Genomic DNA, 57671 nt, shown 5'->3' with positions numbered 1-57671 from the left:
CATCCGTTCACTTTGATACCCGGGAGCTGACTGCGGGATCTTTGTTTGTAGCCTTGACTGGCGGCGCACGGGATGGACATGATTTTTTGTTACAAGCAGCTGAACAAGGAGCTGTAGCTGCTCTCGTTTCGAATCAGGAGAAGATTCCTGCGAACTTGCCAAACGATTTTGGATTAATTCTTGTCAATGATACACTGCGTGGCTTTCAAAAGCTGGCTGCCGCTTATCGAAAAAGCTTTTCGTTCCCTCACATCGCCATTACCGGAAGTATCGGGAAAACAACCGTGAAGGACATCGTGGCACATGTACTTGCGAGCCGTTCGCCTGTATACAAGACGTATAAAAACTTCAACAACCACATCGGTGTACCTTTGTCGTTATTGCAGATGGAAGAAAACCATCAAGCTGCCGTACTGGAGCTCGGAATGAACCACGCCGGGGAAATCGATCTGCTCGCTTCGCTGGTTCAGCCTGACATTAGCGTGATTACATTTATCGGAGAGTCCCATATTGAATATTTTGGCACGCGGGAAAAAATCGCTCTCGCAAAGGCGGAGCTGCTTCCTCATACCGCTCTTGACGGGCTCGTGCTGCTCAACAAGGATTCAGAGTATCTACGGTTGATAGCCCATCTGTATCCGGGTGACATCATGTACTACTCTGTGAATGAGAAGGCGGATATTTGGGCAGAGGAAATCGAAACAGTTGAGGGTGGGACCCGCTTCAAAGTGTGCTTTGCCTCCGGGGAGCATTTCGAGGCATTCCTTCCGCTCCACGGCCGCCACAGTGTCCTGAATGCACTGCCTGCTGTCGCGATTGCCAAGAGACTCGGAATGGATACGGAACAAATCGCTCACGCCTTGTCCACCGTCCAGCTCTCCGCCATGCGGTTTGAGCAAGTTGACTCCAAGCACGGTACTGTGTATATCAGTGATGCGTACAATGCCAGCCCCGCCTCCATGGAAGCTGCCGTACGGACGTTTGCTGAGCTGTACCCTGAGCGCGCAAGAGTCGTCGTGTTAGGTGACATGTATGAGCTCGGTCCAGAAAGTGCGGCTATGCACGCGGGCGTCGGAACCTCCATTCAAGACATCGCTGAGCGCTTCGAGCTGCTCGTGACAATTGGTGAGGATTCACGTCATCTCCATGATGCTTATTCGGGGAAAAAGCTGCACTTCGCGACCAAAGCAGAGGCGTTGGCTGCTCTACTGCCGCTGCGGAATGAAAAGCATGCCTTTTTGTTCAAGGCTTCCAAAGGGATGTCATTATGGACGCTAATTACTGATCTCGAAGGTCACAAATAAATAATAGAAAGAGAACAGCCGCCTCTCGTTTCATACGGGAGACGGCTTGTTTTTTAGCGCTTGTCATTTTCATTCCACAAACGTTCTACCTGGATTAATTGATCTTCCTCAAAGCTTAGTTTATAAATATCGGGCATCGAGGTCTTTTTCCAAAATGAGAAATCGTACAATGAGTCGTAGTGATTCATGATGATCGTCATAATGTTTCCATGAATGCCAACCGCGACTTTTTTGCCTCGATGGTGATCCAAAACTTCCTGAAAGGCAGTGAGTCCTCTTTCCCCCGCTACTGCATTGGATTCTCCCCCTGCGAAAGCGAACTCACGGTTTGCAAACACATACTCTATAGCTTGCACAAAATGCTCAAATGGCTCTCCCCAAGCGCCTAATTCCCGCTCGCGAAAACCCGGTTCCAGCTTGATTTCCCGATTCGCTTGCTTTGCCGCCGCTTCAATCGTCTTGATAGCCCTCGAATATGGGCTGGATACAAATACGTCAATCTGTTCCTCTTTCAGGATTCGTGCTACACGCTGCGCATCTTGCAAGCCCTTTTCTGACAATCCACGCATTTCCTCCTGGTCCTGAATGTACGGCGATTCTGCGTGGCGGATCATATACACATGTGTGAGCATCTTTGCACCTACCTTTCGTTTGGGATCATTTCGATTGAGAAATCATCGCAGTTCGATGACATTGTTGTAAGGAGTCAACTTTTCATGCGAAAAAGCGCTATAGTGGATCGATGCAAGATCAGCTACATAGTAAGACTTCCCATCCTTCGCCCAGCCGATGATGCGATGATTGTCACTTAAATGATAATAGCCAGGCATTCCCTTGTCAGGGGAGCCGAAAGGATAGCCGCATTTCGTGACTTGTTTGCATGATTGCATGTACATATACGAATCTTGAGAGTTGGAAGTACGAGCGTGCTGTTCTACTGCCATCTGATGCCCTGATGGCGACCAAACAATCTTGTCCAAGTAGCTCTCAGTGAACACGGAATCCTTCAAATTGATCTTTTTCCCTGTCTGCAAATCCAGCATGTATTCTTCAGTAGTAGTCCGCACATAACGATACTTCATATCGTTGGAGTAAGAAGGGAAGGCCGTCATGTTATGATCGTATTTCAGGCCAGTCGGTAAGTCTAACTCCTTGTATGCGGTTTGCGTTTTGTAAAACAGCTTTTTCGAATTTGGCATCCAGTAATACATTTCTTCGTCTGTTCCACTTCGCCACTCATACTGGTCATTCTTTTTCATTTTGAGTGTAGGCAGGTGTTGCAAGTACAAGTGGCCACTTATTTTGGTATTGGAAGAGAGCATGTCCATCCGGGTGAACGCCATGTACTGTTCATCCGGTGAAACGGAAAAATCAAGAACGGGGTACTGAGCTGCTGCCGGGACGAGTACTGTTTTTTTGCCGTCTGGCAGACTGAGCTTCACGATACTGCCATTTTCACGAATGTAGAGCGCGTCCTGCTTCGGCGACCATTTGCCATAGCCGGATAGCTGCGTCAATTTTTTGGTTTGCATATCGTACAAGTACGGTACGGTTTTGTCTGCCTTCCCATATCCGATTCTCTCCCCGTATACAAACCGACCCGATGGCGACATGCTCGCTCGGTGAATCAAGGGCATGTTCGTTACGTTTTTTGTAACCTTTCCATCTACCGTTACTCTATAGATGACGACTGGCTCTGGCTGACGAGGGTCTGCCTGCGCAGGAGCCGAGGCATTGATTTGTCCAGGAACAAGGATTCCTAGCAAGGAAAACAGCAGGTATGAGAGTAATAAGCGTTTTTTCATCAAGGGTCCTCCCGGATAAGTGATCAATACGTAGACGCATACAGGAGGCATTTGGTTGCGTGTAGGATGAAAAAAGACCGGAAGCAATCCCTCGCTCCCGACCTTTTTTCACTTACGGACTAACAGCATACCCTTTCGTAGCCATTCTACCTCTTCCGCTAACACAAGCTTCGGATTCTGACCAAACCATTCGATAGAACCAAAATAATCCGTATCAGCAATTTTCTCTAAAATTGGCCCATAATCTACAACACCCTTACCGAGTGGTACCATTCCCTCACGATCGCCGTTAGGGGCATATACATTATGCGGAGCGAATACCGGCAGATGATTCGATGAGGAGATATTTTTTAAATGATAATGTGCCACCCACGGCTTCAACTGTTCGTAGCTGTCGATTGGATCAGCACCTGATTCCCAGACATGAAGAAAATCAAGATTAATTTTTAGCGCAGGATGATTGACTTCCTGCAACAGAGAAAGCGTAGAACTCATGTGATCTGTTAGCGTATTCGGATGTGTTTCGACCAATAGCTGAATTCCGTGCTCCTGACACATCTGACATAAGATGTACAAATGATGGACATAACGTGCCCGCTCTTCTGGGCCAACTTCCTTACTCGCTTTCTGTCCGGCAAACGTCCTGATTTGCTTTACATTTAGCCATTTCGCCAGTGAAATCAGCCTTTTTGCTTTTTCCAGTGTACGATCAAATCCAGATGAGGTCGCAATGTCCAGATAATCGCTAAGCATAGAGATACTCATGCCTTGCTCCCTGAGTATTCCTAGCTGCTCCTCCATCTCTATTCGATCATGATGGTACAGATCTTGGGCGTGAATTCCCCACAACTCGATTCCATCAAAATGATGACGATGAGCAAACCGAACAATATCAGCAAACGAAATCAACTGGTGGCGAAAAGTGATTGTGCACAATGAGAGCTTCATTTGACCTTTACCTCCACCCTTTTTCGTCTACAGTAACGAGACTTTTATCCATTTGGGTCCACAAAACAAACTGACGTTCCAACTCTTTTTTCACTTCAAGTTCAATCAGATCAATCTCTTCTAACGCCTCAATAATCGGAGGTAACAACGCCATATTCTTGGTCATCGCCATTTTGACAGACAAGTACTGCGCTGTTGTAAACCCTTGGTAGATGTCCTCCACTTTATATGCGATTCGCAAAAACTCATCGCGATGGTATTGCAGGTAATCTTGGAGGTAGAGAAATGCATACTCGTAGCTGTATTTACGGATCGCAATCACTTTCACCTGAGTCACTGCTGGGAGTAACATGTCCAAGTTGTATCCATTCCGCCCTTCTGCCATGTCTGTAATTAATTGCTTCAAATCAAGGGTAAATGGATTATGGTCACGTTTTAGTGTGTCGTAGAAATAGTCGTGGATCATCTCAAAGGTCGGTTCCTTAATATCACTTGCATCCACCATAAAACCGCCACCAAATGGATTTTCCAAGAAGGCTTTGATCACCGTCTCCTTCTTCACATTGCCCTCCCAACGAAAATCCGGGTCAAACATAAACCACTCATCTTCGTTCTCCGTCTTTGAAATCATCAAAAAATGCGGGAATGGCTTCAACGCAAATTTATTATCTCTTTCTGGAACCAGCGACATGTCTATTTGAACAAGGACAAACTGATCCTCGGTACGCTTATCAATGAGCTCTAAGAACGTGTCCAAATTGGAGGCTTTATCTTGGGAATGATCATACCATTCTGTTACTTTCGCTCGGAAAAGCCGTTCATATCCCTTGATGATCTCCTCATGGTTATCAATGTAATAGGTGACCACACCTTGATCCGTAATGGAGTACTCGGCATCCCATATGCCAAAGTAATAGGGACGGTAATCAATCTTTGTGCGGCGCTTAATCACTTCGCATAGGCATGAAATAATGCAATGAACCTTAACCATTTGTATCCCCCACTCAATGTTTGTTTAGACGCTAATTCGATACATGCTGCGGTTCCAGCTGTTCTACAAAAGTAAGCAGTGATCCAACCGTTTGGAAGATTCGCGGATCTAACTCATGAGCAGGTACTACCAATTTTAAGTCTTCCTCAATATAAACAATCAGTTGCAATAGCATAATCGAATCAATGTGTAGATCCTCATTCAATCGCATGGACTCCTCTAGCGTAAGGATATGCGATAATTTTAATTTTTCGGTCATGATCGTACGGATTTGCTCGATTCTTTCTGTTCGTGTCATTTGCTGATCGTCTCCGTTTCTAATAATCGACGGCTGATTTTTCCTGTGGCTGTTTTCGGAATGCTCGTCACACATTGGATTTCGAAAGGGACTTTATAGCCTGGCAAACGATCTTGGCACCATTCCCTGATTTGTTCAGGAGTAGTTCCTCCCTCTGTAATAACTTGCGCCTTTACAATCTCTCCCATCACAGGATGACGTCCACGATACACGACCACTTCTTTTGTCCCACTCATTTTCAAAATGACGTCCTCGACCTCTAAAGGAAATACCTTTAAGCCAGAGACGTTTATCACATCATCCATCCTTGATACAAATTGAATATGTCCTTCTCCTGTCCAGAAACCTAAATCCTGCGTCGCTATCTCGTTCTGTCCATTCCAAATCTTAATTTCATCAGGTTTTTCTTCATTTTCGCCTGCTGTCATTGTTACATGGGAAAGGGGAACCCCCAGATCTGTATGCGTCCGCATCTGTTTACTCATACTGACACACCCCGCCTCGGAGCATCCATATTGTTGCATCAAGATGTCGCTCATGCCTTGCAGCTTTAGAAACAAGCCTTCTGGCATTGGAGCGCCAGATGTCATTAACCGGTGAAAGCGTACCTGCTCTCGCGTAAAGCTGGATAAGATGTGATAAAAGACTGGCAGGCCATAAACAATATGCTGAGGAGTATCTTGGATCACTTGCAAAGCAAACTTCGGATTTTTGTGCGTCACAATCGAAGGCTTACTTCCCCGTTCCAGTGCTGCCAAAACGCCACATATCAATCCATACGAATGCGTCACCGATGCCAGCACGATCGGGGTTAACGCTTCCTCACCTTGGAACAACTGATTGTAGGCATGAATTTCTGTTTGGATATTATCCCAACTTCTCCCGATTAGCTTCGCGTCCCCCGTAGTACCTGAGCTATATTGGTAGAGCGATGGTTTTTCGCTCTGTTTTTTATCCGTGATGGACAAGAAGTGCTTCGTCTCCTTATAAACAAGCCCATAACACCTTGCCTTCACTGCCATTTGATACGCTGTTTCCATCGGGGTTTCCCCATGAATTAACAGCACCGAGCCATTATGCTCACGTAAATATTGGACAAGACTAATCACGTCAATTGGGTCAGCTATGCAGACGGCGTACCTCTTTCCTTCTGGCTGTCGAAAATGATCCATGCTTTCGAATCCTTGCTTATGTTTCTCCATTTCATGCACAGAAATCTCATTTTGATTCACTATTAACATGCTGGTACCCTCCTACAACCATGGAATGAAGCCTTTTCCTTGCCTCGAACAAAGGATTGGGAACTTCATGTAGATGATAGTTCTCGTTCGTTGCATATAGCTTTTTCTTAGTTAATTTCTCTACCTGCACGCTTGGAACAAACAGATCAAATCGCTTAAATCGCTCCGTCAATTCCGGGAATCGTTGCTGGTGAGCCTCCAATACCTGAACGGCCATCTCCCAGAATTGCTCTTCGGTATATCCGTAATGTTCTTCCAATAGCCGTGCGAGTTGCCCCAGATTGATCATAAATAAAGTCTCCAATGTCAAATCTCTGACTGTTGATGTTTCATTCATGTGAAACATCACATCATCGGGCTTCGTTGCGTAATATTCATGCACTTCCGCGAAGTTCGGGCATTTGTCTGGCTCACTCAAAAACGGTTGGCAAAAAATCAAATCTTCATGAAAATCCTTCAAGGCTACCCGAGTAGGGACTCCATCCTGATGTACCAGGATCATATTCTGCGCGTGGGTTTCCATGGCAATTCCGTGTTTCACAAGAATATGAACGACTGGTAACACACTACTTTCCAATAATCGTGCAAGCCAATTCTCTAGCCCTTGCTCACGAATCCAACGATCAATGAATGGCACACCATCCACCTCAACAGCCGCTAATACGTTATAAGGAACCGCATCTTCTCCCGCTTCGAGATGAGGGATGAGACTTTCTCTCCACATGCACCCAATTACCCCGAACGTAACCATTTCCACCAGCTCTGAAGCAGGGGGAGGATCGTATGCCACTGCCGCAAACTCTTGGAGCATGATCACCTTTTGCACGTCTCGTAAATACGAATCTGCGTCCGTAATCCCCTTGAGCCACCTCGAAACAATGGGTGCGCTTGCCAGCGAATGGGGGGTAAGATGACGTGGCGCTGAAGTATTCACTACGTTAATCGAGAGCTTAAGATACGGTTTATGCGGATTACTTTTGTTAGCAAAGGTGCGGATGGATTGTTGTGGACGATGACCATCAGAGCCTACGCCTAGCACAATGATCTCTTTGCGATGGATATCGTCCAGAAATCCAGGTACGATATGATTACGCCACTGCCATGGATGGACAGGAACGAAGGCATATTGATCAGGATCGCATCCATGATTGACGATGATTTGTTGAAAGGCTTCTTTTTGTTCTCGCCCTATTTCTTCCAAAAGGAGGTCATCGAAATTTCTCCCTTGATCAATGGACACTTGCGAATATTGTTTTTTAATCGCTAACCAAAGAAAATGAACTTCCTGCTTAAATTCAGGACCATAGGCAAAATGATCTACGTAGGTAAAGCCAACACGTGATTTATAGCTCGGATGGTAAGGATGACCGTCCATCAGATCACCTTCCAGCTCATCATACGATTTGCCCTGCATCCGAATATCATTTTGTACCCGATAGTATTGAGACAATGTATCCTTTAACAACGTTTGTTCCAGATCATTGGCAAATAGCTTCAGTCTATGTTCATCGACCGTATTCATTCGAAAGACCTCCACTAAAAAACGAGTGAGGGAAGTCGCTTCAGATTCTTGCTGTGCAGCTCCGCTTTGATCGTAAACAACACGAGTAACGGGGTCCTTCCCTAACCGAACAAGCCCAAAACTAGCACTCCTTCGCCCTCGACAACGATAGCGAACAGGCAGATTCCCCTCATCAAGCCCATGTAGGGTGTAAGTAGTCTCTTCACCCTCTTGCAGGGTCTCAGGAATCAAAATTCCCTCATATAGCAAAGACTCGATGCATTGTCGAAACACCCTTCTTCTCACCTGCACGTACTGTGTCGAGTGAAGTGCCTCTTCAATCGAGAAATCTTGTATCGTTAACTCCATACCTTATCCTCCAAGTCTCTTCAAGCTAGATGCCGTACTCTATCCAAAAGCATGCAGCCCTGCCTTTTCGGCCTGCTTTACTTTTGCTAAAGGATTATCTATGTAAACAAAAACAGATGATCTCTCTTCCGGTTGGGTTAATTCATCCAGATCATAGAAGCGCGTGAGCAGATTCGCCTTACACGGAAGCTGTTCGCGTGTAAGTAGATTCTCTAAAAACTTCGACGCCTCTCGATTCATAGGTAAAAACTCCGTCAAAACCTCATGCATCTCTGCCAATAAGATTTGTTCGTCAATTAAACCTTCCGTTCCAAATCCATTAATGAGTCCAAACATATGGTTAAAAATCATATAATAGATGATTCGCTCATCTACAAGATGGTCTTTGTAAATGTTCTTACTCGCCTTGCCAATCCCAGGCAATTCTGCTTCTAATACTTTTTGCATCGATTCTGAGAAATAGTAGCCTTGATTATCACGGTAAAAGAACTGATCGGGGTATCCGTCTTTAAGAGTGACAACACTATTTTGTTGATGGGCTTCCAAGCCGATTCCGTACTTTAGATAAAGCCATACCATTGGTTTCAATGAAATGTCTACATACCGCTTAAACCATTCCAAACTAACGACTTCCAGTGCCTTCCCTTCTTTTTGTGCCAGATGGTGGATGATCGTTGCCAGCCTACTCTTGTACCCAGGAAGTGGATCTTGCACGAGTGCCGCGATTTGCGTGACTTGCCGAGCATTATTCCCCATAAAGGGATTATCACGCAGGATCACTTCAAATCCCGTTTCTTTCGCCTGATCCAACGTGATCGTGATGTAAGCCGGATCAGAGATAAAGCCAAAGCCTGGATACATGCGACTCACTTCACCGATCCCTGTTTCAAAAAGTTGCTTCGCCTCTAAACCGATCTCCATCTCACTTAACTTGTTGATCCGTAAAGAATTCGTAACTTTAATTGGGACAGACAACTTGAGCATGTATTTCTTCTCAGGATGATAAACCGTTCGAAGAGAAGATGTCGCCATATACTCCTCACCTGCTGGCCCCAAGTATAGAAGCAACCCTTTCTCGATCAAGGATTGTACGGCTACCTGTTCGAGCAACCATTCTGCTTGAAGCGGATGAATCGGGACGATTGAAAATGATGGATCGACATCAGGTATCGGAGGAAACTCATCCTTCAGTAACTGCGTGGCGGACTCTTTTAGCCCAGATTTTTCGTGAACAATCGACGGATGGGCAGCAAACAAGTGGAGTTGAAACTTCCCGCAACATTCGGGTGCATACAACGCTTGCTTGGCCTCAGGAATTCCCTGCTGGCTCTTCGGGGTCGGATGGAACAAGTGACCGAACAAAAGCGCCTGCTCTGCTTCGATGAAACTCTGTTCCACGCCATATAAAATCTCTGCGTTACTTTGGCGCGTTCGAACAAATTTCTCAATGCTTTGGCAGCTTTGAATCATACGCAAGACTAATTCATCTGGAACGGCATTTTCCCCATGCTGAAGCGTTAGCTCTTTTATCAAAAGAACCGCTAATGTCAAATAGTCCGCCTGAACGAAACGAGAACAGTCACCACTTCGGTAGCAAGCTGGATAATGGAACAGATGCCTGCCTGTTACCGAATGATATTTGACACCGACATAGAGGGAAATCCCCTGATGTGGGAGTTCGCAATGAAGGTACGTACCTGTTGTACTCGGCTGTATGATTTTCGTTAGCTGCTTCGTAATCTCGTCTTTCTGATTGATCCACTCGCCCCTACCTGTTTCTCGGAGATAACAATTGAGAAAGCTCTGCATCGTTGCATGCTCTGCGATATGCTTGACTACGAACATGTTACCTCTCCTCTTGCTTGATCCAATTTTTTATCCAAGCATTGCGACTTACATAACTGGTAAAACGTCCCATAAATAATGTAAACGATTATCATTCTCATTTCAAGTCATAATATTCTTCTTATACAGTTAGGAGACATGCGCTGACCAAAATGAGTTCCTCCATCCCACATAAAAAAGAAAAAAGATGCCGTTTCATCAGCATCTTTTTCTCATGATTACTCCAACTCTTCTGCATCTACGACGTTGCGACCTTTATCCGCATGTCGCTCGATAGCGAGTTGTACCAGACGATCGATCAGCTCGCTGTAGCTCACACCCGCTGCTTGGAAGAGCATTGGATACATGCTAAACGGCGTAAAGCCTGGCATCGTATTCACTTCGTTGATATAGAGCTTGTCGTTTTTCTCATCCCAGAAAAAGTCCACACGGGAAAGGCCAGAGCCATCGAGTGCTTGGAATGCTTGCTTGGCTATTTCCGCAATTTGTTCGGATACATGCTCGGGAACGATGGCAGGAATGGAGAGTTCTGTTCCCGCTCCCTTGTACTTGGCTTCGTAATCGTAAAATTCTTTCGCGGCAATGACTTCCCCAACGACGGATGTCATCAGCTCTTCATTCCCCAAAACACCAATCTCCAATTCACGTGCTTGAACGAACTCTTCCACAATCAGTCTGCGGTCAAACTTGGCAGCTACCTCTAATGCGTGTTTGAGCTCCTCACGATTTTTCGCTTTGTTAATCCCTACACTGGAGCCCATATTGGCCGGTTTGACGAAACACGGATAGCCGAGGTCACGCTCGATCCGATCCATGACATCCTCTTGGCCTTTTTCCCATTGCGAGCGCAGCAAGCCTACATATTTTACTTGCGGAAGTCCAGCCTGTGCAAAGACGGTCTTCATCATCCATTTATCCATTCCGACAGCGGAAGCCATTACTCCGGTTCCCACGTACGGGATATTCGCCAATTCCAACAATCCCTGGATCGTCCCATCTTCGCCAAATGGTCCGTGAACCACAGGGAAAACAACATCCATTTGCTCATTCATGGCAAACAGCGAGCCTGACTTGCTTGTTACTGCCAGCTCTTGCCCTTTCTCTGTTGCCTCATCAGTAACTGGTGTTTTTGCCGATAAGCGCAACGCTTCGATCTTATCCGGCAGTTGACCTGTCAGTGTTTCCCCAGTCACCCAAGAGCCATCCAATTGAACATACACAGGTGTTACCTCATATTTATTTGCATCTACAGCCTGCATAATGGACATGGCCGTACGCAATGAAACTTCATGCTCTGAGGATTTTCCTCCATAAATAATGCCCAGTCGAATCTTTTGATTTCCCATCTGTGTCATGCTCCTTTCCCCTCCGTACGAAAAACGGAGAGTCTACCCAGTTTCTACTCTCTCCTATGCTATGCAAAAGCCCAACATCTGCTCTATTTACCGGGCCGAGCCCGTCATTTAGCATACACAAACCAAACGCCAAAAACAAGAGAAGCAAGTATCACCTGCTCACGTTTTTTCTCATACCATGTAAATAAAATTCCTGTCATGGAGCTTTTTTGGAGGGATTTCCATGAGAGATTATTTACTGTACTGCACGTACTGCTCTTCTTACACATTATTGCACAGCTACGATAAGGACAGCGGTTCTTTCTTGGGGGAATATTCCCTGCTGCACAACAACTACACCCGTGACCCAATCGTCTTGAACAAATTTCTGCTCGCCCATCTCGGTCACACCATCCGTACCATTCCCTCTAAAACGGATGATTACCGCCATATCATCTGCAATGCCTCACATTTTTTGGAGGATGATATTGACAAGTACGTGGAGGAAAGTCAGCAGCGGGCTAAGTTCAAGGAGCGTGATCGGAAAAGCGAACGGGAAATTGGTCAGGTACAGCTATATCTGGTCGAGCATCTCTTGACCCACGAGCTTCAGAACTTAAGCCAGGCCCGTGCTTCTACCCCCGCCGAAGGACAAGTCTTTTTAGGCAAGGAACTGGGGTTCAAGCAGGCTCTCGAGCTCGTCAAGCGTGTAAAAAATGACAGGCAATTGTCATGAGCACTTATTTCTTTATTCGAAATGATTCACATTCTTTGTGCAACTCTTTCCGCTCGTCGCGCGTATAAAAAGAGAGACGATACAAGCGGGGGGAAAGAACATGTTTGAATACAAATTCGTCCGAGTTGAGCTGTCCTCTTTTCGACGCCAACCAAAAGAAGATTATCAGACTGTTGTCCACGAGCACGCCAAGGAAGGCTGGCGTTTGGTGCAAATCTTTGCTCCAAGTATCGGGGGCGATGGTATGGCCAAATACTTCGAATTGATTTTTGAAAAACCAAAGTCTTAAATCAATCTGAAACGTAAAAGAAAAACAGCGCCGTTCTAAAGCGGACGCTGTTTTTCTTTTTCTCTATCGACGGTCTCTTACTTCAAAGATGGCAAATTTCAAGTAATGAGCCTCATCAGCCCCACTGATTTGCGGGTGATCCTTGCCCGCTCCTCGCCATTCAATCAGGCGCAGTATCTTTTTCGCATCAACCGCTGCCTCTTGAATCGTTTGCAGGAACAGCTCAGGTGACATATGGTACGAGCAAGACGCGGTAACGAGAAATCCGCCCGGACGAACGAGCTTCATCCCATTTAAGTTAATGTCTTTGTAACCGCGGCAAGCGCCTTTCACTGCTCCACGCGATTTCGCAAACGCTGGCGGGTCAAGAATGACCACATCCCAGCTCTTGCCCGCCTCTACATTTTCACGCAAGTAATCAAACGCATTAGCCACCACAAAATCAACGCGATGCAAGAAGCCATTAAGTGTAATGTTTCGCTTCGCTGTTTCGATAGCGTGATCGGAAATATCGAGAGCTGTCACTTTTTTCGCACCGTGCTTGCAGGCATTCAGGGTAAAGGAACCGGTATGTGTAAAGCATTCTAATACTTCAGCGCCATCCCAAAACGGATTTTTGACCACTTTACCGCGCTTGTCTACAGGCACCTGCTTTGTCTCGCCGTCTACTTCCATGCTCGTCAGGGAAATGCCGTGCTTTTCGCCCCAGCCTTTCATCAATGGCGCAATGGAAGCCCGATTTTCCCGCTGATCATAGAAAAAGCCGGTCTTTTGCCCCTCTACGATATCGACATAGTATTTCAATCCATTTTCTTCGATCAATACCTCACGCGGACACTCTCCGTACAGGACTTCTTTGCCCTGTGTCAGCCCTTCCAGTTCGCGTACAGGTACATCATTGCGCAAATAAATACCGGTCGGTGCAAATACCTCTACAAGTGCATCCCGAATCCAATCGATGCGCTTCTCCATCCCCAATGAGAGGACTTGGACCACCAATGTATCTTCGTAGCGGTCGACGATCAGTCCTGGCAAAAAGTCTGCTTCCCCGTAAATAACACGGCAAGCACGCGGGTTGTCCACAAATCTTGTCCGGAATTCTGCCGCCTGCTTGATTTTGCGCAAGAAAAAGTCATAGTCGATCTCTTCCTTTTGGTCGTAGCTCAAAATGCGCACGATCATTTGTGAAGCTGGGTTGATGTAGCCCTTTGCCAAAAAATGGCCTTTGTGATTGGTGACCTCGACGATCTCACCTGGTTCTACATCCCCTTGAATTTCTAATACCTCTGATTGAAAAATCCACGGATGTCCTACTTCTAGCCGCTTTTTCCGATGTTGATTCAATAGCACACGTGCCATGCAGCTATTCCTCCTCTTGTCATGCTTGCCCTTGTACAGGCATAGCGTTATAGTAACTTGCTAAAAATGGACAGGGAGGAACGTATTTTGTGATAGTCTCCATCCTCGCCCCTTTTACCTTTGGGCTCACGTTTTTTCTTTTCGGTATGTACGCCATGCGCTCCGGCTTTCAAAACCTCGCCGGCAAAAAAATGGAAGAATGGATGGGGCGCTTTACTCGTACCCCACTCCATAGCTTCTGGATTGGTCTCTTCGCTACTTTTGTCTTGCAAAGCTCCAGTGCGGTAACCGTCCTGACAATTGGGCTGACGAACGCAGGCATCATCCAGTTCACACAAACCGTCGGCATCATTTTGGGAACCAATCTGGGCACGACAGTGACAACGGAGCTGGTTGCACTCAAGCTCGAGTCCTTTGCCATCCCCATGCTCCTCATCGGAGTCGCTCTTTGGCTAATGCCGCGCCGCAACATTCGTTGCATTGGTCTAGTCGTCGCAGGCTTCGGACTGATCTTCCTCGGAATCGATACATTGAAAGTCATGGCGAAGCCTTTGGAGCAGTCTGAGACGTTTCGTTCGCTTTTTCTGGAGAGCAGCCATTCCATCTGGATCGGATTGATTACCGGGATCATTTTCACAGCTCTCATCCATAGCGGTTCTGCTACGACCGTGATCACGATGGGCCTGCTCAGTCATCAAATTCTTTCGATGGAAACGGCACTCGCTATCGTTTTGGGCGCGAATGTCGGAACTTGCTTTACCGCTGTCATCGCTGCTATTGGTACAAATACGGCATCCAAGCAGGTCGCATGGTGCCATACGCTCTTCAACGTCGCAGGAGCGATTGTTTTTTTACCGTTTCTTTCCCAGCTTGCCCTTGTCAGTGCATTTTTAACGGATAGTCCTTCTATGCAGATCGCCCATTCACAGACGATCTTCAATCTCGTCTGCTCTCTAGTCGCGCTGCCATTCGTCCCGCAAATAGCCCGGTTTATTCAATGGCTGATCCCTGATAAGCGTCGTCCTACTGACCTCACTTTTAGAAAGAAAATGGTATCAAGTAGATGGAAGTAATAACACCCGCCACGATCATAGCGACACTGGACGCTGCCGTTTGAACAGGAGAAACGCGGTTCAAGCTGGCCGTACCAATGGCGTGTGCACTCGTACCCATGGCGATCCCGATTGCCCAATCATCGGTGATTCTCCCCCATTTGAGAACAGGACGGGCAATCATGACACCGACCATCCCCGTCAATGCGGTAAAAAAGGCTGCAAGCGCAGGTTCCCCACCGATGGAACGGCTCAGCTCCAACGCAATCGGGGTGGTCACGGATTTACTGAGCATGCTTTTGTATACGAGCTCATCTGAACCCAGGCACCAATGAACCGCCATAACTACGATGATTGCAACTGCACAGCCTGCACATACACCAAGCAAAACACCGCGCCAAATATGAGCAAACTCCTTGATCTGTTTCGCCAGCGGTATAGCGAGTGCCACCGTTGCAGGGCCGAGCCAAAAGGAAATCCACGATCCTCCGGCAGCAAACGCCTCCCAATCACCGCTAAACGCCCACCACATAGTCCAGACCAAGATCACAGCCACCAAAAGAGGCTGCAACCGTTGGAATCGAGCATTAATTATGGTTGCGCCTTTGTACCCTGCTATCGATACCAAAATGGCGAGAAATTGACTAAGCATCCAGCGTCCTCCTCTCTTGCGGCAAGGACGATTCTGATTTTTGTTTATGATGCCTCAAATACCATTGTACAACCACGCCAGTTACAAGCATGACTAGCAATGGACCCAGAACCATCGATAGTATGATTGGCAATGGGTTTTGCGTAAATACGTTCAAATAGGAAGCAACTCCGACAATGATCGGTACGAAAAAGAGCAACATATGTCGGATCAGAAATGTCCCCGCTTGTTCCACCCAATCCATTCGTATCCATCCCATACACAGTCCCAATGTTAACAGCAACATTCCCACCAGGTTACCGGGTAGGGGAATATGCAGCCATTTGCTTGCAGCTACGCCTACCCCATAAAAAGCCAACAGGATGACGATTCCTTTAACAAATTTCATTTTGCTAATCTCCTCCCCGCTTCCTATCCTCTCTCTATAGGAACTTCAGCATGCAGGACGGAAAAAGCCCGGCCTTACCTCGGCCAGGCTTTCTTTCGTATTAGTATCCGCTGCCTGTTGTTTTTGCTCCAGTTACAATGGAAACACCGGAGCTTGTACCGATACGGCTCGCTCCTGCTTCGATCATCGCAACCGCTGTTTCACCGTCACGAACGCCACCAGACGCTTTTACGCCTACATTTGGTCCTACGGTTTTACGCATCAGGGCGATATCTTCAACCGTTGCTCCACCTGTTGAGAATCCTGTGGAGGTTTTTACGTAATCAGCACCAGCCTCTACGGAGAGCTTGCACGCAACTACTTTTTCTTCTTCGGTCAAGAGGCAAGTTTCCAGAATCACTTTCAAGAGAATATCGCCAGCGGCTTGCTTCACAGCAGCGATGTCTTTTTTGACAGTTTCCAGGTCGCCGGATTTCAGGGCACCTACGTTCAGTACCATATCTACCTCAGTCGCCCCGTTTGCAATCGCATCGCGGGTCTCGGCTGCTTTGGACTCGATCGTGCTCGCTCCCAGAGGGAATCCGATAACCGTGCACACTTTCACATCAGAGCCTGCCAGGAGTTCAGCAGAGCGTTTTACCCAATAAGGGTTTACGCATACAGACATGAAGTCGTGCTCTCTTGCTTCAGCGCACAGCTTGTCAATCATCTCTTGTGTAGCATCAGGCTTCAACAGCGTGTGGTCGATATATTTGTTCATGTTCATAGAACTACACCTCTATCCCTAATTGTTCGAATGCAAGGCGAAAAATGCTGTCATTGTTACGGTATCCTCGTTGCAGCTGCAAATCCCATGCTTCCTTTGCAGAATGCCAATGAACATCATTGATTTCTTCTAGCTGTACGGTGATCTCTGTGTTGTAGGCTTCCACCAAATAATAATGGACTTCTTTGTCGATGGATTCGCCCGTCACCGGATGCGTATACACATAGGTGATCATATCGAGCTTGGACCCCAATCGTCCTGCTACGCCTGTTTCTTCCAAAACTTCGCGCAGAGCCGTTTCTTCGATAGTCTCGCCTATCTCCTGCTTCCCTTTTGCGAGTGTTACTTTGCCATAGCGGTCTTCAATCAATAGGAGCATGTACTCTGTGTCTTGCTTCTGGTATACAACGCCTCCTGCCGATATCTCCCTCATATAGCTCGCTCCTTCAGGTAAGGCAGCGCCTCTGTTTCCACTACGCGAACAAAAGTCCCTTTGCAGTATTCCGAGCCTGGTTCATCCAGTCTGACCTTGCAAATCTTGCCGATCATGCTCTCATCGCCAGGGAAGACGACGTTCAGGTAGTTGTCCGAATAGCCCATCAGAAGACCGCTATCAGGTGCTTCTTTAAACGGACGCTCCGGAATGACTTCCAGTACATCCCCTACGAATTTCGTGGAGTATGCCAAAGTCAATTCCTGATTGAGCTCGAGAAGCTTCGCTACGCGCTCGTTCTTTTCCTCTTCAGGAACTTGATCCGTCATACGCGCTGCTGGTGTACCTGTACGCATGGAGTACGGGAATACGTGCATCTCGGCAAAACCGATTTTCTTCATAAACTCGTATCCGTTCCAGAATTGCTCCTCTGTCTCACCCGGGAAGCCTACGATGACGTCTGTTGTAATCGCTGCTCCTGGCAATGCTTCGCGTACTTTGACCATTCTTTCGTAAAACTCAGCAGTCGTATACTTGCGGCGCATACGTTTCAACACTTCGTCATCGCCGGCTTGCAGCGGCACATGCAGATGGCGCACGACACGATCGGAGTTGTTGATGACCTCGATCACTTCATCAGTGATTTGGCTCGCCTCGATCGAACTAATGCGGATGCGCTTGAGGCCTTCCACTTGGTGAAGGTCAATCAGCAGCTTGGCCAAATTGTAGTCTTCCAAATCCTCGCCGTATCCACCCGTATGAATCCCAGTCAAAACGATTTCCAGATAGCCCGCTTCCACTAGCTTTTGGGCCTGTTCGACGACGCTTTCCGGTTTGCGGGAACGCATCAGACCGCGTGCCCAAGGAATAATACAAAACGTACAAAAGTTGTTGCAGCCCTCTTGAATCTTGAGGGAAGCACGTGTGCGATCTGTAAAGTTAGGAACATCCAGCTCTTCGAATTCACGAGCTTTCATAATGTTGCCTACTGCATTGATCGGCTTGCGTTCTGCACGAATTTGATCCACGTACTCGATCAGCTTCTCGCGTCCTTGTGTACCAACTACGATATCTACACCGGGAATTTGTGCAATCTCACTTGGAGAGGTTTGCGCATAGCAGCCCGTTACGGCTACGATCGCCTCAGGATTGCGGCGAATCGCACGACGAATCACTTGGCGACTCTTCTTATCTCCCGTGTTCGTAACCGTACAAGTATTAATCACGTAAACATCTGCATCATCTTGTTCAAAGTCGACTCTCTCATAGCCGTCTGCCTTGAACAATTGCCAGATGGCCTCTGTTTCATAGCTGTTTACTTTACAGCCCAATGTATGAAAAGCAACGGTAGACATTGCCATTCCTCCTTTTCCGTGAAAAACGTCTCGACGTTTTTCATAAAAGTGGATGTGACCGCTTGCGGTCAACGAAACGGTCATGACCGTTTCGCTCCTGCTCATCCTTTGCGAAGTGATGAAGCCTTTCGTTCAAACTGATAGGAAGCGCAGGCCAAAACGTACTGGCTTGCTGTTTCCGTGCGCAAAATACGCGGGCCGAGGGAAACCGTCAGGAACCCTTTGCTCTCTGCTTGGGCCACTTCCTCGGGAGAGAAGCCTCCCTCTGGTCCAACGAGGACGAGAAGTGACTCCCCAGCAGTCATCTCTTCTAGCACTTGATGAATCGTGGTACTGCCTTCTTTTTCATAGGCAATTGCGCAATGCGTATACGACTGGCCAGCTTGAAGTATCTCACGAAATGAAACAGGAGATAGAAGCTCTGGCAAAACAGCACGGTGAGACTGTTCAGCAGCCTCCTTGACAATTTTGCGCCAACGCTCCAGTTTTTTCGCTTCTTTTTTGGCGTCCAACTTAACAATGGTTCGCTCAGAAGAAAACGGGAAAAAGGAGTACGCCCCAAGTTCCGTCCCCTTTTGCAAAATCCACTCCAGCTTCTCGCCTTTTGGAAGCCCCTGACCAATTGTGACCCGGATCGGCAGTTCTCGTTCTTCTTGAAGCATTTCCATTACTTCTGCCCGTACTTCCTTGGCAGAAAGAGAGACCAGCTTGGCCCGTGCCGACCTGCCCGCTCCATCAGAAACGATGATTTCTTCGCCTTCCCGAGCACGCATTACATTTACGATATGGTGTACATCGTCTCCGACAATCGTTAGCTCATTCTCAGTAAAGGAATGTGGCTCGACAAAATATCGTTGCATCTCGCCAACCCCACTATTCTATCGTTTTTTTGCTACAATTGCTACCCAGTCATCGATGAAAATGGTTTCCACGACCTCAAGGCCTGAAGCCGCCAACGCCGCTTTTACATCCGCTTCACGTGCAGCAATAATACCTGACGAGATAAAGGTGCCGCCTGGCTTCAACACACGGAATACATCGTCGGTGAAACGCACGATGACTTCTGCCAAAATGTTAGCCACGACTACTTCCACCTGCTCCTCGATGCCGTCAAGCAAATTGTTTTGTCTCACGTTAATATGCTCATGAACACCGTTCAGTTCGGTATTGGCCTGTGCAGAGCGCACGGCTACTTCATCCAAGTCCATCGCTAGCACATCTTTTGCTCCGAGCTTGATGGCAGCAATACTCAAAATAGCTGTGCCTGTCCCAACATCATACACCTGATCGCCCTTTGCCAGATACTTCTCAAGTGCACGCAGACAAAGAATGGTCGTCGGATGTGTACCTGTTCCAAATGCCATGCCTGGGTCCATCTCGATAATAATCTCATCTGGATGCTTCGGCTCGTACTCTTCCCATACTGGTTTGATAGTCATGCGATCAGACACATGAACCGGTTTGTAGTATTTTTTCCAGGCGTGGGCCCATTCATCTTCATGGACATCGTTTACAGCAATCGATGCCTTGCCGATGTCCAAACCGTACTCGATCAACTGCGCCAATTGCTCTTTCAGCTCTTCTACAACGTCTAGCAGTTCGCTGCTGTCAACCGGCAGGTATGCTTTAACGAATACGCCCTCGGCCGGAAAATCATCAGGAGAAAGCTGGTAGATTTCGCCAAAGGGGGTATCCCACTCACGATAAAGCACCTCCGGGTCTTCAATTACGACACCATTGGCACCCAATTCATACAAGAGGCTTGACACCGCCTCCGTAGCCTCCGCTGTAGTATGGATACTGATTTCTGACCATTTCACGAATCTACCACTCCCCACATAAGCTCCCAAACGGGCTTTTCATTTAATCGACTTCACTACACGAAACTTTAGGCAAAAAGCGGACAAAACCGCGACGGATTACTCGCCGCGGAATGCCCGTTTCATTTTTTCGAAAAAGCTTTCGTCTTCTCCCCCATGCTGTCCTGGTTTTTCTCCAGACAGTTCGGCGAGCTCACGCAACAATTCCTTTTGTTTATCGCTCAGCTTGGTCGGCGTAATCACGCGCACTTTCACATGCTGATCACCGCGGCCGTTCCCGCGCAAATGCGGAACACCTTTTCCACGCAAGCGGAAGAATGTTTCTGTTTGGGTACCCGATGGGATCTTCAATTTCACGCGACCATCGACAGTCGGCACTTCGATCTCATCTCCAAGTGCTGCCTGTGCGTAAGTAAGCGGAACCTCACAGTAAATATCATTTCCTTCACGCTCAAAAAACTCATGACTCTTCACACGCAAAACGACGTACAAATCTCCAGGAGGTCCACCGTTTGCGCCCGGTTCTCCCTCGCCTGTTACGCGCAATTGTGCTCCATCATCCACACCTGCTGGGATGTTGAGATGAATTTTGCGGCGTACCTTGACACGTCCACTTCCACGGCAAGTTGAACATTTTTCTTTGACAACTTTCCCTTTGCCTTCGCAAGTCGAGCAAACACGGCGATTAACGATTCGGCCGAATGGCGTGTTTGCCACCACTTCTTGTTGTCCTGTACCATTACAAGTCTTACATGTATCGACACCGGAACCAGGCTTCGCGCCAGAACCAAGGCATGTATCGCATTCTGCTTCTTTTGGAATTTCCACGTCGGTTTCTTTTCCAAAAATCGCGTCGATAAAGTCAATGCTGAGGCCAAATTGCAGGTCAGATCCTTTGCGCGGTGCATTTGGATTCGAACGTCTGCCGCCACCACCGAAGAACATATCAAAAATGTCTCCGAAGCCGCCCATGCCAGATCCGTCAAAGCCTCCGCCACCGAAGCCCTGATTCGGGTCTTGGTGACCAAAACGGTCATACTGCGCACGCTTTTGTGGCTCGGACAGGATGTCGTACGCATCCTTTACTTCTTTGAACTTTTCTTCCGCGTCAGCCTCTTTATTTACATCGGGATGGTACTGACGTGCCAGCTTGCGATACGCTTTTTTGATTTCATCCGCACTCGCGTCCTTGGCAACGCCCAGAACCTCGTATAAATCACGTTTCATCTCCTACATCACTCCCATGACAGTCAACTGTTATCATAGCATGTGACAGACTCGAAAAAAAGTCAAAGTCAGCATTCCGTGACTTTGACTTTCATGGGTCACATCGTGGGAAGTGAGGGAAGAAATCTCTCCCCTCACAGTTCCAGCGTGTTACTTTTTATCGTCTACCACTTCGTAGTCAGCATCAACGACATTGTCTTTCTTCGGCTCTTGTCCTTCAGCGCCGCCTTGTGCTGCTTGAGCTTGAGCAGCCTGCTCATAGAGCTTCACCGAAATTTGTTGGATGATCTCGGACAGTTCATCTTTTGCTGTCTTGATCTCTTCGATGTTGCCGCCTTCCAGAGCAGCTTTCACTTTATCTTTCGCAGCGTTAGCGCGATCGATTTCAGCTTGGTCGATCTTGCCTTCTACTTCTTTCAGTGTTTTCTCAGTCGTGAATACGAGTTGGTCAGCTTCGTTGCGAACTTCTACTTGCTCTTTGCGTTGTTTGTCCGCTTCAGCATTCAACTCAGCATCTTTTACCATGCGATCGATCTCATCGTCGGACAGACCGGAGTTAGAAGTGATCGTGATACGTTGCTCTTTACCTGTACCCAGGTCTTTTGCACGTACATTTACGATACCGTTCGCGTCAATATCGAAGGATACTTCGATTTGCGGGATGCCGCGTGGCGCTGGCGGGATATCGGACAGGTTGAAGCGTCCGAGGGATTTGTTGTCGCCTGCCATTTGACGCTCCCCTTGGAGAACGTGAATTTCTACAGATGTTTGGTTATCCGCAGCTGTAGAGAACACTTGGGATTTGCTTGTTGGGATCGTCGTGTTACGATCGATCAGCTTGGTGAATACGCCACCCAATGTCTCGATACCGAGGGACAGTGGCGTTACGTCGAGAAGAACGACGTCTTTCACGTCACCAGTCAGTACGCCCGCTTGAACAGCCGCTCCCAGTGCTACTACTTCATCTGGGTTTACACCTTTATGTGGTTCTTTTCCTGTAAATTTCTTGATTGCTTCTTGTACTGCTGGGATACGAGTAGAACCACCAACCAGGATAACGCGATCCAGTTCGCTTGGAGTCAGACCAGCGTCTTTCAGCGCTTGACGAGTTGGGCCCATTGTACGCTCAACCAGCTCAGCAGACAACTCTTCGAACTTCGCGCGAGTCAGGTTCATCTCCAAGTGCTTTGGACCTGTTGCATCTGCTGTAATGAACGGCAGGGAAATAGTCGTAGTCAATACGCCAGAGAGGTCTTTCTTCGCTTTTTCCGCAGCGTCTTTCAAACGTTGTTGAGCCATGCGATCCTTGGACAGGTCGATGCCATGCTCTTTTTTGAATTCGCTCACCAGGTAGTTCATGATGACATCGTCAAAGTCGTCTCCGCCCAGTTTGTTGTCACCGGAAGTCGCTTTTACTTCGAAGAAGCCGTCGGACAATTCGAGAATGGATACGTCAAAGGTACCGCCGCCCAAGTCGAATACGAGAACGGTTTGATCTTCTGTTTTCTCCATACCGTATGCAAGTGCAGCTGCGGTTGGTTCGTTCACGATACGCAGTACTTCCAAGCCAGCAATTTTACCAGCGTCTTTTGTTGCTTGGCGTTGGCTGTCATTGAAGTAAGCTGGAACCGTAATCACTGCCTGCGTCACAGATTGACCAAGGTAGGCTTCAGCGTCAGCTTTCAGCTTTTGCAGGATCATAGCAGAGATTTGCTCAGGTGTGTACTGGTTGCCTTCCAGCGTTTCTTTATAGGTGCTACCCATGTGGCGCTTGATGGAGATTACGGTATTGTCTGGATTGGTGATCGCTTGGCGTTTTGCCGCTTCCCCAACGATGCGCTCGCCGTTTTTGAATGCTACTACGGATGGTGTGGTGCGGTTACCTTCCGCATTGGCAATAACGACTGGCTCGCCGCCTTCCATTACTGCTACACAAGAGTTGGTTGTTCCCAAGTCAATTCCGATTACGCGACTCATACAAAATGTCCTCCTAACACTTTACGTCTAGTGAATTTACGTTTTTTGAGATTACTCGTTCACTTGAACCATCGCCGGACGAACGACGCGGTCTTTGAACATATATCCTTTTTGCAGCTCGGCTACCACAACGCCTGATTCAAACTCAGGGTTTTGCGTTTGCATAACAGCCTGGTGGATGTGAGGATCAAATGGTTTTCCTTTTGCCTCGATTGCAGCCAAGCCTTCTTTATCGAAAACTTGGACCATCTGACGATATACCATGTTTACACCCTCCAAGAGGGAATCTACTGTCATGGATTCCTTGTCAGCGGCAAGAGCTCGCTCGAAGTTATCGAGAACTGGCAGAAGCTCTTCCACGATTTTAAGAGAAGCGTACTTAGCCAGATCTTCCTGCTCTTTGCGAACACGGCGGCGGAGGTTATCCATATCAGCCATGGCGCGCAGCATGCGGTTTTGGTGATCCTCAGCCTGAGCCTTCCAGTGAGCAGCCTCTTGCTCCCAGTTCATCTCGGTTGCTTCCGCTTGGTCTGCATCCTTTGCTACCTGTTCTTCTTCGAGAGTCGGGTCTTGCGTTACTTTTTCCTCGCTCAACGTCACTACCTCCTGGCGGCTTTCCCCAGTCAAAAGACTGTTTAGCCATTCACTCCATTTATTTCTCAAACTGCGAAGTCAGCATGCGCGATAGTCCTTCCGCCAAATGGTTGAGCACAGTAATGACCTTGCCGTATTCCATCCGCGTCGGACCAAGTATCCCTACCATTCCCACTGGCTTGCCTCCAAGCGAATAAGAAGTGGTAATAATACTGCATTGCTTAATCGCGTCTAGCTGGTTTTCCTGTCCGATGCGTACCGTGAGACCATCACCCTGCATGCCGATCACATTCATCAATTGATCGTGCTGCTCTAATAGCTCGAGGATATCCTTGACTTTATCCACGTCACGGAATTCCGGCTGGTTCATGATCTTGGTCGCACCGCGTAAGTATACTCGTTCTTCTTCTTGTGTCAGCGAGTTGTTGAGGAGCTTAAGGATTTCTTCATACTGCTCCGTATGACGTTGCATTTCACCGGAAATCTCTTGATAAAGACGTTGCCGAAGCTGCCATAGTGGCACGTCGGTCAGCTTTGCATTCAACAGATTGACGAGTCTCTCGATTTCCCCGGCCCCTATGCCTTCTGGAAGATCAATCAGCTTGTTCTCCACTCGTCCGGTATGTGTCACCACAATCGCAACAGCCTGTTCAGCATTGAGAGGAACGATTTGAATATGTTTTAACCGATGCTCAAAAATCTCTGGTCCCAAGACAATCGCCGTGTAGTTTGTCAACTGAGAGAGAATTTGGGCAGTGTACTCTACCACTTGTTCTGCGTGGAGAATACGTTCGGCAAACAACTGTTTTAGTTTACCCAACTCAGCTTCCTCCAAAAGATGAGGCTGAATCAGGTTATCGACGTAAAAACGGTATCCTTTTGTAGAAGGAACACGTCCGGCCGATGTGTGGGGCTGTTCTAAGTACCCCAGCTCTTCCAAGTCAGACATCTCGTTGCGTATCGTTGCCGAAGAGAATCCGATGTCGTCCCGTTTGGAGATGGTTCGGGAGCCAACAGGTTCGGCAGAATGAATATAATTATCGACAATCGCGTTTAAAATCATTTGTTGACGGTCTGATAACATGGATGTCGCTCGCCTCCTGTTGGATTGTTAGCACTCATGCTTATCGAGTGCTAAATCTATATACTAAGGTATCAATAGTAGAAGGATTTGTCAACGAACTTGAGCTAGTTCTACAGACAAAAAATCTCATTTTTCGCGAGTTTCGCTTTGTACTTAACGAAGAAAGCGCGCAAATACCTCATTTCCGAGTGGAAGCCCCTGTTTCGTCAGCTTCAAAAACCCGTCCTGTTCTTCCAGCATTCCTTTGGCTACCTCTTCTTCTATTATTGTCCCAAAAACATCATAAACAGTTGCGCCAAAACGAGAGACAAACGCTGAAAGGTCAACTCCTTCTCTCAACCGCAGTCCCAAAATCATCTGTTCCTCCATGGCATCCGCGCGCGGCACCTCGAATTGTTCTACACGCGGCAGCCCTTCCTTGCACTTCTGCATGTAGATCGGAAGCGGGCCTGCATTCACATGCCGATGGCCGCACACATAGCCGTGGGCACCCGCACCCAACCCATAGTATTCATGATTGAGCCAATAGGTTTTATTGTGTTTGCTCTCGAAGCCCGGTTTTGCAAAATTGCTGATTTCATACTGCTTGTACCCATGCCGCTCCATCTCTTCTATTAATACCATGTACATCTCAAGCTCCGTCTCTTCAGATGGCAGTGGCAGCTGATCCTTTTGGTAGAGGGTGTGGAACAGCGTGTTCTCCTCCACCTTGAGGCTGTATGCGGAGAAATGCGTGGTGCCTAGCCCAAACGCCCTGTCCAACGTCTGGCGGAAAATGTCGAGTGTCTGATCTGGCAATCCAAACATCAAGTCAATGCTAAAGTTGTCGAAGCCTACTTTTTTCGCATTATCGATACTGCGGTACACGGCTTCCTGGTCGTGGATTCGTCCCAAACGTTTTAAGAGCGCGTCGTCAAAGGACTGCACACCAAAGCTCAGACGATTGACACCCAGCTCACGCATGATCCGCAGCTTTTCCACGTCTGTCGTTCCCGGATTCGCTTCCATCGAAAACTCGATATCATCCGCCCAGTACTTGCCCAATTGCTTTTGTACCAGCTCCAAAAACGCTCGCATTTGGGCATGATCGAGAAGCGTAGGCGTCCCTCCGCCGACAAAAATCGTTTTCACCTGCTCGATCGGCTGTTGGCTAAAAGTGATCTCCATTTCGCTTTTCAATGCGTCTAAGTAATCCCAAATGAGCTGCGGATTGTTCGTCACAAATGAGTTGAAATCACAGTAATAACATTTATTCGTACAAAAGGGAATGTGAATGTAAACCGCTTGTGGCATCATGTCCCTTTCCCTCCTTATAATAACGACTTTTGGATTACCTATTTCAATAAAAGTCAAAAAGTCGGCTTTTCAGCACCGAGAAAATGGCGAGAACCTGAAGAAGGAGGAGCGGAGTGTAGGGGACCTACATGAGCACCGGACTTCGAAGGTGAACGCCAGTTTCGATGCCGAATCAACTTTCATTACTACTTCGTGTTCAAAAACCGACTTTTTGACCACCGCTTTTAATGGAAAAGACCTGACACAAGGTCAGGCCTACTTCTTATCATCCATGCGCAATACAGCCATAAATGCTTCTTGCGGTACCTCTACGGAACCGACAGACTTCATGCGCTTCTTTCCTTCTTTTTGCTTTTCGAGCAGCTTACGTTTACGTGAGATGTCCCCGCCGTAACATTTAGCAAGAACGTTTTTACGCAACGCACTGATCGTTTCACGAGCGACAACCTTGTGTCCGATGGTCGCTTGAATCGGCACCTCGAATTGCTGACGTGGAATCAGTTCCTTCAGTTTTTCGCAGATAACTTTTCCACGAGGATAAGCCGTGTCTTTGTGTACGATAAACGACAGAGCATCCACCACTTCGCCGTTGAGGAGAATATCCATTTTCACCAACTTGGAAGCTTTGTACCCACCTAGCTCGTAGTCAAAGGATGCGTAGCCTTTTGTACCCGACTTCAGCATGTCAAAGAAATCGTAAACGATCTCCGACAAAGGCATATCGTACTTCAGCTGCACACGGTTCTCACCCATGTACTGCATGTCAAGAAACTCACCGCGTTTACCTTGGCACAACTGCATAACATCACCGACGTATTCTTTCGGCACCATAACAGTCGCCGTAACATAAGGCTCCTCGACCATTTCGATCTTTTGTGCTTCCGGCATTTTGGACGGGTTGTCGATTTCGAATACTTCGCCGTTCGTTTTGGTAATGCGGTAAATAACGCTCGGCGCGGTCGTAATCAAATTAATGTTGAATTCCCGTTCAATACGTTCTTGGATGATCTCCATGTGCAGAAGTCCCAAGAAACCGCAACGGAAACCAAAACCAAGTGCTTGGGAAGTCTCCGGTTCAAACTGCAAGGACGCATCGTTTAGCTGGAGCTTTTCCAATGCATCGCGCAGATCGTTGTACTCGTTCGTTTCGATTGGGTACAGACCGCAGAAAACCATCGGGTTGATCTTGCGGTAACCAGGTAGCGGTTCAGGAGCAGGGCGATTCGCATCTGTAATGGTATCCCCCACACTGGTGTCTCCCACTGTTTTAATGGAAGCCGCTACGTAGCCTACATCTCCAACCGTCAATTCTTCTACTTGCGTTTGGCGCGGAGTCGATGTACCAATTTCGGTTACCTCAAACGACTTGCCTGTCGCCATCATCTTGATCTTCATACCTTTTTTCAAGGTTCCGTTGATGACACGGATCGAGGCAATAACGCCGCGATACGCATCAAAGTAAGAGTCGAAAATCAAAGCTTGGAGAGGTGCATCCGGGTCTCCCTCTGGAGCAGGTACTTTTTGCACAACGGCTTCCAATACTTCTTTAATCCCGATACCTGCTTTGGCAGAAGTCAGAACCGCATCGCTGGCATCCAGACCGATCACGTCCTCAACCTCTTGCTTTACGCGCTCAGGCTCTGCGCTCGGCAGGTCGATCTTGTTGACGACCGGGATGATCTCCAGATTGCTGTCCAACGCTAAATACACGTTCGCCAAAGTCTGGGCTTCGATCCCTTGTGCCGCATCCACGACGAGAATAGCCCCTTCACAGGCAGCCAAGCTGCGGGATACTTCATACGTAAAGTCGACGTGTCCAGGGGTGTCAATCAGGTGGAGAATGTATTCCTCACCGTCATCTGCTTTATAGTTCAAACGCACGGCATTGAGCTTAATCGTAATCCCGCGCTCTTTTTCCAGCTCCATCGTGTCAAGAAACTGGGCTTCCATCTCACGTGCAGTCAAAGCACCGGTCAGCTCCAAAATGCGGTCTGCCAGCGTTGACTTTCCATGGTCAATGTGGGCGATGATGGAAAAATTTCGTATCCTTTTTTGTCTTTCACGACGATCCATGTGTTGTTCGTTCCCTCCCACGCGAATCCATTCAAACGTTCAGATTGCGCCTCGCAAAAAATACACTAACGGTAATTATAACAAACCGATGATATAAAGAGCAACCAAAGAGAATCAGGCATTTGCCTCCTTTTTCTCGTATCCAAACTTTTCCTGTGCTAAAGTGGTAACTAGCATGGTGGTGCGAACCGCTTGGACGCTACACGTACAAAAGTGGCGGAAGCATAACACAACTCTCTTCGGCGGCGATACTGCCGTAAGCACAAAGAAAGAAACGGAGAATGATCAAAGTGAACAGCATTGACTCTTGCTTGCATTCCTTGACGATATCGGATATTCCCGGACTCATTGCCTTATCTGATTCCGTAGGTTGGGATTATGACGAAACGGAAATTCACACAATTCTGTCTATCGGCACCGCATTCGGTCACAAAGACGCGAGTGGCACCCTACTTTCCAGTGCGGCGATCATCCCGTACGATGACAACCTTGCGAGCATTGGTATGGTGATTGTCCATCCCTCGTCACAAGGAAAAGGGTATGGTCGCCAGCTCATGAAGGCGTGCATGGCGTCTGTTTCTACCGATACAACAATCATGCTCATTGCAACTCCAGAAGGAGAGCCATTGTACAAAACCCTCGGGTTCCAGACAATGGATCGTATTCGAAAGTTTATAGCTGAACGCTATGAACCTGAAGCACCGCCACAACACGAAGCCAATGATGGGTTAAAAATTGCACCAATGGAGTGGGACGATTTCTCGAGCGTGGTTGAATTGGACAAAGCTGCACTGGGCAGCAGCCGATCTCATTTTCTCAAGACACGAATGAGACAAGCTAACACCTGTTTGGTAGCCAAAAATCGCTCCGGTAAGATCATCGGATATGGCTTCGCCGTTCAAGGCCCAGTTAATCTTATCGCAGGGCCGATCGTCGCAGAAAATGCTGTCATGGCTGAACACCTCCTATACAAGCTGACACAACATCATACTGGACGTGTACGGATAGACGTACCAGATGAGCAAGCAGCGTTTCACGCTTATTTGGAGCAAAACGGCTTCACACAGGTTTCCCATCCGCCAGTGATGGTTGCAAATGCTACTAGCCTGCCACGTCGTGATGGAACGTATTGGGCGATAGGCGCTCAAATATACGGATAGGCATGAAAAGCGAAAAACGGACCTTCTTTTCGGCAAAGGTCCGTTTTGGCATTCTTACTTTGTTTTTGATCGACTGTGAACTTGCTCCAACACTTTAGGTGGAAACAGTTTTTGCAGGCTTCTCTGGTAGTTACTGCCGTCCTCAGGGATTTGGAAGTCAGTTACCTGATACGCATTTCCATTGTAGACGATTTGAAAGACCATCGGTGCACTGAGCGCAGTAGAATTACTACCTGTTATTTTCACCCAAGCGTAAACCGTTCGTTTCGCCGCATCTGGCGCTTCCACCCCGAGGAGCTCGACATTCATCTCGCGTTGTTTTCCCAGCCACTCTAGCTTATCGCTTTCCTTCTCCAAATACTGCTGAATGATAGGGCCGACCAGTTGACGGTTTGCGGATGCTATCCCTTTTTTCACCTCGACAAAAACTTGTCCGAGATGTTTGCCTCCTGATCTTACTTCCAGCTTCCATTTCCCCGGTTCAGGCAACACGATCCCGGATGGAAAATGACCATCTGCATCGTATAACGAGTCCATTACCTCATAGCTGCCCAAAGACAGACGGGCCCCATCTGTATTGTAAGCAGTGATCTCTACTTCTTGTGAGTAGTCCCCATTCAACAGCCAAATCACCCGCTGCGTCTGTCCTTCGTAGAAGCCGTCCTGATCTGTCATGATGCGGACAGGTTTTTCTCCCAAATAAGAAAAGGACTGATTATGGTAAGTGGAAGACAAAGAAGGCGACAGCTTCCACAAATCTGCTTCGACGATTTGTCCCCCTGGCAACAGGGAAGGTACTTGTGTCTCTTGTTGTGAAGGTCTCCCCTCATGCTGTGCAGATTGTCTCTCCTCCTGAATGGGGAGCCCAAACCACAATAGCAAGCCCATCGTCAACACAACGCCCGGCAAGGCTAGCTTCCTTGTGCAAGTCACCCACCTAGTCCCGGGCCTCACCTTCTGCCGCACACGCTCTTCCATCGTAGCAGTAAACTGTACATCACGAAAAATGGTCTGATCTGCCCGTTTCTTTAAGTCCGTGAGCCATCGGTTTTCGTCCATTCCCAGCCCCTCCCCTCTCCCATACTCTGCCGTAGCTGCTGTCTGGCCCTATGCAACCGTGTTCTGACTGTTCCTTCCGCTACTCCTAGCACCTCAGCCACTTCTCCGATGGATAAATCCGCATAGTAATGAAGGGCAATCACTTGGCGATAGAGCGGAGGGAGCTGCAACACTTCTGCTACGAGCTGATCCCTCTCGGCTTGATCGAGCACAAGACTTTCTGTAGAAAGCTCCCCATCCTGCCTAATCCACGAGCGGGGAAGGATATGACGGAACGACCAAGAACGCAAATAACCTTTGCACTCATTAACCGCGATTCGATACAACCACGTGTGCACACTGCTCTCCTGCCGAAAGCGAGGAAGATGCCGATACACCTTAACGAAAACATCTTGGGTTATATCCTCTGCCAAGCTGCGATCTTTGACCAGAAAAGTGACGAGTCGAAGCACGCGGGTCCCATATTCCCTCATGATTTGTTCAAACGCAGCAGCAGTTGTTGGCTGCAATTTTTCCAAGGGCGCGACCTCCTTCACTCGCATTCACTGATTAGATGCAGCAGCAGACGTTTTGTTACAAAGTGGTGGAAGAAATTTTTTTCGCCAAAATCGTCCAGCGAGTGGCTCCACCCGGTGTCCCGATAGATTCAGCGAATGGATATCCACCATGCTGCCAGCGATCCATATCATAGCCCTCGCCCGCTTGACTCGGCTCTAATTCTTGCTTGTGGAATACATTCTCTTTGCTATAGGTGACGTAAAAGCCTGATCCTTCCAGTAACAGCTCAAGCTCTGTCGGCAAAATCAGCGCCATCTCGCGCTCTACGCGATACCTCGGCTGCTCGATTTGATCAAGAAAAGTCTCATAAGTAAGCGTGTAGCGGAACTTTTGATCCAAGAGTGAGGTTTCCCCCTCCACCTTTTGATACACCATGCGATCCGGGAAAACGAATTTGCGTTGCATCGTTGTCCATTGATTTTTTACTGGCGGCAAGAGTAAGTCAATTGCCAAGGTTCCGTCCTCTGTCATGTAATCGTGGATGATCGAAAGCAATTGACGTTGCTTGTCTCTACAGGTGGCCTGCTGAAAAATCCCTTCTGGAAGAAGCACATGCGTGAATTGCTGATCTAGCTCAAGCTCCCACATATTTTGTTCTACCAGCTCCAGCAGTTCTTCTTTCCCTTTTAACATGCGCCGCTTCTTTTTGGCAGCCATCGCAAGCATATCCGGGCTCCAATCGATCCCGCAGACGGACAAGCCATTCCGTGCCAGCTCAATGGCAATTCTCCCTGTTCCAACACCCAGCTCCAGCACTGAGACTGAGGATTGCTCCGCTTCTTGCAGCAACCAGTTTCGATAAAAAGCAATGCTGGCCTTCCCGGCAAACTGATCGTAATACGTAGCTTCTACGTTCGTGTACTTGGTTTCAGGAAGCGGCAAGTGCCGTCCTTCCTCGTTCATCTCACAATCGGTACACACAGAGCCTGCCAAATGGGGAAAAGGCACTCCGGGCGGAACGCCATTTTTCGTATCACCTAGCCACTCGTCGTAACGGTACTTGCATATTCTGCAACTATAAACAGTCATAATGATTTAGATACCTCCTGTAGATTGCTTAGTCCCTCCAGAATGCCAGAGAGGGAGCTTCGGCTTTAACAAAAAAGGACGCCACCTAGGCATCCTCCCTATGAAAATCAAAGAAACTTAACTCGGCCCCTATCAGTTGACTCCACTCATTACCTTCTGGATAGATGGCTTCACACGGATCGCTTCCGAGTAGAAATACACATGCTTTTTTCCTGTAATGGGATGGGTCGTCACCTCTGTCTCTACTCCGAAAACATCCCGGATCAGATTGGGTGTCAAAACTTCCTCAGGAGTCCCCGATGTAACGATTTCTCCCTCACAAATCACGTATAGCCGATCACAGTACATCGCAGCGATATTGAGATCATGTAACGAGGACAAGACCGTAATCCCAAGATTTTTGACAAGATCCATCACCTGCAACTGGTATCGAACATCCAAATGATTCGTCGGCTCATCAAGGACGAGAAACTGGGCTTGCTGCACCAAAGCTCTGGCAATCAGCACGCGCTGCTTCTCCCCGCCAGATAAACTGAAAAAGCTGCGATCAGCGTATGTATGCATCCCTACCCGCTGTAATGCTTCTTCACAAATCCGAACGTCTTCTGCGTTATCGGACTGAAACAGTCTCTTATGCGGAGCACGTCCCATATTCACGATTTCGGTCACCGAAAAATCGAATTCCACAGAGGTCTCCTGCCGTACTGTCGCCATTCGCTGAGCGTTTTGGCGCGAGGTTAGCTTGTATACGTCGTCGCCATCGAGTGTGATCCATCCCGAACGCGGCTTCAATACACGATAAATGCTTTTAAGCAATGTGGACTTCCCACTGCCATTCGGCCCGATCAGCCCTACAAACTCTCCAGAGCGCACCTCCAGACTGACGTTGCGCAGGATTCCCTTTTTCTCCAGTTCGACCGAAATATTCTCAACCTGCAAATTCATCGTCCGCTACCTCCAAAGGAATAAGAACTCCGCAACATCAGCCAGATAAAGAATGGACCTCCACACAGCGCTGTCAAAATACCAATCGGCAGCTCTTCCGGTGCAAATGCAAGCCTGGCTACTACATCAACCCAGATGAGAAAAATCGCGCCAAACAAAGCACTGACAGGCAGGACACGTCTGTGATCCGATCCGACCATCACACGGACGATATGGGGCATCATTAACCCGACAAAACCGATTGATCCCGCGATGGACACGATCACCCCCGTGAGCAGTGCCGTGATCACTAGGAGAAGCTTGCGGAATTGCACCGTATTCACTCCCAATGTTCCTGCTGACTCCTCGCCCATCAGCATTGCATTGAGCGAGCGGTATTGGGCCATTAAGACGATGAGACAGATGACGACAATCAATGTAGGGATCGTCAAGTACTCCCATTTCCCGCCAGCCAGACTTCCACTTAACCAAAACAAAACCGTCCCAATTCCATGCTCATTCGGCGCTGAAAAAACAAGGAGACTGGTAATAGCCGACAAGATCGCCGATATCGCAATTCCAGCCATGAGCAGGCGTACCGTCGAGTTTTGTCCACCGATACGGGATAGCGTAAAAATGAGAATGATGGACACAAGGGAGCCTGTAAAAGCGCCAAAGGATAGCGCATACTGCCCGTACATGCTGAATGCTCCGAATATAATCACCAAGGTAGCTCCAACCGAAGCACCTGAAGATACGCCTAACACATACGGGTCAGCCAGGGAGTTGCGAACCAACGACTGAATCGCTACTCCCACGACAGACAGACCTGCGCCGACGATCGCCCCCAAGAGTACACGCGGAAAGCGAATATCCCAAATAATCGTTTGCTCCCCTTTGGACCAATCCACCTCAATCCATTGGGTGAACATCGGAATTTTCGATAAGGCGATTTTCCAAACCGTTGTCGGCTTAATCTCCACTGATCCCAAGGTAACTGCGAACGTGATCGAGAGGAAGAGTCCGACCAGTAGAGTAATGATGATATAAGGTAATTTGATCTGTTGCAGTGCTATTCCCTCCCTTAAAAAGGGTGTACTCTATTTGAATTTATCCGGGTAGAGTCCTTCCGCCAATATTTTTAGCGCAATCGGTGCTCGAACACCTTCAGAAGCCGCAGACAAAGGCAATACCATCAGTCGTTGATTTTTAATCGCCGGAATATCCGCTAGTTCTTTTTTGGTCAAAAGGAAATTGCGTTTTTGCTCGACGGTTCTATCACCGTAGTCTACGATAATAATCACATCTGGATTGCGACTCACTACTTGTTCCCAACTGACCTCTGCCCAACCCTTTTGAATGTCATCAAAAATGTTCTTACCGCCAGCAGTCTTAATTAAGGACGTCATGTAGTTGTTGGCTGCTGTGAAAGGTTTATCTTCCCCGTTGTCGTACACGAACACTTTCAGTGGCTCGTCCACCTTGCCAATTTTGCTAATCGTTTGATCCATTTCACTCTTCATTTTATGGATCAAATCATTGGCTTTGTCCTCCACACGGAAAATGCGCCCAATATTCGTAATATCCGCGAACACATCGTCAATTGTCGGTCCAGGAATGCTAGATGACTCTTGCAGATACGATTTGATGCCGACCTTTTCCAAGTCCTGCATCGTTCCTACGCCCTTTTCGCCGAATCCACTTTTCCATCCGGCGTATACGAAGTCTGGGTTCGCTGCCAACAGCACTTCTTTCGTAGGATACTTGTCAGACAGTACCGGAATCTTGTCGTAATCTGCCTTTAACTCCGGAAGGATTTTATCGTCTAGGCACGCGGTTCCGACCATTTTATCAGCCAGGCCCAATGCCAGCATGATTTCCGTGACGTGTTGGTTCAAAGTCACAGCACGCTCAGGCGCTTTTGGATAGGTCATTTCGATGCCATTATTGGTTAGTGTTACAGGCTTGCTCTCTGATGCTGGAACAGCTGTTTGTTCTGTTTTGGCTGGAGCCTGTGTTGTCGTAGCAGAGCCGCATGCCGAAACCAAAAGCATGGCAGCTGTCATGATACCGAAACCTAGTCCCTTCATTAATGTATGTGTTTTGTTTGCCTTAAACATCAGTAATCCCCTTTTCTGTTGGAAATGTTGGGTTGAACCAATCCTCCACAAAAAAAGCACCCCCCATTTCAATCGGGAGGTGCACGACAAACGTAGATAAAGCTATAAGCAGGCACAAAGGCGCCCTTTCATAGACTGCTTCCACATCTGTCCCATCCTCGTGGGTCGATTGTATATGATCGCATGGCAGGTCTCCTGGCTTACGAATCAACACCCCCAGCTACCTTCCCATTTTTTGTCTTGCAAAAAACAGTGGCTATTCGCTAGGCGCTCCTCGTTACAGTGGCGGGACCGCGCCGGTTTCTCACCGGACTTCCCTTTTAAGCTGACGGCTTATACCATCCAGCACCATTCGATACGTATTCAATTTTCACGATTTTTTCATTAGTTGATAGAAGTCAGTTTTTTCGGGAACTGCGTGAGTATTTCAACGCCCGTTTCCGTAACCAATACATCGTCTTCAATTCGCACGCCGCCTACACCTGGAAGATAGATGCCTGGCTCAATCGTAAATACCATCCCTGGACGAAGCGCTTCTTGGTTCTGGCTGTGAACAGACGGATATTCGTGTACATCCATCCCAAGTCCATGCCCCAGACGGTGCATGAAGTATTCTCCGTAGCCTTTTGCGGTAATGACATCGCGAGCGGTTTTATCCAAATGCGCAAAGGTCACACCCGGACGAATCTCAGCAATTGCTGCTTCGTTGGCAGCCAATACTGTCTCGTAAATTTCTTGTAGCTGGGCACTTATCTCGCCTACAGCAAAGGTACGAGTAATATCGGATACATATCCGTTTGCAGCCACCCCGATATCAAACAAAAGCAAGTCGCCTTCTTGGACTTGGCGTGTTCCTGGCTTTCCGTGTGGCAGTGCCGACTTCTCCCCTGCCAATACCATGGACGTAAAGGATGGACCTTCTGCACCCAAGCGCTTCATCTGGAATTCCAGCTCAGCTACGATTTCGGTCTCGGTCATACCTATCTTGACTTTTTTCAGGGTCTCCCGCAAGGAATCCTCGACCAACACAACAGCGTGCTTCAGACGATCCACTTCATCCGCGGATTTGATCAATCGCATTTCACGCAGTGGCTCTTCCACGTCCACATAGCTCGACGCCAGAACAACTTGCCCAAGTGCTTCGTAGCGCTCGACAGTCATATGACTTTTCTCAATTCCGAGCTTCGCCAAGTTCGCTGGCAACACTTGCTTGAGAATTTCATACGGGTTTTGGATATCCGTATGTGTATAGATATCTTGAACGAACGAAGCTTCTGCCGCTGCTTCTCGATCAAGAGCAGGTACAATCAAGGAAGGCTTTCCCTCAGCAGGAATAACAAGACCCATAAAACGTTCATGCGGGTCAGTAAAAAATCCGGTCAAATAGTAGACGTGCTTGGGAGAGGTAATCAACACCGCGTTCAGCTCTTGCTCTGTCAAAAACGTGTGGAGCTTCGAAATGCGCTCTTGAAACAACTTCTTCACCCTGCTTTCACCAATTATTCTATTGCGAGAATACCACTTCCCCATCAAAAAAAGAAGAGTTCAATTGCAAAATCTACTTCGTATCGGACAACCTAAGGGTGGGGTGAAAATAAAATGGAACAAATACTCGTGCATCAGGATGGCAAACAGTTTACTTTTCACATATCGGGAAAAGGCCAACCGTTATTGTGTATCCATGCGCCATGCATCGGCTCTATCAATTTTATTTATCAGCAAACACTCGCAGATACATATCAGCTCATTGTCCCTGATTTGCCCGGACATGGTGACAGTTCGCCGATGGAGAAGCCTTTTTCTATTGGAGAGTTGGCAGAACAGCTCCATAGGCTGATCCCGTCACTCGGCATTGAGCGTCCCTTTATTTTAGGGTACTCCCAAGGTGCTTCTATCGCCCTTGAATATTGTCTTCGCTATCCTGATCATGCACAAGGCGGCATACTCGTGAGCGGTTTTTCCGAAGTAAATGACCTGTATTTACATGGACGATTCTGGATGGCACAGGCATTGTCGATGCTTCACGGAGCTCCTCTTTTAGCCCGTTCGATTGCTTCCTCACATGTCGATGACCCAGAAATGCGGGAAAAGTGGACAGCGCACGCCTCCAAAACAGATCCCACCAGCCTGAAATACCTTTACGCTGCCGGACATCGTTATCAATGTACGGAGCGTCTTGGGAATATCCAGCTTCCGATTTTACTTGCCTATGGCGAACAAGATAAACGGATGCATCATTATGCGCAAATGCTTTCGATGAAATTGCCAAAAGCAAGACTCGAGATGATCCCTAACGTAAAACATCAAGTCATCACGAAAGCTGCTCCTGCTTTCAATCAGTTGTGCCGCACCTTTATGGAACAAGGATAAATAAGAAAAGACAGAGGGACGGCATCTCCATTCCCTTCTGTCTTTTTGCAATTGGATTAGCTCTTCATTCGCGGGTCGAGTGCATCGCGCAAGCCGTCCCCGATTAAGTTAAAGCCGAGAACAGTCAGCATGATAGAGAGCCCCGGAAAAATAACAGTCCATGGTGCTTTCTGAATGTACTGACGGGAATCAGCAAGCATTTTTCCCCATTCTGGTTCTGGTGCTTGTGCACCCAGCCCGAGAAAGCCAAGTGCAGCTGCTTCGATAATCGCTGTTGCGATCCCCATCGTCCCGGTCACAATAATTGGGGCGAGGCTGTTCGGCAAAATATGCTGCATGATAATCCGGGAATTTTTCATTCCGATTGCCCGTGCAGCCATGACGAACTCTTCTTCCTTCAAGCTCAATACGCGTGCGCGCACCAAGCGTCCAAATGTCGGAATGTTAATAATTGCAATCGCAATCAAGGCGTTTTGCAGAGAAGGCCCCAAGATGGCAACGACAGCGATAGCCAAAAGAATACTTGGAAACGCAAGCATAATATCAAAGAGACGAGAAATGATCGTATCGATCCATCTGCCATAGTATCCTGCCAAAAGACCGAGCAAGGTCCCTGCGAGAACGGAGCCAATGACAGAGAACGTCCCTACCCACAAGGAGATTTGTGCCCCATAAATAACGCGACTAAATACATCACGACCATTGTAATCTGTTCCAAACCAATGCGCTTCAGAAGGCGGCTTGTTTTTCATCACGAGCTCGCCTTCGTAGTACGGATACGGAGCAATCCATGGAGCTAGTACCGCCACAACAATGAAAAACAAAATAATCCCGAAGCCCACCAACGCCAGCTTGTTTTTTCGCAGCGTCCTCCATGCATCCTTCCAAGGAGAGACTACTTCTTCTTGCTTCACTTTTAAAGGTACTACCTGCGCTTGTGGTTGTAATTGTGGTTGTGCCATGTCTCTTCGTCCCTCCTTAGCGATATTTGATGCGTGGATCGATATAGGCGTACAAAAGGTCGACCAAGAGATTGATCAGGACGAAAATCGTCGCGATCACAAGAATACCGGATTGGATAACCGGATAGTCACGGTTTCCAATGGCAGTCACAATATAACGACCGACACCTGGCCATCCGAAGATCGTCTCTGTCAAAACAGCTCCACCCAGCAGCAACCCTGTTTGCAAACCAATTACCGTCAAAACAGGGATCATCGCATTTTTCAGTGCATGCTTGTACACGACCCAAAACTGTGTCAGCCCTTTTGCACGAGCGGTTCTGACATAGTCGGCTCGCATGACTTCCAGCATGCTCGAACGAGTGATACGTGCAATGATCGCCATCGGGATCGTACCTAACGCGATTCCTGGCAGAATTAAATGCTTGATAACCTCCCATAGCTGATCCCAACGACCAGCCATCATCGTATCCAGTATATAAAAGTGCGTAATGGCCTCTACGGGATTACGCGAATTGTCGCGACCAACTGATGGCAGCCATTTCAGTTCTTGGGCAAACACCCATTGCTCCATCAAACCTAGCCAAAAAATCGGCATGGATACACCAACCAAAGCGATCAACATCGCACAGTAGTCAAACCAGGAGTTTTGCTTCCACGCAGAAAGAATCCCTGCATTTACACCGATAAACACCGCAATCAGCATGCTCACAATTGTAAGTTCAGTCGTCGCCGCCAAATAAGGCATGATTTCATCTGAAATCGGCGCATTCGTTTGCAATGATTCCCCAAGATTTCCGCTCAAAATATTTTTCATATAATCGAAATACTGTATGTACCACGGATTATTCAATCCCAATGCTTCTCGTATGTCTGCAATCGCTTGTGGTGTTGCTTTTTCTCCCAAAATCGTCAAAGCCGGATCACCAGGGATGGCACGAATAATGGAAAAAACGATGATTGACATGCCCACTAAGACAGGAATGAGCATTAAAATTCTTCGAATGCTGTAAGCTAGCAATGCCATCTCCTCGCCTTCCTGCATAAAATAATCGCTACATAATGAATGAAAGGAGGGTAAGAAGAGGTATGCACTCCTCTTACCCTTTTCCTAATGAAATAGCTTACTTGAAGTCTACCTTTTCCAAACTTTCAGATCCTTTTGGATGCGGGTTGTAGTCTATGATATTCGCTTTTCCTGCCAATGCTGGTGTAGAGTGTGCCAGCGGAACCATTGGCACATCTTTGAAGATGATCTCTTGTACTTGTTTGTACAGCTTTTCACGCTCTGCTTGGTCTGGATTGGATTGAGCTTTCATCATCAATTGAGAAGCTTCTTCGTTTGCCCAGCGTGTATAGTTGTTGCTACCGATGCTGTTTTTGTCGAGCAAGACAGCAAGGAAGTTGTCAGGGTCTCCATTGTCACCTGTCCAGCCAAGCATGAACATTTCTTGCTCACCCAAACGAGTCTTTTCCAAATACGTTGCCCATTCCATCGTCACGATCTCAGCATCAATCCCGATTTTCTTCAGGTCTTGCTGGATTGCTTCTGCAATTTTCACACCTTCTGGCATGTACGGACGTGGAACTGGCATTGCCCAGAACTTGATTTTAAAGCCGTTTGGATGTCCTGCTTCCGCTAGCAATTGCTTTGCTTTATCGAGGTTGAACTCACGATCTTTAATATCGTTGTTGTGTCCCCACATGGTTTTTGGCATTGGGTTGACTGCTGGTTCTCCAACCCCATCGAAAAAGGCTGTTACGATTTCAGGTTTGTTAATCGCATAAGCAATAGCTTCACGAACTTTTGGATTGTCGAGTGGCTTCTTCTCGACGTTAAAGCCAATGTATCCAATGTTATTGGTAGGACGCAGGAACAGTTGCAGGTCTTTGTTATCTTTTACTGCTGGGATATCATCTGTGTTCAGACCATCCATCAAGTCGATCTCACCAGATGCCAAAGCAGTTAGACGTGCCGTGTTTTCCGGAATGACCTTGAACACGAGCTTATCCAGCTTCGGATATCCTGGGCTCCAGTAATCAGGGTTTTTCTCGAGCGTGATCGTGTCGTTGCGCTTCCACTCTACGAATTTGAAAGGCCCTGTACCGATTGGGTGCTCATTAAATTTCTTAACATCCTTTTTCAATGCCTCAGGCGAGCCGATCGCGAAAGGAGACATGGCCAGGTTGGCAAGGAATGGAGCCAGTGGACGATTCAACGTGAATTTTACAGTGGTCGGATCGACTGCTTCCACAGATTTGATAATGTGAGTCGCGTCACCCTTGTAACCACCAAATTGGCTCACGTAGTACTCGAAGCCCTCTGGTGAATGCTGTGGATGGCTCTTGTCGCTCCAGCGCTCAAAGTTGTATTTGACCGCCTCTGCATTGAAATCAGTTCCATCGTGGAATTTCACGCCTGATCTCAGTTTCAGCGTATAAACGAGACCATCAGGAGTTACTTCCCATTTCTCAGCCAACGATGGAGCGAGCTCTGTTGAGCCATCCGCGAAGCCAATCAATGTATCCATAATGTTCTCGGTTACCTTAAATGTCTCACCATCAGTTTGCGTGATTGGGTCAAGCCCTTTTGTGTCTGCACCGCGACCGACGATTAATTGCTTCGGTCCAGTTTTTGCAGGCTCAGTTGCAGGTGCCGGAGTTTCTGTCTTTGGTTGTTCTGCCGGCGCTTGTGTCGTAGTGCTAGAGCATCCAGCAATCAGCATGGCCAGCGCCACTAGGCTGGTCATGGTTGCGGAGAGAACTCTCTTCTTCATGAAAACATCCCCCTTTTTCTAATATTGGTCGCATGTTCCTTTTTGGTAGATGGTCGATACAATACCTACTGCTTTGCATCCCCCCTTTACAAGACTTCCTATTCGGCAGGCAAACTCCCTTTTGTCGATTAGGACTTGTATAAGTGACAAGCAACAAAGTGACCGTCGCCTGTGTCCGCAAATTCTGGCCGCACAGTTCGACACTCCTCTGTTACATGGGGACACCTCGTATGGAATGTACAGCCACTTGGAGGTTTTGCAGGGCTCGGCACATCTCCCTGAAGAATAACTCTTTCGCGTACTGCGTCAGGGTCTGGCGAAGGTACCGCCGACAGTAGTGCTTTCGTGTACGGATGGAGCGGATTGGAGTACAATTGGCTACTCGTTGTCAGCTCAACAATTCTGCCAAGGTACATCACGCCTACCCGATCACTAATATGACGCACTACACTCAAATCGTGGGCAATGAACAAGTATGTAAGGCCGAATTCGCGTTGCAAATCCTGCATGAGATTGAGCACCTGCGACTGAATGGACACGTCCAGTGCAGACACAGGTTCATCCGCAACGATCAATTTGGGTTTGAGCATCAGTGCTCTCGCAATGCCGATCCGCTGCCTCTGTCCTCCGCTGAATTGATGTGGATAGCGGCTCGCGTGATAGCTGCTCAGACCAACGATCTCCAGCATTTCCTGCACGCGCTTTTTTCGCTCTGCCGAAGAACCCAAGCCATGTACAATCAAAGGCTCTTCCAAAATCTTCTCAATATTATGTCTAGGGTTAAGCGAAGCAAATGGGTCCTGAAAGACAATTTGCATGTCACGTCTCATCTTTCTCATTGCATCTGTGGAAAGTGACATGACATTTGTCCCGTCAAAGTTGATTTCACCTGAGGTCGGTTCAATCAGTCGAAGCAAGGAACGCCCCGTCGTGGACTTTCCACAGCCGCTCTCCCCTACCAGACCCAAAGTTTCGCCACGCTTAACGGTAAACGATACGTCATCTACCGCCTTTACTACACCTACTTCCCCTCCAAGAACACCGCCTGTGATTGGGTAGTATTTTTTCAGATTTTTTACAACCAGAAGATCTTCTGCCACCTGCATGCTCCTCTCGGGTTATTCGGTCAGCCAGCAACGGGAAAGATGATTGTCCCCTACCACTTTTAATTCTGGCATCTCACTGCGGCATCGGTCTGATACTCTATCGCATCTTGGTGCAAAACGGCATCCGACAGTAAGCGAACCCGGAATCGGGACGTTGCCTGGAATCGAATAGAGACGCTCCTGTGATCCTTCCAGCTTCGGCAACGAATTCAACAAGCCGATCGTATAAGGATGCTTCGGATTTTTTAAGATCGTACGAACATCGCCTTGTTCAATCACGTTGCCTGCGTACATCACCACGACGCGGTGACACATTTCCGCAACGACCCCAAGATCATGGGTAATGAGGAGAATGGCTGTGTCAGCTTCCCGGTTGAGTTGGCGCATCAGGTCCAAAATCTGCGCTTGAATCGTCACGTCGAGCGCAGTAGTAGGCTCGTCTGCAATCAAAAGCGCCGGATTGCAAGCCATAGCCATCGCAATCATAACGCGCTGCCGCATGCCTCCGGAAAGCTGGTGCGGGTATTCATCGACAATCGCTTCCGCTCGAGGAATTCCGACTTTTTTCAACATCTCAATAGCACGTGCTCTTGCGTCCTTTTTGCTCGCCTTCGTATGTAATCGGACTGATTCTCCTATCTGGTCTCCAATCGTAAATACCGGATTTAAAGACGTCATCGGCTCCTGAAAGATCATCGCAATTTCATTTCCACGGATGTCTCTCATTCGCTTTTCGTCAACAGATACGAGGTCCTCCCCCTTGAATTTAATCGAGCCTCCCACGATTCTCCCTGGGGGATTGGGTACTAGCTTCATAACGGAAAGGGAGGTAACGCTTTTTCCGCAGCCGGATTCGCCTACGATACCGACTACTTCTCCTTTTTGCACCGTGATCGTCACGCCATCAACGGCAGGGATTTGGCCGCGGTCCGTGAAAAAGTGCGTTTGCAGGTTTTCGATTTGTAGGACAGGATGTGACACGTGGCTCACCTCTCTCACCGATATATACTTCCAAAATAGACCTATCAATAGACATTATTACATTTATTCAATTTTTTCGCAACACAATAAATTCAAACTATTACCTCTTTACTGACTAAAAAGAATATTTCACTCACGCTTAAAACTTATGGAAAAGAATTTTATGATAGCCCTTTCATTGTTGATGTAGCCTCACTTGCACGGTTTAAGCAGATCGTATGATGCATCTGTGGTCACATGCAAAAGACCCGCCTGTACGGGTCTTTGGTCACTGGGGCTTTCTGCACCCCTTCTTTTTGCGCATAAACCATTTTCACGGTTCAAAAAAACTCCCTACCCAATCGACAAAACTCTGCGCCCCACTTTTGATGCTTCCGCCCAAAGTCAAACCGATTCGACTAACGTAGTTGACCATTTCCTTCGGGTTGGCAGTCTGAACCTGCTTGCCCATGACCGCTATCTCTACTTGCCCTTGGTCAACTTTTTTGATGGAAAAGGTTTGAGCCTGCCCCTCAGGCACTCCACTCACCTTGGATATTCCACGCTCAGCCGTTTGCAATCCCAAAACTACCCCGACCAGCAAGATGATTAACAGTCCAGTCAGCTTCATCGTCACGTTCATGCCCGTCACCTCTTTGCAGGCTCGTCAGAAACTGTTTTGCCTACTTTTTCAGCTTGCTGATAATAGGTTGCGAAAACATCAGCCAATGCCTCTGCCGTATTCTTGCTTTCCTGCACACTGTTTTCCGTACCACCTATTTCTATTAACAGGCTTCCCGGAGAGAGGGACTGATTATACTCGCCATGATCCGTTTTTGCGCCTTTTTCCATCACGCCACGCGAAAGCTCTGGGTACATTTTTTCCATCAACTCATGCAGCTCTGTTGCAAACGCCTCATTTTTCTCGTAGCTTTTGTTTCTTTTTCCGATGACGAACAATACTCTTCCATACGTTTTCCCTTTGATTGTCACTGTTGTACGCTCACGTGGCGCTGTGTCTCGATGCAGATCGAAAAAGTAGTACAGTTCCTTGTTTTTCTCCGTTGCCGCTTTGACCACTTGCAATGATTCCGCGTAGGAGAAGGAGTAATGCATTTTTTTGTTCAGCAGTTGCTGATAGATGTCGTCAGTACTCACATCGGATCCAATTCCTCTGTCATTCAACGCTTCAGATAAATGCTTGCTGATTAGCGATATATTTCTCGTAGGATGATCGACCGAGGTTCCCACAGGCTTCGTCTCACTAAACCACGATTCCCGGTTGTGCGAGTTGTAGATGTAAACGATTTTTTTGCCGTCCGTGATTGAATTAGGCACAGGAGCTGGCTTTGCTTCGCCTGACTTCGTGGTATCCTCCGGCTTTGGCTCTACAATTGGAACTACTTGCGATTGATCCGCTACCTGTCTGGGATGCGCGGGATACTCCAAGTAAAAATCTGCGAGAGAAGCCCCTTTTCCCTGTACGACAAACCTGGCATCCTCTGTCGTCACCATCCCAGGGAGCTCCCTGCCTAGCAAGCTACGCAAGTCTCCCGGCTGTATATTGGTTGCCAAGCGAAAGAGAAAACCCGTTACGCTATTCGTGCGATCATCAGCCTGTGCTTGCACCGTTTCGGACAAAACCGGAATTTCCTGCCCCATCCATCCCAAAATCGCCAGACTGGAAATATGAGAAGCTGCCTGTTGAATGGCGGAGGACGAAATTGCGATTCGGTTCCCGCCGAGCGAAAGCACACCTGTCATGACAAACAGGAAGGCGGTTATAAATGAAAGAACAACGAATTGGCGTTGAATGAGGGTCGCCATCTGTCTCACTCCTCTGGCTGTAGCATGGTTGCACGTCGGGAGAACTTCCCCTCGTGCTTGTCTATGCTTTAGCTTATGAGGCTCATAGAGACGATAGAACCCTTTTCTAGCTTTTCTCTCTCACTCTAGCTTTTCACGACTTAGTGGGTGTACGAGCCGCTATTTTCTTCATTTACGGCACTGTGCAAGGCGCGATTCAGGCCTGTTGCGATCACATTCGCGACGCCTTCAATAAAATCATCTATTTCTTTTGGAGTGACGACCAGATCCTGTCCCAACGGTCGGAGGACCTCATGAATCAGTTGGCGTTTCTCTTCTTCCGGCAGTGAACCTACCAATCCCATAAATGTCTTGCGGGATTCCAAGTCAGGCAAATCCTCTTCCGTATACGGTTCCTTCCGCTCCGGCAGCGTACTCAATGCCAGCTTGTTAAACGCCCGCTTGCTCTCCACCATCGATTGTCCAAAATGCCCCAGCAAGTATGTAATCGCATCGTTTACAATCGTGGAGGCAAAAACGACCGTAGGCACTCCTATCGCAATCACAGGCACACCAAGTGTCTCCTGATCAATCGCTTTTCGCTTGTTTCCGACCCCTGATCCGGGATGAATCCCAGTATCCGATATTTGAATCGTCGTGTTGACCCGGTGCAGAGCACGGGACGCGAGAGCATCGATACAGATGACAAAATCGGGTTTGCTTTTTTCCACGACACCAAAAATTATTTCACTCGTTTCTATGCCCGTAATCCCAAGGACACCCGGTGATAGCGCACTGACTTCCCGATACCCTTCTCCAACAGTTTCAGGCGCCAGCGTGTACAGATGACGTGTGATCAACAAATTTTCCACAACCATCGGTCCCAACGCATCCGGGGTCACATTCCAGTTGCCGAGACCAACAACCAGAGCCTTTTTGTCCTCAGAGATTCCCAGCTGTTTGAGAAACATCGCAAATTCGGCGGAGAATCGCTTGGCCACCTGCTCCTCAATCGATGTATCATTATCCCGCAGCTTAGGCACTTCAATCGTAAGGTAATGCCCCGGGAGCTTGCCGATTTCCTTTCCCGCTTCCTCTGTTTCCACATGTAATCTCGTTACTTTCACATTGGGCTCGCTGTCGTCAGCTTGCAGCCAAATGCCCTCAATATCACTCTGGTTTTGCTGCTGGGCAAGCTCGTGGGCCTCCAAGGCCAGATCCGTACGAATGGAATAACCCGACAAGTCAATGTTATGTGCCATGTTCATCAGCTCCTTTGATCTGAAGTGAAAAAAGTACTGACCATTTTGTTCCTGCTACTAGCTTGCTTGAATCCTTCATTTTTATTCCGAATCCTTTCTTGCAAATGGATTCGCCCCATGCTAGAATTACTTTGTTGTATGACTGTATGTCTATGGTCGTATTAAGGAGGTGACACACATGCCAAACATTAAATCCGCGATTAAACGCACCAAAACAATCGAAAAGCGTCGCGCACACCGTGCTTCTCAAAAGTCTGATCTGCGTACTTCCATCAAGAGCTTTGAGAAAGCTGTCGCTGCTTCCGATGTAGCATTGGCGAAATCTACTCTTCTGGTGGCTGTGAAAAAGCTGGACAAGGCCGCTTCGAAAGGTCTCATTCATAAAAACGCAGCAAACCGTCAAAAGTCTCGTTTGATGAAAAAGCTTAACGTTCTGAGCGCTCCTGTAGCGTAAGAGACCAAGCGCAAAAAACCCCGTGAACATCTTGTTCTAGGGGTTTTTTACTGTAAAAAACGTCATGATCGCTTTGTTCGTTCATCATGTGCACGTGCAATAAATAATTCGAGGGCGAGACGCTTGTCCACTTGCCCTGACTTCATCCGAAAATCTTCTTCCGCCAGAATGCCCAGCAGTTTTTTCAACGATTCCTCGGAAAAATGACGCGCTTGCTCCATTGCTTTTTTCACCGCGTAAGGATGCATTTTAATCATGCCTGCTATCTGTTGCTGTGAATAACCACGCGGAGCCAATTGCTTGACATGCAATAGCATGCGGAACTGCCTCGCCAAGAGAGCCAGCAGCTTGATCGGCTCCTCTCCTGTTTTCATGCAGTCGTACATCATCCTGAGCGCCTTGTCCAATCTCCCTGACGCGACCTGTTCAATCAGTGCGAATACATCCTGCTCCAGCGTACGTGCTCCGAGCAGCTCGATGACGTCATCCGTGATGCTTTCACCCACCCCGACAAAGAGAGCCATCTTCTCGATTTCCTTGTCCAGAAGACGCAGCTCGGCTCCCACTCGCTCTACAAGCTTCATGGCTTGCTGACGATCGATTTTCGCCTGATATTTACCCACCTGCCGCTCTACCCAGCCGTACAAATCCCCGTCTTTTAGCAACGGAAAAGGGATCACTTTCGCTTTTTGTTGCAGCGTTTTGACCAGCTTTTTTCGTTCATCGAGCTTGTCAGCTTCTGTATGTAGAATAAGTGTGGTATAGGGAGGCGGATTTTGCAAATAATCGAGCAGAGCATCCGGGTCGCTTTCTACCTTTGTCGAAGGCTTGCTTCCTGTTAAAAAGTAGGCTTGTCTGGCAATCACCAATCGATGCTCGCCCATAAACGGCAAGGTTTCCGCATCCTGCAAAATTTCACTCAATCCTGTTTCGGTACAATCATACACGCTCATATTCAAATCCATAAATTCTGGATCAATCATTTCTTTACGAGCCAACGCCAAAAAATCTTCGGCCAAAAAAGACTCCGGACCGTATAAGACGTAGATCGGCGAGAAATGTTTTTGCCGTATTTCGCGAATAGCCGATAGGAGTGGCATACGTTTTCTCCCCTTTCCTTCTTCTTACCTGCGTTATTATAGCACATGTTGATCAGAGCAAAGCGAAAAAAAACCGCCACCAGTGAATCGGTAGCGGTTTTTTCATCCGTTGGCACCTCTATGTAAACGTTTAGGGAAAAGCCCCGGGATTCCTCCTCCCCAAACGGTAAGCAGGGGGTGCTTGATAATGTACTATACGCAGAATCCCCGCAAGCGGTGCCGGTCCATACGTGGAAAAATGTTAGTCATTATCCTTATCTTTATCTTTTTTCTTCTCTTTATTTTTTCCCTTGTCTTTCTCCTCTTGCTTGTCCCCGCCGTCGTCCTTATCGTCATTAGCAGGTTCTTTGTCTTCTCTGTCCGGATTCTCCTCCAGTCCGATCGGCCAGCCTGATGGTTGATCATCTGTCATTACTGGCGTTGGAGGTACAGCTTTCTTTGGTGGCGGTGTCGGATTCGTTTTCTTCGGTGGCGGTGTTTGCTTTTGAACATTCTTTGCCGGTGGCCTTTTACTCTTCGTCTTAGTAGCCGTTCCAGTAGACTTTTTTGTCTTGTCCTCTTCCTCTTTTGAATTCGATGATATTGGATTATTGCTTGGAGGAGTGGGAGCATTTGGCCCAAGGGTTTTAGGTTGTTCCACGACCGCTGGCGTCATGTCCGTTCCGTTCTGGAACGAATCGACTTCTTGCTTCTTACCATCACCGCCCGAAAACAGTACGCCAACCAATAAGCTGGCAGCGACGGCCGTACTACCAAGACTTGCCATCCACACTTTCATCCGCTTCCACTTTTTTGATTCCGGCAGCGAAGACGACTCGCGCTTAACTTCCAGAGTGGGCAGGATTTCATCGTTCACCGTAGATTTCACCGCAGCAGGCTTTGCAGCGGCTAACTCCAGCTTGGGTAGGATAGAATCTACGATGCTGATCGGAGGTACGACAGGGGGCAGATGTTCTAATTGTTGTGACACATCTTTCAAACGGTTGTACATTAGCTGCAGATCAGCATCTTTCTGGATCAAACGATGGAGCAGTTCTTGCTCTGACTCCGACAGATCTCTATCCAGATCCCGCTGCATGAGTTCAAAAATCTCTTCGTTGGTCATCAACCGATCCCCCCTTTCTGGTAGTCGTACAACAGCTCCTGTAACTGTTGCCTAGCCCGAAATAAATACGACTTTACCGTGTTAAGCGGCAAATCTAGTGCCTCCGCTATTTCTTGATAAGATAGATCCTCCAGATAGCGGAGTACTACAACCATCCGGTATTGCTTTGGCAATCTTCCGATGGCTTCCTGGATGTCATTGGACAGCCCGGTGAGAAGGATTTCATCTTCTACGTTGTTACGATCAGGAATGATCAACTCGTGCTCGTCAATTGAGACCGTTTCCTTCTTCGCGCGAAATTTATCCATACAGACGTTGCTGACAATGCGTTGTACCCAGGTAGAGAACTTTGCCTTTTCCTGATAGGTGTCCAACTTTCGATAAATTCGAATGAGGACTTCCTGGGAAGCATCAAGCGCGTCTTGTTCGTTCCCTAGAATATAATAAGCGCTTCGGTAAACGGAGGTCTCAATAGATCGAAGCAGTTCGACTAGCGCGTCATGATCCCCGGATTGCGCCATCCTGATCAACTCTGCTTCATGCATATTCTCTTCTCCCCCCTACAGACGGTTCGCTCATTGAAAAAGTTGCAAACAGATTATGTATCCAATATTTGGGCCTGCCAATACAATCCCGCGGGTGTAATAACCAGCGTAATCGCTCCATGTGTATCAGTCCTGTACACGGCGGAACCCGATTTTTTTAAGCGATGCAGCACTTCGGACGAAGGATGCCCGTACCGATTTTTCACCCCGGCAGAGATTACAGCAGCTTTTGGTGCTGTGATTGCGAGGAGCTCTTCGGTACTCGAGGTATTGCTTCCATGATGGGCTACTTTCAAAACATCCACAGAAGTCAAACCGTTTTGAACAAGCTGACTTTCCCCATCCTTTTCAATATCACCCGTAAACAATACAGTCTTGTTGAAAGCAGTCAGCTGGAGTACTACGGATGCATCATTTCCTGAGAAGGTCGATTCACCCGGGTGCAGCCACTTCCACTCGATTCCCGGTCCATCTGACCATGATTGACCCGGGAGCCCGGTGAGTATCGGAACTCCTTCTTGCTGGAAAAGCTGGACAATCTCGCCCTCCAATTTCGAAGGTGCTGTTCCATTCACCAATACCTCTCCAAAAGAAAAATGAGGCACAAGCGATTTGAATCCCCCGATGTGATCCAGATCGCCATGCGTCATGATGACACGATCGATTTTCTCGATTCCTCTGGCCATCAGAAACGGCAGAACGACGTCTTTCCCCACCTCAAATGGGTCACGCTTTTCCATCCATGGCTCAGCAGCTGGGAAACGCATTGTCCCACCCGCATCCATTAAGTATACCTTCTGACCACCAATTTCGACAACGATGGAATCCCCTTGTCCGACATCAAGGAAGGTAATTCGCACTTCTTCGACTCCTGAAAACGGCTGTCTGGCCGCTACAATGAACGACAGAAATATAACGAAAGTAAGCATTATATCACGCTTTCGATGATAGCCCAACCTCCATGAAATGGGCAGAACACTCAAAAAGCAGGTGTACAAAGCAAGCCACCACCACGAAGGATGCGGCCAGTAGGTAAAGGGCAGTCTCATTTTTTCAATAGCAAACAACGGGAGATGAATCCATTTCAGCATTGCCGTCGACATCCAAACAGGGATCACCGCCAAAAACGGGTGGACGAAATCGAGGACAACCGCTACATACCCGAATGGTAGCGCTATAGCCGACAGAATCGGTGTCACTACCAAATTGACCAGCCAAGACACAGGTGAAAACAAATGAAAATGGTAGATGAGAAACGGAAAAGAAACAAGCTGGGCTGACAAAGTAACCGCCAAAAGTGTACGAATCCAGACGGGTACCCGAACAAGCACATGCAAGCTGTATGGAACAAAAATAATCAGACCAAGTGTCACCGCAAAAGAAAGCTGAAAACCGACATGCCACAGCTGATACGGATTCACCATCAGCATCAAAATGAGTGCCCCAGCCCAAACGTCCTTGCCGTCCAACTTCTTTCCAAATACCTGACAGAGAAGACCCACACTTCCCATCAGCCCAGATCGGATCGCAGACGCGCTGGCTCCAACCAGAAACACATACCCAATCAAGAACAAAATCGTTACGACAAATGCCAGTCTGCGTCTGATTCCAATCCGTTCCAAACACCACATAAACATGGAGCTAACCAATGTCACATGCAAACCGGAAATCGCGAGGATATGACTTAAGCCCAAATTCGAATACATCGCCGCAAGCTCTGGGTTCACCTCTTGTCCAAGACCAAGCAGGAGCGACTTCATGTAACCCGCTGTTCCTGGATCTGCAAATAATGATTCAATTCGCCTTGCACCCGAGTCCTGCCATTCTTGAAAGCTCGCCCACACGGAAAAGGCAGGTGTCATATCTACCGCTTGATAGCTTGTTTCCCCTGTGACATGGACACCTTGCCAATACAAATAGCTGGCGTAGTCGAAGGCATGCGGATTGCGCGCAGAAGGTGGTAAGGATAGTCGGATCGGAGCCACGATAACACTCCCACGTCTCCACTGCTCTATTTGTGTTGCTTCCTGAAAAGAGGCAAGTTTAACACGAAGCGCGACTTTTTCAAGCGAGTGATGCTCGTTCTCATTAGGCTGGTTTTCACCCCAAGATGTTATCGTGACAAAAAACCGTGCTACATCCCCGTCCCGTCTCACAGGAGAATCAATGACACCTTCTACCCAGATGCTCTGCTCCCTTTCTGCCAATGGTTTGACTTCAGAGCTGTGGAGATTCTCGTACCCATAAAAAAAGAGACCTGCTAGAATAGAAATCAGTGAGTAGCATGCAACGTATTTGCGGTATGGTAACAGGATACATGCAACGAGTGCCCATGATACCCCTGCAGCCAACAGCAGCCAAGCAGGATGCAAATAGGCGGAAAGAATAATACCGATCATCATCGCTAGGCTTGCTATCCATACTGACACTGCAATCCCCCCGTCTCGTTCTTTCATGTACCGTTTTGTCGAACGATTCATAGTCTCCTAAGGGAGTATATCTAGCCGAATGGGGACAAAAATAGAAAAGAAGAAAGGCTAATTCCCTTGTAGAATCAGCGTTTTCCCTGGCACTCATAAGAGATTGCGCTGATGGTCGATACATGATAGAGTTAGCAGGAGCAATCCAGTGAGAGGAAGAGTCATTTCTTATGTGCGGAATCGTATCACTCTATAACAAGCGGCAAAAGCCTGTTCAACAAGAAGCGATTAGTGCAATGACGGGTGTCATCCTGCACCGTGGTCCAGATGACGATGGTTTTCACCTTGAAGACAACATCGCCCTGGGCTTTCGTCGTTTAAGCATCATTGACGTGGAAGGCGGACATCAACCGCTGTTTAACGAAACACGTGACATCTGGATTATTGGTAACGGCGAAATCTACAATTACAAAGAGTTACAGCAATGGTTAAAGGACATCGGTCACGTTTTCCATACCGATTCTGATATTGAGACCATCCTCCACCTCTATGAAGAGGTAGGAACAGATGCACCTAAGCATTTGCGCGGGATGTTTGGCTTTACGATCTACGACTCCCGTAAAAAACGTCTTTTTGGAGCACGCGACCATTTTGGAATCAAGCCTCTCTACTATGTCGAGACGAATGATTCGATCGGAGTCGCCAGCGAGATTAAAAGCTTGCTGGAGCTGCCAGGATTCAAGCGTGAAGTGAATCCAACCGCTTTTTATCACTATTTGACGTTCCAATACGTACCTGATCCTGAAACGATGTTTGCTGGCATTTACCGCATACCGCCTGCGCACTCGTTCGTGATTGAAAACGACCAGATCAAGCTGGAAAGGTACTGGGATGTCGAATTCAAGCCTGATGAAAGCAAGCCGTTCTCTTATTTTGTTGAGGGTACACGCAGTGTCATGCTTGAATCTGTAGACAAACACCGGATTAGCGAAGTTTCTCGTGGAGCCTTCTTGTCTAGTGGTGTTGACTCTAGCAGTATCGTTGGGATGTTGCGTACATTCGAGCCAGTCAAATCTTTTTCTGTCGGCTCGGATATTCCTGGTTACAGTGAGCTCGATTATGCGAAGCGAACCGCAGCATATTTGGGATCGGAGCATTTCGAGCGCGTGATAAACGCCAAGCAGTACATGGATGAATTGCCGCGACTGATCTGGCATCAGGACGAGCCGGTAGCGGACCCATCTGCCATCCTGCTCTATTTCGTAGCACAGATGGCGAGTGAACACGTAACCGTCGTATTGTCCGGTGAAGGTGCAGATGAATTTTTTGGCGGATACAATATTTACAGAGAGCCTCATTCTCTCAAAATGTTTTCCGGGATGCCTGGATGGATGCGCCAATCCATCGGATACATGGCTGAACGCCTACCTGATCAGGTAAAAGGGAAAAACTTCCTCATCCGCGGATCGAAAACAGTTGAACAACGCTTCTTCGGAAACGCTCTGATTTTCAGTGAAGAGATGAAAAAGCGTGTCGTCATGGAAGATATTACCCGTTCGGAATCGTATGTATCTCCTTTCACCATTACAGAAGAGATTTACAAACGCGCTTCCGAATATGATGATGTGACCAAGATGCAATACTTGGACATTCACACTTGGCTCAGAGGCAACATTTTGATGAAGGCCGACAAGATGACCATGGCCAATTCTTTGGAGTTGCGCGTGCCTTTCATTGATCTGAAGGTATTTGAATTCGCCGCTACCATTCCAACGAAGTACAAAATTGCCAACGGCACGACCAAGCACGTGCTTCGTGAAGCGATGAAAGACTTCTTGCCACCTGAGATCCAAACGAGAAAGAAGCTGGGCTTCCCTGTTCCGACTCGTCATTGGCTCAAAAACGAATTTTACAAATGGGCAAAAGAGATCATTTTCGAATCCAAGGTGGATAATTTGATCAATAAGGCCTATGTGCTGTACATGCTCGATGAACACCGCGAAGGCAATGCGGATTACAGCCGCAAAATCTGGACGATCCTGGTCTTCATGCTGTGGCATCAAATCTTCATTGAGCAAAAGCACAATTTTGAGCCTTATGTCAGCCCGAATGTAGATCTTCGCCGCAAGAAAAATTCTTCGCTGCAGCATATCGGCTAACAGCGAAAACACGCGAAATAGATTTGCAGACCCTCTCTTACTTTTCGTAGCATCGTTCATAGAGAACAAGTTCTCTCTATGTACGTATCGCTATGTGAAGGATGGGAGGTTTTTTTGTTATGGTGCTGGAATGGTGGGAGCGTTATCGTCGTATCATCTTGCTGACTGCGGCTGTTCTGTTTGTCGGTTGTAGCTATTGGCTCTATCAACACGACCAATCGCATAAGACTGACGAACTACCGCTGCATTCTCCCGCTTATGCAGCATTGGATCTTGAAACAAAAGAACTGACAGATGATTCAGAAGCTGCTCAACCTGCCAAGCCTGTAAAAGCCACACGGGAAAAAGATAAGGATAAGGAGCCACCCCCTCCCCCTCTCTATGTCGATGTGAAAGGGCAAGTAAAAAATCCTGGTTTATATCAATTTGAGCCAGGTACGCGTGTCGCAAATGCCATCGAAAAAGCAGGAGGAGCACTGCCTGATGCTGACCTGGTACAAATCAATTTGGCAGCGCCCCTCACAGATGGAGCTGCACTTGTCATCCCAGCTAAAGGAGCAACAGCCCCAGTCTCCGCATCCATTGGCCTTATCCAATCTGCTGCGACCGTCTCCACCACGGGTGCCTCCACAGTCGTAAACCTCAACACGGCAACTGCCGAAGAGCTCATGAGCCTTCCCGGAATTGGAGAAGCTCGTGCCAAGGCAATCGTGGATTACCGGTCAAAACAAGGGCCATTTCGTTCAGCGGATGACCTGAAACAGATTGAGGGAATTGGCGAGAAGATGTTTGCTCGGATAAAGGATCGGCTGGTGGTAAAATGAGTGCTCAGCATCTGGTCATGATCATAGGCACTCCTACATAGAATGAGAAAAGAATATCGGAGGGAGGTATGCCCATGAATAGAATTGGGTTCATTGGTACGGGCAGCATGGGCAGTATCTTGATTGAATCATTGCTGTCAGCCAAGGCGCTGACTCCTGGTCATGTCATTATCAGCAACAGAACCCCCGCAAAGGCGCAGCAACTGGCAGAAAAACATCCTGGGCTCATTGTCGCGCACAGCAATGCCGATTTGGCCAAAGAAGCTGCAACGATCGTGCTGTGCGTCAAGCCACTGGAATATAGTGTGATGCTCGAACAAATTGCTCCTGCCTTAACGCCAGACCATCTATTGATTACGATCACCAGTCCGATCGAGCTTGCGGATTTGGAGTCTCAAGTTCCATGTGCGGTTGCCAGAGTCGTTCCTTCTATAACAAATGCCGTAATGAGTGGTGTCAGCTTATGTGAATTTGGATCACGCATCCAAGAGGAACAACGTCATTTTATACGAAGTCTGTTTGCCCACATTAGCTCCCCTGTAGAGATTTCGGAGCCTTTTTTACGAATTACTTCTGACATTGTCAGTTGTGGGCCTGCGTTTATCAGCTATATTTTGCAGCAAATGATTCAAGAAGCAGTTGAAGAAACTGGCATTTCCGAAGAAGCTGCTACTTACATGACCACGCAAATGCTAATTGGAATGGCAGATCTTTTACGCGAAGGAACATTCACCCTGCCTACTCTGCAAAAGAGGGTTTGCGTGCCAGGAGGAATTACTGGGGAGGGTCTGATTCCTTTGCAAGAAGGTATTCCCGGTCTTTTCGCCCAAGTATTTCGTCGTACACAAGCAAAGTTTGCCGAGGACAAGGAACTGGTGGCGAGAAAATTGAACAATCAGCCGCATTAGCGTACGACCACATAAGCGTTGATTGACGAAAAAAGGAGTGGACACCTGTCACTCGCAGGCTCCACTCCTCTTCTTTTTTCTTGCTGTCTTTTTCTTAACGAACGACGATATTCACCAGTTTGCCTGGAACAGCGATGACTTTGACGATCGTTTTTCCTTCGATCAGCTCTTTAATCATCTCGTTGTTTTTCGCCATCTCTTCCATCTGTTCTTTCGTTGAATCAGAAGCAATGAGCAGCTTCTCTTTGTTTTTGCCGTTAATTTGCAGGACGATTTCTACCTCGTCTTCAACCAGCTTTGCTTCGTCATACGTAGGCCATGCTTCGTATGCCAGGCTCTCGCTGTGGCCGAGTTTTTCCCACAGCTCTTCACCCAAGTGCGGAGCGATTGGAGACAGCATTTTTACAAAGTCCTCCATGAATTTCTTCGGCAGAACTTCTGCTTTGTACGCTTCGTTAACGAATACCATCAACTGAGAGATACCTGTGTTGAATCGCAGGCCCTCGTAGTCTTCCGTTACTTTTTTCACAGTTTGGTGGTACACGCGCTCCATGCCAGCCACGTTGGAGGTTTCCACGATTTTTTCGTTCAGCTCACCGTTGTCGCCTACAAACAGACGATATACGCGATCCAGGAAGCGGCGTGCGCCATCCAAGCCTTTTGTCGACCAAGCGATCGAAGCATCCAGTGGTCCCATGAACATTTCGTACATGCGCAGTGTGTCGGCACCATGGCTGTTGATGATATCGTCTGGATTTACGACGTTGCCTTTGGACTTACTCATTTTCTCGTTGTTTTCACCCAGGATCATCCCTTGGTTAAACAGCTTTTGGAATGGTTCCTTGGTTGGTACGACACCGATATCGTACAGGAACTTGTGCCAGAAACGAGAGTAGAGCAAGTGCAGTACCGCATGCTCTGCACCACCAATATAAATGTCGATTGGCAACCATTCTTTCAGTTTGTCTGGATCAGCCAATGCCTTGTCGTTGTGTGGGTCGATGAAGCGCAGGAAGTACCAGCAGCTACCCGCCCATTGCGGCATCGTGTTTGTCTCACGGCGCGCTTTCATGCCTGTTTCCGGATCGACAGTGTTAACCCAATCCGAGATGTTTGCCAATGGCGATTCACCTGTACCGGATGGTTTGATTTCTTTTGTTTTTGGCAACATGATTGGCAGTTCGGATTCTGGAACGACTTTCATCGTGCCGTCTTCCAGATGGAGAATCGGAATTGGCTCACCCCAGTAGCGTTGACGGCTGAACAGCCAGTCACGCAGACGGTACGTTACCTTGCGATTTCCTTTGCCTTCCGCTTCCAGCCACT

53 protein-coding genes and 1 riboswitch (2 of these 54 running past the window's edge) are annotated in these 57671 nt (G+C 47.9%); of the genes, 10 read left to right on the top strand and 43 right to left on the bottom strand.

Annotation, left to right across the window (positions count from 1 at the left end):
• On the top strand, nt 1-1304 hold the 3' portion of the coding sequence (locus C7R94_RS14090; RefSeq protein ID WP_106782040.1) for a UDP-N-acetylmuramoyl-tripeptide--D-alanyl-D-alanine ligase. Its footprint begins 79 nt before the window's first position; the window shows 1304 of its 1383 coding nt (coding positions 80-1383); its start codon lies off the left edge, out of view; it ends in the stop codon at nt 1302-1304.
• A gap of 53 nt (nt 1305-1357) precedes the next feature.
• Here the strand turns inward: C7R94_RS14090 and C7R94_RS14085 are convergent, their stop codons facing one another.
• The 9 genes from C7R94_RS14085 to C7R94_RS14045 form a co-directional block, all read right to left on the bottom strand.
• Nucleotides 1358-1936 carry a histidine phosphatase family protein gene (locus C7R94_RS14085; RefSeq protein ID WP_106782037.1) on the bottom strand — a complete coding sequence of 193 codons (579 nt, stop codon included), beginning with the start codon at nt 1934-1936 and terminating at the stop codon, nt 1358-1360.
• A 42-nt stretch (nt 1937-1978) separates the two neighbouring features.
• Nucleotides 1979-3109, bottom strand: coding sequence for a TolB-like translocation protein (locus C7R94_RS14080; RefSeq protein ID WP_106782035.1), 1131 nt, complete (start codon nt 3107-3109; stop codon nt 1979-1981).
• A 108-nt stretch (nt 3110-3217) separates the two neighbouring features.
• Nucleotides 3218-4057, bottom strand: a complete 840-nt coding sequence (locus tag C7R94_RS14075; RefSeq protein WP_106782032.1) for a sugar phosphate isomerase/epimerase family protein — start codon at nt 4055-4057, stop codon at nt 3218-3220.
• A gap of 7 nt (nt 4058-4064) precedes the next feature.
• The gene (locus C7R94_RS14070) at nt 4065-5048 is read right to left on the bottom strand and encodes a DUF6005 family protein (RefSeq protein ID WP_106782030.1); all 984 of its coding nucleotides are present in this window, start codon (nt 5046-5048) and stop codon (nt 4065-4067) included.
• A 31-nt stretch (nt 5049-5079) separates the two neighbouring features.
• On the bottom strand, nt 5080-5346 hold the full coding sequence (gene asbD, locus C7R94_RS14065; protein WP_047072536.1) for a petrobactin biosynthesis protein AsbD: 267 nt from the start codon (nt 5344-5346) through the stop codon (nt 5080-5082).
• Nucleotides 5343-6587, bottom strand: a complete 1245-nt coding sequence (locus tag C7R94_RS14060) for an AMP-binding protein (protein ID WP_106782027.1) — start codon at nt 6585-6587, stop codon at nt 5343-5345. The genes asbD and C7R94_RS14060 overlap by 4 nt, the downstream gene beginning before the upstream one ends.
• On the bottom strand, nt 6565-8457 hold the full coding sequence (locus tag C7R94_RS14055) for an IucA/IucC family protein (protein ID WP_106782025.1): 1893 nt from the start codon (nt 8455-8457) through the stop codon (nt 6565-6567). Before C7R94_RS14055 ends, C7R94_RS14060 begins: the two co-directional genes overlap by 23 nt.
• 39 nt (nt 8458-8496) lie before the next feature.
• Nucleotides 8497-10302, bottom strand: a complete 1806-nt coding sequence (locus tag C7R94_RS14050) for an IucA/IucC family protein (RefSeq protein ID WP_106782023.1) — start codon at nt 10300-10302, stop codon at nt 8497-8499.
• A gap of 218 nt (nt 10303-10520) precedes the next feature.
• A complete protein-coding gene (locus tag C7R94_RS14045; RefSeq protein WP_199197936.1) occupies nt 10521-11648 on the bottom strand; it encodes a D-alanine--D-alanine ligase in 1128 nt (375 codons plus the stop codon).
• Nucleotides 11649-11880: 232 nt separating this feature from the next.
• Here C7R94_RS14045 and C7R94_RS14040 point away from each other — a divergent pair, with 232 nt between their 5' ends.
• Both C7R94_RS14040 and C7R94_RS14035 read left to right on the top strand, forming a co-directional pair.
• Nucleotides 11881-12372: a hypothetical protein gene (locus C7R94_RS14040; RefSeq protein ID WP_106782018.1), complete on the top strand. Its 492-nt coding sequence runs from the start codon at nt 11881-11883 to the stop codon at nt 12370-12372.
• Nucleotides 12373-12472: 100 nt separating this feature from the next.
• The gene (locus C7R94_RS14035; RefSeq protein WP_007727654.1) at nt 12473-12661 is read left to right on the top strand and encodes a DUF4177 domain-containing protein; all 189 of its coding nucleotides are present in this window, start codon (nt 12473-12475) and stop codon (nt 12659-12661) included.
• A gap of 63 nt (nt 12662-12724) precedes the next feature.
• Here C7R94_RS14035 and C7R94_RS14030 read toward each other — a convergent pair whose 3' ends face one another.
• Nucleotides 12725-14020 carry a class I SAM-dependent rRNA methyltransferase gene (locus tag C7R94_RS14030; RefSeq protein WP_106782016.1) on the bottom strand — a complete coding sequence of 432 codons (1296 nt, stop codon included), beginning with the start codon at nt 14018-14020 and terminating at the stop codon, nt 12725-12727.
• Nucleotides 14021-14109: 89 nt separating this feature from the next.
• Here C7R94_RS14030 and C7R94_RS14025 point away from each other — a divergent pair, with 89 nt between their 5' ends.
• A complete protein-coding gene (locus C7R94_RS14025; protein WP_047072548.1) occupies nt 14110-15093 on the top strand; it encodes a Na/Pi cotransporter family protein in 984 nt (327 codons plus the stop codon).
• Here the strand turns inward: C7R94_RS14025 and C7R94_RS14020 are convergent.
• From C7R94_RS14020 to lepA, 13 genes are all read right to left on the bottom strand, one after another.
• Nucleotides 15059-15724 carry an LrgB family protein gene (locus C7R94_RS14020; protein ID WP_106782013.1) on the bottom strand — a complete coding sequence of 222 codons (666 nt, stop codon included), beginning with the start codon at nt 15722-15724 and terminating at the stop codon, nt 15059-15061. The genes C7R94_RS14025 and C7R94_RS14020 overlap by 35 nt on opposite strands.
• On the bottom strand, nt 15717-16112 hold the full coding sequence (locus C7R94_RS14015; protein WP_106782010.1) for a CidA/LrgA family protein: 396 nt from the start codon (nt 16110-16112) through the stop codon (nt 15717-15719). The genes C7R94_RS14020 and C7R94_RS14015 overlap by 8 nt, the downstream gene beginning before the upstream one ends.
• A gap of 100 nt (nt 16113-16212) precedes the next feature.
• Nucleotides 16213-16878: a deoxyribose-phosphate aldolase gene (deoC, locus tag C7R94_RS14010; RefSeq protein WP_048032270.1), complete on the bottom strand. Its 666-nt coding sequence runs from the start codon at nt 16876-16878 to the stop codon at nt 16213-16215.
• 4 nt (nt 16879-16882) lie between these two features.
• Nucleotides 16883-17311, bottom strand: coding sequence for an NUDIX hydrolase (locus C7R94_RS14005; protein ID WP_106782008.1), 429 nt, complete (start codon nt 17309-17311; stop codon nt 16883-16885).
• Entirely contained in the window at nt 17308-18666 is a 1359-nt protein-coding gene (gene mtaB, locus C7R94_RS14000) for a tRNA (N(6)-L-threonylcarbamoyladenosine(37)-C(2))-methylthiotransferase MtaB (RefSeq protein WP_106782112.1), read from the bottom strand. The genes C7R94_RS14005 and mtaB overlap by 4 nt, the downstream gene beginning before the upstream one ends.
• A gap of 101 nt (nt 18667-18767) precedes the next feature.
• Nucleotides 18768-19526, bottom strand: coding sequence for a 16S rRNA (uracil(1498)-N(3))-methyltransferase (locus C7R94_RS13995; protein WP_106782005.1), 759 nt, complete (start codon nt 19524-19526; stop codon nt 18768-18770).
• Nucleotides 19527-19544: 18 nt separating this feature from the next.
• Nucleotides 19545-20486: a 50S ribosomal protein L11 methyltransferase gene (prmA, locus tag C7R94_RS13990; RefSeq protein ID WP_047072560.1), complete on the bottom strand. Its 942-nt coding sequence runs from the start codon at nt 20484-20486 to the stop codon at nt 19545-19547.
• 99 nt (nt 20487-20585) lie between these two features.
• Nucleotides 20586-21713, bottom strand: coding sequence for a molecular chaperone DnaJ (dnaJ, locus tag C7R94_RS13985; RefSeq protein WP_106782003.1), 1128 nt, complete (start codon nt 21711-21713; stop codon nt 20586-20588).
• Nucleotides 21714-21863: 150 nt separating this feature from the next.
• On the bottom strand, nt 21864-23690 hold the full coding sequence (dnaK, locus tag C7R94_RS13980) for a molecular chaperone DnaK (RefSeq protein ID WP_106782000.1): 1827 nt from the start codon (nt 23688-23690) through the stop codon (nt 21864-21866).
• Nucleotides 23691-23741: 51 nt separating this feature from the next.
• Nucleotides 23742-24284 carry a nucleotide exchange factor GrpE gene (grpE, locus tag C7R94_RS13975; RefSeq protein ID WP_047072566.1) on the bottom strand — a complete coding sequence of 181 codons (543 nt, stop codon included), beginning with the start codon at nt 24282-24284 and terminating at the stop codon, nt 23742-23744.
• A gap of 58 nt (nt 24285-24342) precedes the next feature.
• Complete coding sequence (hrcA, locus tag C7R94_RS13970) at nt 24343-25368, bottom strand: heat-inducible transcriptional repressor HrcA (RefSeq protein ID WP_047072567.1); 1026 nt, start codon at nt 25366-25368, stop codon at nt 24343-24345.
• 153 nt (nt 25369-25521) lie between these two features.
• Nucleotides 25522-26664, bottom strand: a complete 1143-nt coding sequence (gene hemW, locus C7R94_RS13965) for a radical SAM family heme chaperone HemW (RefSeq protein ID WP_106781998.1) — start codon at nt 26662-26664, stop codon at nt 25522-25524.
• Nucleotides 26665-26919: 255 nt separating this feature from the next.
• Nucleotides 26920-28737 carry a translation elongation factor 4 gene (gene lepA, locus C7R94_RS13960; protein ID WP_047072572.1) on the bottom strand — a complete coding sequence of 606 codons (1818 nt, stop codon included), beginning with the start codon at nt 28735-28737 and terminating at the stop codon, nt 26920-26922.
• A 281-nt stretch (nt 28738-29018) separates the two neighbouring features.
• Between lepA and C7R94_RS13955 the strand changes: the two genes are divergently transcribed.
• Nucleotides 29019-29897 (top strand): GNAT family N-acetyltransferase, encoded by an 879-nt coding sequence (locus tag C7R94_RS13955; RefSeq protein WP_106781995.1) that lies wholly within the window; start codon nt 29019-29021, stop codon nt 29895-29897.
• A gap of 54 nt (nt 29898-29951) precedes the next feature.
• Here the strand turns inward: C7R94_RS13955 and C7R94_RS13950 are convergent, their stop codons facing one another.
• The 7 genes from C7R94_RS13950 to C7R94_RS13920 all read right to left on the bottom strand — a co-directional run bounded on the left by C7R94_RS13950 (nt 29952) and on the right by C7R94_RS13920 (nt 37063).
• On the bottom strand, nt 29952-30956 hold the full coding sequence (locus tag C7R94_RS13950; protein ID WP_106781992.1) for a hypothetical protein: 1005 nt from the start codon (nt 30954-30956) through the stop codon (nt 29952-29954).
• Nucleotides 30926-31474, bottom strand: coding sequence for a sigma-70 family RNA polymerase sigma factor (locus C7R94_RS13945; protein WP_106781990.1), 549 nt, complete (start codon nt 31472-31474; stop codon nt 30926-30928). Before C7R94_RS13945 ends, C7R94_RS13950 begins: the two co-directional genes overlap by 31 nt.
• A 55-nt stretch (nt 31475-31529) precedes the next feature.
• A complete protein-coding gene (locus C7R94_RS13940; protein WP_106781988.1) occupies nt 31530-32543 on the bottom strand; it encodes a methyltransferase domain-containing protein in 1014 nt (337 codons plus the stop codon).
• A 132-nt stretch (nt 32544-32675) separates the two neighbouring features.
• Nucleotides 32676-33488, bottom strand: coding sequence for a heme ABC transporter ATP-binding protein (locus tag C7R94_RS13935; protein WP_106781985.1), 813 nt, complete (start codon nt 33486-33488; stop codon nt 32676-32678).
• Nucleotides 33485-34543 (bottom strand): FecCD family ABC transporter permease, encoded by a 1059-nt coding sequence (locus C7R94_RS13930; protein WP_233220560.1) that lies wholly within the window; start codon nt 34541-34543, stop codon nt 33485-33487. Before C7R94_RS13930 ends, C7R94_RS13935 begins: the two co-directional genes overlap by 4 nt.
• A gap of 24 nt (nt 34544-34567) precedes the next feature.
• Complete coding sequence (locus C7R94_RS13925; RefSeq protein ID WP_106781984.1) at nt 34568-35587, bottom strand: ABC transporter substrate-binding protein; 1020 nt, start codon at nt 35585-35587, stop codon at nt 34568-34570.
• A 168-nt stretch (nt 35588-35755) separates the two neighbouring features.
• Nucleotides 35756-35955: riboswitch (cobalamin riboswitch) on the bottom strand.
• Nucleotides 35956-35971: 16 nt separating this feature from the next.
• Nucleotides 35972-37063: a M24 family metallopeptidase gene (locus C7R94_RS13920; protein WP_233220559.1), complete on the bottom strand. Its 1092-nt coding sequence runs from the start codon at nt 37061-37063 to the stop codon at nt 35972-35974.
• Nucleotides 37064-37186: 123 nt separating this feature from the next.
• On the opposite strand from C7R94_RS13920, the gene C7R94_RS13915 reads away from it, so the two are divergent.
• Nucleotides 37187-37957: an alpha/beta fold hydrolase gene (locus C7R94_RS13915; RefSeq protein ID WP_106781983.1), complete on the top strand. Its 771-nt coding sequence runs from the start codon at nt 37187-37189 to the stop codon at nt 37955-37957.
• A gap of 56 nt (nt 37958-38013) precedes the next feature.
• Here the strand turns inward: C7R94_RS13915 and C7R94_RS13910 are convergent, their stop codons facing one another.
• From C7R94_RS13910 to gpr, 8 genes are all read right to left on the bottom strand, one after another.
• Nucleotides 38014-38919 carry an ABC transporter permease gene (locus tag C7R94_RS13910; RefSeq protein ID WP_106781982.1) on the bottom strand — a complete coding sequence of 302 codons (906 nt, stop codon included), beginning with the start codon at nt 38917-38919 and terminating at the stop codon, nt 38014-38016.
• A 16-nt stretch (nt 38920-38935) separates the two neighbouring features.
• The gene (locus tag C7R94_RS13905) at nt 38936-39946 is read right to left on the bottom strand and encodes an ABC transporter permease (protein ID WP_047072593.1); all 1011 of its coding nucleotides are present in this window, start codon (nt 39944-39946) and stop codon (nt 38936-38938) included.
• A gap of 97 nt (nt 39947-40043) precedes the next feature.
• Nucleotides 40044-41696 carry an ABC transporter substrate-binding protein gene (locus tag C7R94_RS13900; RefSeq protein ID WP_106781981.1) on the bottom strand — a complete coding sequence of 551 codons (1653 nt, stop codon included), beginning with the start codon at nt 41694-41696 and terminating at the stop codon, nt 40044-40046.
• Between the two features lie 128 nt (nt 41697-41824).
• Nucleotides 41825-42796: an ABC transporter ATP-binding protein gene (locus tag C7R94_RS13895; RefSeq protein WP_106781980.1), complete on the bottom strand. Its 972-nt coding sequence runs from the start codon at nt 42794-42796 to the stop codon at nt 41825-41827.
• Between the two features lie 18 nt (nt 42797-42814).
• The gene (locus tag C7R94_RS13890) at nt 42815-43783 is read right to left on the bottom strand and encodes an ABC transporter ATP-binding protein (protein WP_106781978.1); all 969 of its coding nucleotides are present in this window, start codon (nt 43781-43783) and stop codon (nt 42815-42817) included.
• Between the two features lie 313 nt (nt 43784-44096).
• The gene (locus C7R94_RS13885; protein ID WP_007727739.1) at nt 44097-44405 is read right to left on the bottom strand and encodes a YqxA family protein; all 309 of its coding nucleotides are present in this window, start codon (nt 44403-44405) and stop codon (nt 44097-44099) included.
• 5 nt (nt 44406-44410) lie between these two features.
• Complete coding sequence (gene spoIIP, locus C7R94_RS13880; protein WP_106781977.1) at nt 44411-45589, bottom strand: stage II sporulation protein P; 1179 nt, start codon at nt 45587-45589, stop codon at nt 44411-44413.
• Between the two features lie 140 nt (nt 45590-45729).
• On the bottom strand, nt 45730-46830 hold the full coding sequence (gene gpr, locus C7R94_RS13875) for a GPR endopeptidase (RefSeq protein ID WP_106781976.1): 1101 nt from the start codon (nt 46828-46830) through the stop codon (nt 45730-45732).
• A gap of 178 nt (nt 46831-47008) precedes the next feature.
• Between gpr and rpsT the strand changes: the two genes are divergently transcribed.
• On the top strand, nt 47009-47284 hold the full coding sequence (gene rpsT, locus C7R94_RS13870; RefSeq protein ID WP_005833151.1) for a 30S ribosomal protein S20: 276 nt from the start codon (nt 47009-47011) through the stop codon (nt 47282-47284).
• 62 nt (nt 47285-47346) lie between these two features.
• Here rpsT and holA read toward each other — a convergent pair whose 3' ends face one another.
• The 4 genes from holA to C7R94_RS13850 form a co-directional block, all read right to left on the bottom strand.
• Nucleotides 47347-48384, bottom strand: a complete 1038-nt coding sequence (holA, locus tag C7R94_RS13865) for a DNA polymerase III subunit delta (RefSeq protein ID WP_106781975.1) — start codon at nt 48382-48384, stop codon at nt 47347-47349.
• A gap of 241 nt (nt 48385-48625) precedes the next feature.
• Nucleotides 48626-49489, bottom strand: coding sequence for an anti-sigma factor family protein (locus C7R94_RS13860; protein WP_106781974.1), 864 nt, complete (start codon nt 49487-49489; stop codon nt 48626-48628).
• The gene (locus tag C7R94_RS13855; protein WP_047072610.1) at nt 49489-50034 is read right to left on the bottom strand and encodes an RNA polymerase sigma factor; all 546 of its coding nucleotides are present in this window, start codon (nt 50032-50034) and stop codon (nt 49489-49491) included. The genes C7R94_RS13860 and C7R94_RS13855 overlap by 1 nt, the downstream gene beginning before the upstream one ends.
• A 53-nt stretch (nt 50035-50087) precedes the next feature.
• Nucleotides 50088-52490, bottom strand: a complete 2403-nt coding sequence (locus C7R94_RS13850; protein ID WP_106781973.1) for a DNA internalization-related competence protein ComEC/Rec2 — start codon at nt 52488-52490, stop codon at nt 50088-50090.
• A 194-nt stretch (nt 52491-52684) separates the two neighbouring features.
• Between C7R94_RS13850 and asnB the strand changes: the two genes are divergently transcribed.
• From asnB to comER, 3 genes are all read left to right on the top strand, one after another.
• On the top strand, nt 52685-54613 hold the full coding sequence (gene asnB, locus C7R94_RS13845; RefSeq protein WP_047072612.1) for an asparagine synthase (glutamine-hydrolyzing): 1929 nt from the start codon (nt 52685-52687) through the stop codon (nt 54611-54613).
• A 119-nt stretch (nt 54614-54732) separates the two neighbouring features.
• Nucleotides 54733-55437, top strand: coding sequence for a helix-hairpin-helix domain-containing protein (locus tag C7R94_RS13840; RefSeq protein ID WP_106781972.1), 705 nt, complete (start codon nt 54733-54735; stop codon nt 55435-55437).
• 74 nt (nt 55438-55511) lie between these two features.
• The gene (gene comER / locus C7R94_RS13835) at nt 55512-56345 is read left to right on the top strand and encodes a late competence protein ComER (RefSeq protein WP_106781971.1); all 834 of its coding nucleotides are present in this window, start codon (nt 55512-55514) and stop codon (nt 56343-56345) included.
• Nucleotides 56346-56439: 94 nt separating this feature from the next.
• On the opposite strand, the gene leuS is transcribed toward comER, so the two are convergent.
• A protein-coding gene (leuS, locus tag C7R94_RS13830; protein ID WP_106781970.1) for a leucine--tRNA ligase crosses the window boundary here: on the bottom strand, nt 56440-57671 show its 3' portion. It continues 1186 nt past the right edge of the window; the window shows 1232 of its 2418 coding nt (coding positions 1187-2418); the start codon falls outside the window, past its right edge — the gene reads right to left on this strand; it ends in the stop codon at nt 56440-56442.

The organism is Brevibacillus sp. NRRL NRS-603 (genome assembly GCF_003013445.1).
GTDB lineage: Bacteria > Bacillota > Bacilli > Brevibacillales > Brevibacillaceae > Brevibacillus > Brevibacillus formosus.
The sequence above is the reverse complement of the archived record's forward strand: the minus strand, read 5'-3'. Positions and strand labels throughout refer to the sequence as shown.

What these genes read in the sequence shown, in the direction of transcription:
- C7R94_RS14085 (WP_106782037.1), bottom strand. Translation starts at nt 1,936, where the DNA reads ATGCTCACACATGTGTATATGATCCGCCACGCAGAATCGCCGTACATT.
- C7R94_RS14080 (WP_106782035.1), bottom strand. Translation starts at nt 3,109, where the DNA reads ATGAAAAAACGCTTATTACTCTCATACCTGCTGTTTTCCTTGCTAGGA.
- C7R94_RS14075 (WP_106782032.1), bottom strand. Translation starts at nt 4,057, where the DNA reads ATGAAGCTCTCATTGTGCACAATCACTTTTCGCCACCAGTTGATTTCG.
- C7R94_RS14070 (WP_106782030.1), bottom strand. Translation starts at nt 5,048, where the DNA reads ATGGTTAAGGTTCATTGCATTATTTCATGCCTATGCGAAGTGATTAAG.
- asbD (WP_047072536.1), bottom strand. Translation starts at nt 5,346, where the DNA reads ATGACACGAACAGAAAGAATCGAGCAAATCCGTACGATCATGACCGAA.
- C7R94_RS14060 (WP_106782027.1), bottom strand. Translation starts at nt 6,587, where the DNA reads ATGTTAATAGTGAATCAAAATGAGATTTCTGTGCATGAAATGGAGAAA.
- C7R94_RS14055 (WP_106782025.1), bottom strand. Translation starts at nt 8,457, where the DNA reads ATGGAGTTAACGATACAAGATTTCTCGATTGAAGAGGCACTTCACTCG.
- C7R94_RS14050 (WP_106782023.1), bottom strand. Translation starts at nt 10,302, where the DNA reads ATGTTCGTAGTCAAGCATATCGCAGAGCATGCAACGATGCAGAGCTTT.
- C7R94_RS14045 (WP_199197936.1), bottom strand. Translation starts at nt 11,648, where the DNA reads ATGGGAAATCAAAAGATTCGACTGGGCATTATTTATGGAGGAAAATCC.
- C7R94_RS14040 (WP_106782018.1), top strand. Translation starts at nt 11,881, where the DNA reads ATGAGAGATTATTTACTGTACTGCACGTACTGCTCTTCTTACACATTA.
- C7R94_RS14035 (WP_007727654.1), top strand. Translation starts at nt 12,473, where the DNA reads ATGTTTGAATACAAATTCGTCCGAGTTGAGCTGTCCTCTTTTCGACGC.
- C7R94_RS14030 (WP_106782016.1), bottom strand. Translation starts at nt 14,020, where the DNA reads ATGGCACGTGTGCTATTGAATCAACATCGGAAAAAGCGGCTAGAAGTA.
- C7R94_RS14020 (WP_106782013.1), bottom strand. Translation starts at nt 15,724, where the DNA reads ATGCTTAGTCAATTTCTCGCCATTTTGGTATCGATAGCAGGGTACAAA.
- C7R94_RS14015 (WP_106782010.1), bottom strand. Translation starts at nt 16,112, where the DNA reads ATGAAATTTGTTAAAGGAATCGTCATCCTGTTGGCTTTTTATGGGGTA.
- deoC (WP_048032270.1), bottom strand. Translation starts at nt 16,878, where the DNA reads ATGAACATGAACAAATATATCGACCACACGCTGTTGAAGCCTGATGCT.
- C7R94_RS14005 (WP_106782008.1), bottom strand. Translation starts at nt 17,311, where the DNA reads ATGAGGGAGATATCGGCAGGAGGCGTTGTATACCAGAAGCAAGACACA.
- mtaB (WP_106782112.1), bottom strand. Translation starts at nt 18,666, where the DNA reads ATGTCTACCGTTGCTTTTCATACATTGGGCTGTAAAGTAAACAGCTAT.
- C7R94_RS13995 (WP_106782005.1), bottom strand. Translation starts at nt 19,526, where the DNA reads ATGCAACGATATTTTGTCGAGCCACATTCCTTTACTGAGAATGAGCTA.
- dnaJ (WP_106782003.1), bottom strand. Translation starts at nt 21,713, where the DNA reads ATGAAACGTGATTTATACGAGGTTCTGGGCGTTGCCAAGGACGCGAGT.
- dnaK (WP_106782000.1), bottom strand. Translation starts at nt 23,690, where the DNA reads ATGAGTCGCGTAATCGGAATTGACTTGGGAACAACCAACTCTTGTGTA.
- hrcA (WP_047072567.1), bottom strand. Translation starts at nt 25,368, where the DNA reads ATGTTATCAGACCGTCAACAAATGATTTTAAACGCGATTGTCGATAAT.
- hemW (WP_106781998.1), bottom strand. Translation starts at nt 26,664, where the DNA reads ATGATGCCACAAGCGGTTTACATTCACATTCCCTTTTGTACGAATAAA.
- lepA (WP_047072572.1), bottom strand. Translation starts at nt 28,737, where the DNA reads ATGGATCGTCGTGAAAGACAAAAAAGGATACGAAATTTTTCCATCATC.
- C7R94_RS13955 (WP_106781995.1), top strand. Translation starts at nt 29,019, where the DNA reads ATGATCAAAGTGAACAGCATTGACTCTTGCTTGCATTCCTTGACGATA.
- C7R94_RS13950 (WP_106781992.1), bottom strand. Translation starts at nt 30,956, where the DNA reads ATGGACGAAAACCGATGGCTCACGGACTTAAAGAAACGGGCAGATCAG.
- C7R94_RS13940 (WP_106781988.1), bottom strand. Translation starts at nt 32,543, where the DNA reads ATGACTGTTTATAGTTGCAGAATATGCAAGTACCGTTACGACGAGTGG.
- C7R94_RS13935 (WP_106781985.1), bottom strand. Translation starts at nt 33,488, where the DNA reads ATGAATTTGCAGGTTGAGAATATTTCGGTCGAACTGGAGAAAAAGGGA.
- C7R94_RS13925 (WP_106781984.1), bottom strand. Translation starts at nt 35,587, where the DNA reads ATGTTTAAGGCAAACAAAACACATACATTAATGAAGGGACTAGGTTTC.
- C7R94_RS13915 (WP_106781983.1), top strand. Translation starts at nt 37,187, where the DNA reads ATGGAACAAATACTCGTGCATCAGGATGGCAAACAGTTTACTTTTCAC.
- C7R94_RS13910 (WP_106781982.1), bottom strand. Translation starts at nt 38,919, where the DNA reads ATGGCACAACCACAATTACAACCACAAGCGCAGGTAGTACCTTTAAAA.
- C7R94_RS13905 (WP_047072593.1), bottom strand. Translation starts at nt 39,946, where the DNA reads ATGGCATTGCTAGCTTACAGCATTCGAAGAATTTTAATGCTCATTCCT.
- C7R94_RS13900 (WP_106781981.1), bottom strand. Translation starts at nt 41,696, where the DNA reads ATGAAGAAGAGAGTTCTCTCCGCAACCATGACCAGCCTAGTGGCGCTG.
- C7R94_RS13885 (WP_007727739.1), bottom strand. Translation starts at nt 44,405, where the DNA reads ATGAACGTGACGATGAAGCTGACTGGACTGTTAATCATCTTGCTGGTC.
- spoIIP (WP_106781977.1), bottom strand. Translation starts at nt 45,589, where the DNA reads ATGGCGACCCTCATTCAACGCCAATTCGTTGTTCTTTCATTTATAACC.
- gpr (WP_106781976.1), bottom strand. Translation starts at nt 46,830, where the DNA reads ATGGCACATAACATTGACTTGTCGGGTTATTCCATTCGTACGGATCTG.
- rpsT (WP_005833151.1), top strand. Translation starts at nt 47,009, where the DNA reads ATGCCAAACATTAAATCCGCGATTAAACGCACCAAAACAATCGAAAAG.
- holA (WP_106781975.1), bottom strand. Translation starts at nt 48,384, where the DNA reads ATGCCACTCCTATCGGCTATTCGCGAAATACGGCAAAAACATTTCTCG.
- C7R94_RS13860 (WP_106781974.1), bottom strand. Translation starts at nt 49,489, where the DNA reads ATGACCAACGAAGAGATTTTTGAACTCATGCAGCGGGATCTGGATAGA.
- C7R94_RS13855 (WP_047072610.1), bottom strand. Translation starts at nt 50,034, where the DNA reads ATGCATGAAGCAGAGTTGATCAGGATGGCGCAATCCGGGGATCATGAC.
- C7R94_RS13850 (WP_106781973.1), bottom strand. Translation starts at nt 52,490, where the DNA reads ATGAAAGAACGAGACGGGGGGATTGCAGTGTCAGTATGGATAGCAAGC.
- asnB (WP_047072612.1), top strand. Translation starts at nt 52,685, where the DNA reads ATGTGCGGAATCGTATCACTCTATAACAAGCGGCAAAAGCCTGTTCAA.
- C7R94_RS13840 (WP_106781972.1), top strand. Translation starts at nt 54,733, where the DNA reads ATGGTGCTGGAATGGTGGGAGCGTTATCGTCGTATCATCTTGCTGACT.
- comER (WP_106781971.1), top strand. Translation starts at nt 55,512, where the DNA reads ATGAATAGAATTGGGTTCATTGGTACGGGCAGCATGGGCAGTATCTTG.